The organism is Microbacterium sp. MMO-113 (assembly GCF_037148555.1).
In the GTDB taxonomy this organism is placed as follows: domain Bacteria; phylum Actinomycetota; class Actinomycetes; order Actinomycetales; family Microbacteriaceae; genus Microbacterium.
In genome coordinates, this window is sequence record NZ_JBBCTD010000002.1 from 676,648 (window position 1) to 734,318 (window position 57,671).

Genomic DNA, 57,671 nt, shown 5'->3' on the forward strand with positions numbered 1-57,671 from the left:
TCAGGCCTCGTCCTCGGGGGTGAAGTCCACACCGGCCTCGGCGCGCTGCTCGGGGGTGATCGGCGCGGGAGCGGAGGTGAGGGGATCGAAGCCGTTCCCGGACTTCGGGAAGGCGATGACGTCGCGGATCGACTCGGTCTTCGTCAGGTGCTGGAGCACGCGGTCCATGCCGAGCGCGATGCCGCCGTGCGGGGGAGCGCCGAACTTGAACGCATCGAGGAGGAAGCCGAACTGCTCCTGCGCCACCTCGTCGCTGATGCCCATGACCTCGAAGACCCGCTTCTGGATGTCCTCGCGGTGGATGCGGATGGACCCGCCGCCGAGCTCCGAGCCGTTGCACACGATGTCGTACGCGTAGGCGAGGGCCGATCCGGGGTCGGTGTCGAACGTGTCCTCGAACTCGGGCTTCGGGCCCGTGAACGCGTGGTGCACAGCCGTCCAGGCACCAGCGCCCACCGCCACGTCTCCGGAGGCGACCGCGTCGGCGGCCGGCTCGAACATGGGAGCGTCGACGACCCAGGTGAAGGCGAACTCGTCCGGGTTCAGGTAGCCGAGGCGACGGCCGATCTCGACCCGTGCGGCGCCGAGCAGCGCCCGGCTCTCCTTGGTGGCACCGGCGGCGAAGAACACGCAGTCGCCCGGCTCGGCGCCGACGAACTCCGCCAGGCCCGCCTGCTCGGCCTCGGACAGGTTCTTCGCGGCGGGGCCGCCCAGGGTGCCGTCCTCGTTGAACAGCACGTAGGCGAGACCGCGCGCGCCGCGCTGCTTGGCCCAGTCCTGCCACGCGTCGAGCTGCTTGCGCGGCTGGCTCGCACCGCCGGGCATGCGCACCGCACCGACGTACTCGGCCTGGAACACGCGGAACGGGGTGTCCTTGAAGTACTCGGTCGCCTCGACGAGCTGGAGCCCGAAGCGGAGGTCGGGCTTGTCGGAGCCGTACTTCGCCATGGCGTCGGCGTACGTCATCCGCGGCAGCGGGGTCTGCACTTCGACGCCGATCGTCTTCCACATCGCCACGATGAGCGACTCCATGAGGGCGATCACGTCCTCCTGGTCGACGAAGCTCATCTCGATGTCGAGCTGCGTGAACTCGGGCTGACGGTCGGCGCGGAAGTCCTCGTCGCGGTAGCAGCGGGCGATCTGGAAGTACTTCTCCACGCCGCCGACCATGAGCAGCTGCTTGAAGAGCTGCGGCGACTGGGGCAGGGCGTACCAGCTGCCCGGGTGCAGGCGGGCGGGGACGACGAAGTCACGGGCGCCCTCCGGTGTGGAACGGGTGAGGGTCGGGGTCTCGACCTCGGTGAAGTCCTCGGCGTGCAGCACGTCGCGGATCGCCTTGTAGACGTCGGACCGCAGGCGCAGCGCGGAGGCGGCGGCCGGGCGGCGGAGGTCGAGGTAGCGGTACTTCAGGCGCGCCTCCTCGCCGACGGTCTCGGTGTCGGCCAGAGCGGTCGAGACCTGGAACGGCAGCGGGGCCGACTCGTTCAGCACCTCGACGTCGGCCGCGATGACCTCGATCTCGCCGGAGGGGAGGTTCGGGTTGGCGTTGCCCTCGGGGCGTCGCGACACCTCGCCGGTGACCTTGAGCACGAACTCATTGCGCAGCGGGTGGGCGATCTCCTCGTCGCGGATGACGACCTGGGCGATGCCCGACGCGTCCCGCAGATCGATGAAAGCGACGCCTCCGTGGTCACGACGACGATCGACCCACCCGGTGAGGGTGACGGTCTGACCGATGTTCTCGGCGCGCAGGGAGCCTGCGGAGTGGGTGCGCAGCACGGAGGATTCCTCCTGATCCGGGGAAAAGATGAACCCGCCCAGTCTACGCGGGCGTCCCGGCCCTTCCCGGCCGGGTCACCAGCGCGGAGCAGCGGCACCTCAGTAGGATCGCCACGACGAAAGGCGGACCCCCATGCACCTCTCCATCTCGGACGGCAACGGCCTTCCCGACCTGTTCGGCGCGATCTTCTCGGGCACGACGGGACTCATCGCCCTCATCTTCTACATCCTCGTCGTGGTGGGACTGTGGAAGGTCTTCACGAAGGCGGGGTACCCCGGCATCCTCGCGATCATCCCGATCGTGAATGTCGTGTTCCTCGTGAAGATCGCCGGGATGTCGGGCTGGTTCGCCCTGCTCTACCTCGTGCCGATCGCGAACTTCATCCTCGGGGTCATCGTCGCGTTCAAGCTCGGCGCGCGCTTCGGCAAGGGCGGGGTGTTCTCCTTCTTCCTGCTGTTCCTTTTCCCCTACATCGGCTATCTGATCCTCGGGTTCGGCGACTCCCGCTACCGCGAGGTCTGACGTGGCGGCATCACTTCTGCACCTCGTTCGCCACGGTGAGGTGCACAACCCGTCCCGCGTGCTCTACGGACGGCTGCCCGACTATCACCTCAGCACTGCGGGGGAGGAGATGGCGCAGGCGGCGGCGGAGCACGTGGCGGGGCTCGGCGATCCGGTGACCGCCCTGTTCGCGTCGCCGCTGGAGCGTGCGCAGGAGTCGGCTGCCCCGTTCGCGGAGGTGTTCGACCTCGAACCCGAGACCGACATCCGTCTGATCGAGCCGACGAACGTGTTCGAGGGCACCCGGATGCGGCGGTCGCTGATGAACCCGATGAACTGGTGGCACCTGCGTCAGCCGTCGCTGCCGAGCTGGGGCGAGCCGTACGCGTCGATCGCGGAGCGCATGCTCGGGGTGATGGACGAGGCGTGGACGGCCGCGGCCGAGATTCCGACCGCGGGGGACATCGTGATGGTGTCGCATCAGGCGCCCATCTGGATCACGCACCTCCGCGTCGCCGGCCTCCCGCTTCAGCACGACCCGCGGACCCGCCGCTGCGCCCTGTCGAGCGTGACCTCGTTCGCGCGCGTCGGCGACGTCTGGCGCGAGGTCTCGTACGCCGAGCCCGCCGCGACCGGCGGTGCTGTCGACGTCGGGGCCGTCTGACCCCCGTTCGAATCGCCTGAATGGCCCCATCCCGCCGGGAGATGGGACCAATCGGGCGATTCGAAGTCAGAGGGACTGGAGCACCCCCACCGCGGCGAGCTGTCCCGCGGCGGCGGCGAGGAGGACCGAGGCCATCGGGCCGGGGAGGGTCGCGCGATGGGCGAGGTCGCCCGCCGCGAAGACCCCCGGAAGCGACGTCCTCCCGAACTCGTCGATCTCGATGGACCCCGACTCCAGGAGCCGCAGCCCGAGGTCCGCGGCGAACGACGCCCGGTGCCGCATCGTGCCGGAGGCACGAACACACCCGCGACGTCGAGGACGCCCTCCGCGCTGCGCACCCGCACCCCGTCTCCGTGCGCGGCGACAGCCTCGACCCGAGCGGAGGCCACCCGCACCCCGAGCTCCTCCAGCGCGACACGGTCCTCCGCGGCGAACGGCTCGCCCACCGGGACCACCGTGATCTCGCCGACGATACGGCCGAGCAACCCGATCAGATGGGCCGCCCGGGGAGCCGCCCCGAGGATCGCGATCGGCTTCCCGGCGTGCTCGTGTCCGTCGCAGAACGGGCAGCTGAAGACCCGGACGCCCCAGAGCTCGGCGAGACCAGGCACCGGCGGGAGGTCGTCCGCGACGCCGGTCGCCAGGATCACCCGTCGGGCGTCGGCCACCGACCCGTCGGCGAGGCTCACCGAGAAGCCCGTCTCCGCGTCGCCCGAGATCCGCTGCGCCGCGACGTCGCGCACCTCGACGTCCGCATAGGCCGCGAGCTCCGTGCGGGCCTGGGCGCGGAGGTCCGCCGGGGCCTTCCCATCGGCGCCGATCATGTTGTGCATGTGCCGCACGGTGCCGTTGCGGTACTCGCCGGAGTCCAGCAGGAGCACGGGCCGGTGCATCCGTCCGAGGGTCAGCGCCGCCTGGAGTCCGGCGGGGCCGGCACCGATCACGATCGCGTCGTACATGGGGGTTCCCTTCTCGCGTCTTGCGTTCGGCACCAGTCTGTGACTTCATGTCAACATGAAGTCAAGCGACCCGCACCCATGGTCCGTCGGCGAGGTCGCCGCGCGGTTCGACCTGCCGACGAACGTGCTGCGGCACTGGGAGACCGTCGGACTGCTCCGGCCGCCCCGCGACCAGGCGGGCCGGCGTCGGTACGGCGAGGACGAGGTCGTGCGCATCGCCGTCATCCAGCGCAGCAAGGCCGCCGGGATGAGCCTCGACCAGATCGCCGTGCTCCTCGACGACGGCAGCGCCGGGCGGCATCAGGTGCTGCAGCAACATCTCGACGACCTCGACCGCCGGATGGAGGAGATGCGGCGATCGCGGGAGATGACCGAGCACGCCATGGGGTGCCGGGCGCACGACATCGCGACCTGTCCGCGGTTCCGCGCCGGGGTGGACGACGTGCTCGCGCGCTTCTGACTCCCCCCGGGGGTACCCGGCCGATGCATAGGAAGCTCTGCGTAAACTCGGAGACGTGTCCCGCGCTTCCAGGATTCACCCGATCCGCAACGGCCGCCCCTCCCGTCTTCGGCCCCTCGGCCGCCTGGGCGGAGCCGCGCTCGCTGCGGTGCTCGCCGTCGGTCTGAGCGCCTGCGCTCCCGACGCCGTGAGCGAGTCGTTCCTGAACGGCGAGAACACCGGCTACGTCGCCGCCGACGGCGCGATCGTCGAGATCCCCGTCGCCGAACGCGGAGAGCCGGTCGAGTTCGCCGGGGTCACCGAGCACGGCGAGGACTTCGACAGCGCCGACATCGCCGGGAAGGTCGCGGTCGTGAACTTCTGGTACGCCGGCTGCGCCCCGTGCCGCGTCGAGGCCCCCGACCTGGAGGCCGTCTGGCAGGAGCACCAGGACGCGGACGTGCAGTTCATCGGTATCAACACGCGCGACCAGGCGGACACGGCTGTCGCGTTCGCCGACGAGTTCGGGATCACCTACCCGAGCCTCATCGACGTGGACACCGCCCAGGCCAAGCTCGCCTTCGCGAAGGTCGTGCCGATCTCGGCCACCCCCACCACGCTCGTGCTCGACAAGCAGGGCCGCGTCGCCGCGAAGATCATCGGTCCGATCGACGGCACCTCCGTGCTCTCCACGCTCGTCAAGGACGCGCTGGCGGAGGACTCCTGATGTCCGCGAGGTCGTCGTGAACCCCGACGCGATCATCGGATCCGGAGCCCTCTGGATCGCGGTCCCGGTGGCGATGCTCGCCGGACTCGTCTCGTTCCTCTCGCCGTGCGTGCTCCCACTCGTTCCGGGCTACCTCGGCTTCCTCGGGGGAGCCGTCACGCCGCGGAACACCTCGGCGACCGGCGACGGCGCCCCCCAGACCGCGACGCGCAGCCGCCTCGTCCTCGGCGTGCTGCTGTTCATCCTCGGCTTCACCGTGGTCTTCATCCTCTACACGGTGCTCGGCGGCACCGCCGGCGTGTTCCTGCTCCAGTGGGGCGATCTCATCACCCGCATCCTCGGCGTCGTCATCATCGCGATGGGCCTGGTCTTCCTCGGGCTCTTCGGGTTCGCGCAGAAGGAGCTCCGCTTCCACGTCGACTCGAAGGCCGGGATGGTCGGGGCTCCGCTCCTCGGCGTCGCGCTCGGCATCGGCTGGGCGCCCTGCATGGGCCCCACGCTTGCCGCCATCCTCGCCCTCTCCTTCAACGCCGGCGATCCCGTCCGCGCAGGCTTTCTCGGCCTCGCGTACTCCCTCGGCCTCGGCATCCCGTTCCTGCTCGTCGCCCTCGGCTTCGGCTGGGCGACCAAGGCCATCGGGTTCCTGCGCCGCCACATCCGGGTCGTGAACATCCTCGGCGGCGTGCTGCTGATCCTGCTCGGCGTGCTGATGGTCACCGGACTGTGGACCGACATCATGTCGCGGCTGACGGCGGTGATCGGCAGTGTCGTCCTCCCGCTCTGACCGCTCCGAGAAGACCATGACGAAGAACAAGGGTGCCGTGACCAACGACTCCAGCGATCCGCTCCGCCCGTCCGACCACGTCGACGGCGACGACACCATCACCCAGCCGCGCCTCGGCTTCGTCGGCTGGCTGCGGTGGGGGTGGCGTCAGCTCACCTCGATGCGCACGGCGCTCGTCCTGCTGCTCGTCCTGGCGATCGCGGCCATCCCCGGATCGATCTTCCCGCAGCGGATGGCCGACCCGAACGGCGTGACGCAGTGGGAGCGCGACAACCCCGACCTGTTCCCGGTGCTCGACGCGCTCAAGCTCTTCGACGTGTACCTGTCGCCCTGGTTCTCGGCGATCTACCTGCTGCTGTTCACCTCGCTCGTCGGCTGCGTCATCCCGCGCATCAAGCACCACGCCAAGGCGCTGCAGGCCCGCCCGCCGCGCACGCCCGCGCGGCTGCGGCGCCTGGAGGACTACCGCGCCGTCACCCGCGACACGGTCGCCGACTCCGGCACGCGGACGGGGGACGCCGACGCGGAGGCCGCCGCCTCGATCGACGTCGCCACGAAGCAGCTCAAGGCACTCGGCTACCGCGTGGAGCGCTATGACCGCGGCCGCACGTACTCGGTGTCGGCCGAGCGCGGCTACTGGCGGGAGACGGGCAACCTGCTCTTCCACCTCGCCCTCGTCGGCGTGCTCGTGACGATCGGCGTCGGCGGCGGCTTCGCCTACACCGGCCAGCGCGTGCTCGTCGAGGGGGAGACCTTCGCCAACACGCTGCTCGACTACGACTCGATGAACCGCGGGCGCTTCGTGGCCGACGACTCGTTCGCGCCGTACTCGATGCGGCTGGACTCCTTCGACGTCACGTATCAGCCGTTCGGCGAGCCCGGCTCCGGCCAGGCCGGGAACTTCTCCGCGAACATGACCATCCAGGAGAACGGCGAGGAGCGCGAGGGTGCCGTCAAGGTCAACGAGCCCCTGGGCGTGGCCGACGACGACGTGTTCCTGCTCGGCAACGGGTACGCCCCGACGGTCACCGTGCGCGACCCCGAGGGCAACGTGGTGTTCCACAACAGCACGCCGTTCCTCCCGCAGGACAACAACATGACCTCGCTCGGCGTGCTCAAGGTGCCGGACGGCCTGGCCGAGCAGGTGGGCCTCGTCGGCTTCTTCTACCCGACCACCGGCGTGCTCGACACGGGCGCCTTCTTCTCCGCCTACCCCGACCTCACCAACCCGACGCTCACGCTCGACGTGTACACGGGCGACCTCGGGATCAACGACGGCGTGCCGCGCTCGGTCTACGTGCTCGACACCTCCGACATGACCAAGCTCACCGGACGCAGCACCGACGTCGAGTCGATCGAGCTCTCACCCGGTGAGACCGCGCAGCTGCCGAACGGCCTCGGCTCGGTGACCTTCGACGACGAGTCGCCGGAGGGCGCCACCGACTCCTCCGAGTCCGTCAAGCGGTTCGCCTCCCTGCAGATCCACCGCGACGAGTCCGGGGTGTTCGTGCTCGGGTTCGCGCTGCTCGCCCTCGGCGGCCTCATGCTGGCCCTGTTCGTGCCGCGTCGGCGCGTGTGGGTGAAGGCCACCGCGGCGGACGGCGCGGTCGACCTCGAGTACGCGGCCCTGGCCCGAGGGGAAGACCCCACGCTCGCCCGCGCCGTGGACGACCTCCGCGCCGGTCACGCCCGGCTGCTCGACGCCGCGGGCGGCACGATCGCCCGCACCCCTGAAGACGCCGACGAGGATGCCGCGGACGCCGCCGCGGACCCTGCGGCCCCGGCACCCGGAAAGTAGACTGACACCATGCTCGAGCTCACCGTGATCTCGCCCGTCCTGCTCTGGACGGCGATCGCGATCTACGCGGCGGCCTTCGTGGCCTACGCCTTCGATCTCGCGCGTCGCTCGCAGGCGACCGCCGACGCCCACACCGTCCGCGAGGGCGAGCTCGTGGCCGCCGGTCGCGCCGGGGGCGTCTCCGCGCCGCTCGATGCGACCGGAGCCCCGGCGGCGGCGCCGCAGCGGTTCGTCATGGCCCGCATCGGCACCTCGCTCACGGTGCTCGGCTTCGTGTTCCACCTTGCGGCGACCCTCACCCGCGGTATCGCTGCGGGACGGGTGCCCTGGGCGAACCTGTACGAGTTCGCGATGGTGGGCACGCTCCTCATCATCGCCGTCTACCTCGTGGTGCTGACCCGCCTCGACCTGCGCTTCCTCGGCACCTTCATCACAGGCCTCGTGGTCGTGCTCCTGGGCCTCGGCGCGACGAACTTCTACGTCGAGGTCTCCCCGCTGATGGACCCGCTGAAGAGCGTCTGGCTCATCATCCACGTGTTCGTGGCCTCGCTCGCCACGGCGTTCTTCGCCCTCGCCTTCGCGCTCTCGGTGATCCAGCTCATGCAGGCCCGACGCGAGCGGCTGCTCGGCGAGGGGGCGGCGAAGACCGGCCCCGGGTTCCTGCGCACCTTCCCGCCGGCGGAGCGCCTGGAGAGCCTGGCATACCTGTTCACGATCATCGGCTTCATCCTCTGGACCTTCACCCTCATCGCCGGGTCCATCTGGGCGTACTACGCCTGGAGCCGCTTCTGGGGCTTCGACGTGAAGGAGACCTGGACCTTCGTGATCTGGGTGCTCTACGCCGGATACATCCACGCCAGGGCGACGCGTGGCTGGCGCGGCAACCCCTCGGCCTGGCTCTCGATCGTCGGCTTCACCGCGGTGATCTTCAACTTCACCATCGTCAACGTCTTCTTCAAGGGCCTGCACGCCTACTCCGGCCTGAGCTGATCCCACCGAGCACAGCTTCGGAGGTCGCGAGGGACACACCGGCGGGCGGGGCTCGGTGTCGGTGAGTCGTCCGCCATCTCCGAAGTCGTGCCCGCCGGAGCTGGGCTCAGCTGCCGAGGGGGATGACCTCGGCGTGCTCGACGCCGCTCTCGTACCAGACGAACTCGGCCTCCGTGACGACCTCCGTCGGCGCGGGGAGGAGCGGACGGACCTCGGTGGCGGCGAGCTGCTGCCATGTCTCGGGATCCAGCGTCGTGCCGTAGAGCACCGAGAGGTGGAAGGTCCAGTCCTCGACGGAGAGCTCGTCGAGGCGGCGGAGGTCCGTCGGCCGGAGCACCTCCGTCAGCGAGGCGTACGCGTGCACGAGCGCGGGCGTGCGGGCGAGGCGCAGGATCCCGATCTGCCACGGCGCGGGGAAGACGTCCACGGCGTCGGCGGTGAGTTCGAGAGGACCCTGTTCCGCGGCCCAGGCCCGGATCACGGCCCGCAGCTCCTCCCGACGCTCCGGCTCGAAGAAGCCGCGAAGGGTCACGTGCTCCGTGTGCGGATGCCGGAGCGGCGTGTCCAGACGACCGAGCGCGGCCTCCTGGATGGCCCGGTATTCCGCGGCGACGGCCCCGGTCGGCCGGAGCACGAGATACTGCTGTCCTTCCAGGCTCGCGAGTTGGTCCGGAGTGTCCATGAACGGTCGGCGCATGGCACGAGGGTACGGGGTGTCGCCGTCGCGTCCGTGCACTGTTTCGGAGATCGCCACACGACACGCCGCCGGAGCGGGGTGCCCGGCGGCGTGTCGTGCGTGATCTCCGAAGTTGTGCCCGGGGTCAGGCGGTGACGACGGCACGCGCCGTGGTCGTGCGGCGGACCGCGACGACCACCGTCGTGGCGACGAGCGAGAGCACGCCCCAGACGACGAGGGCGGCGACGGCGGCCCCGCTCGCCTCCACGAGACCCGCGAAGGCCGGTGCGGTCGGGAGGGCGGCCCCGATGCTCGCGAGCCAGTCGGGCACGGTCGAGATGAGTCCCGTCGCCACGGCGATGACACCGATCAGTGCGGCGATCCAGCGTCCGACGCCGCCGAACACCGCCACGAGGGCCTGGTTCACCGCGGCGAACACCACCCCGGCGAGGACGGCGGTCCCCGCGAACGCCCACCACTCCGCGACGTCGTAGTCGGCCACGATCTGCACGATGAGCGAGACGAGCAGACCCTGTGCCGCGCCGATCGCTGCGGCCGGCCAGAACGCGCGGAAGGTGAGGGAGGCGGAGGAGCGTCGTGAGGTGAGGGTGCGCGCCGTGTGGGCACGGAGCACGAGGAAGGACGCGAGGCCGCCGAACCACAGCACCACCGTGGTAAGCAGCGGGATCGCGGTGGGGCCGAAGAGCGAGCCCATCGAGGAGTCGGTCGCCACGGGGTCGGCGATCACCGACGCCAGCGACGTCGACTCCTCGTCGCTGAAGGACGGGAGGGAGTCGGCCGCGGTGCGCAGTCCGCCCGCGAGATCGCCGGTGCCGGTCGCGAGGGTGTCGAGACCGGTGGCGAGCTCCGTGCTGCCGTCGGCGAGCTGGGTCGCGCCGTCGGCGAGCTGCGTCGCGCCCGACGACAGCGCCCGCGCTCCCGCGGCCGACTGATCCACACCCTCTGTAGCGAGGCGGTTGAGCCCGCCGGCGAGCTCGGTCGCCCCGGCGCCCGCCTCGCCGAGCTGGGTGGCGAGCGTGGAGAAGGACCGCGGAAGCGCGGCGATTCCGCCCGCGACCTGGGGGCTGTTGAGGATGCCGGAGGCGGTCCCCGCCGACTTCGCCGCTGCCGCCGCCTTCGCGGCGAGGTCCGAGAGCTGCCCGCACTCCGCCGAGTCCGGGTCGGCGGCGCACGCCGTGGCCGCCATCGTCCCGAGACCCTGTGCGACCGTGGCCGAGTCCGTCGCGGCCGACTTCGCCGACGCGCCCGCCGACTGGATGCTACCGGTGAGCTTCTGGACGCCGGCGACCCGGCCCTGCAGCTCAGTCGCCGCGGAGGTGAGTCCCGCGCCGATCGTCCCTGCGCCGGTTGCCGCCTGCCGCGTCTGCCCCGCGATCGTGTCGAGGCCGGACGCGAGGGTCGAGGCCCCGGTGCCCAGCTCTCCGGCGCCCGCGGCGAGTTGCGTCGCACCCTCCGGGAGGGCCGCGGCGCCGGTCGCCGCGTCACGCGCCCCGTTCGCCAGCTCCAGGGCCCCGTCCGCCGCGTCGCCGATCTGGTCGCCGATGGTGGTGAAGCCGACGAGGATGTTCTCGGTCGTGGCCTCGGACAGCGTGGTGCCGAGCGTCGAGGCCGCCACGTCGGCGATCTGCCCGGTGATGAGGTCGTCCGCCACGAGGCCGTCGTCGGGCGTCGTCACCTGGATCGTCGCCTGCTCCGCGTCCCCGCCGCCGTCCGCGACCGCCTGACCTGCGGAGGTCGCCGCGGCCGAGAAGTCCTCGGGGATCGTGATGACGGCCTGGTAGGTGCCGTCGGCGAGCCCGTCGGCGGCGTCCTCCTCGTTGGAGATGACCCACGTGAGGTTCGAGTCGAGATCGTCCGAGCCCTCGACGAGCCCGGACGCGAGCTGCCGCCCGAGAGGCGCGGTCTGGCCGTCGATCTCGACGGGCTCGTCGAGGTTCACGATCGCCGCGGTCATGGAGTCGAGGCGCTCGGTCGGGTTGTAGAGCGCCGCCATGAGGATGCCGCCGATCGCGGCGGGCAGCAGCAGGACGCCGAGGATCGTGAGCCAGGTGATGGGCTTGCGTGAGCGGGCGCGCTCGAGGGGGAGGGTCATGCGGGCACCTCGGTCGTTTCTGCGGCGCTCGGGCGGGGCGCGCGCGTGTCGAGTACGTCGGCGGACGGCCATCCGGCGTCCGTGAGGAGGGAACGGGCCGCGTCGGGATCGACGGCGGTGGCGAAGACGGCGAGCTCTCGGCGCGACCTCGCATCGCGCAGCATCGCGGCGACCTGGTCGCGCTCGCCGCCGCGGAGCCGGTCCGCGCCGTCGATCACCACGAGCTCGGAACGACCGCGGAGGGCTTCGCGGAGGTCGGCGAGCACCGGGGCGTCGTCTCCCGCGAGCACGCAGCCCACGTGGGAACGGACCCAGGCCGCACGACCGGGGAGCAGGTGCCCGGCGACGCGGAGGCGTCCGTCGGCCGGGGCGATGCGGGCGCCGACGGTGAGCGCGAGGGCCCGCAGCGTCCCGGCATCCCCGCCACTCGCGACCAGGGCTGCGCCGGGCGCGAGCCGCAGCGACAGTCCCTCCGTCGCCGAGGGGCCGGCACCGAGCTCCAGGTCATCGGCCGCGACGAGCGACCCGTCGCCCGGCCACGCCTCGAGGTGCCGCTCGCGTTCCACCGCCTCGCCCTCGATGTCCACGCGGGGGAGGATCCGCTCCAGCCACGACGGGATCTCCCACGCGCGCTCCCCGAGGATCGCCATGAGCGCCGGGATCAGCGTCATGCGCACGAGGAAGGCGTCGAAGGCGATGCCGGCGGCGAGTCCGAGGGCGATGGGCTTGAGGGAGGAGTCGCCCTCCGGCACGAAGGCGACGAACACCGCGAACATGATGAGACCGGCCGCCGTGACGACCTTCGCCGAACCGGTGAACCCGCTCCGTACCGCGCGCAGCGCCGCGGCCCGTCGGGTGGCGCGGTTCACAACTCCCGCACCCTGGCGGAGGTCGGGATCGTGCACGAAGTCCTCGCGCATCCGCGACACGAGGAACACCTGGTAGTCCATCGCGAGGCCGAAGAGCACGCCCATGAGGATGATCGGCATGAAGCTGATGATCGGTCCGACCTTCGCGACGTGCAGGAGGTCGGCGAACCAGCCCCACTCGAAGACCGCCCCGACGACGCCGAAGGCGGCGACGATCGACAGCAGGTAGCCGGCCGCGGCGGTGATCGGCACCCAGAGCGAACGGAACACGATGGTGAGGAGGATCAGCGAGAGGCCGATCACGAAGATCCCGAACGGCAGCAGAGCCGCCCCGAGCTGATCCGAGATGTCGATGCCGACGGCGGTGAAGCCGGTGACCTTGAGGTCGATGCCGAACTCGTCCAGCCACTCGTCGTGGTGGCTGCGGAGCTCGCGCACGAGGTCGGCCGTCGCGGGGTCGTCGGGAGCCGTCTCCGGGATGATCTGGACGATGCCGGTGTCGGCGGTCTCGTTCGGCGTCGCGAGGGCGACCTCCTTCACACCGGGCACCTCGGCCACCGCGTCTCCGAGGTCTTCCATGAGACCGAGCGGATCGGTGGAGGTGACGATGGTGCCGGTGAGGATGAGCGGGCCGTTGAAGCCGGGACCGAACTGCTCGCCGACGAGGTCGTAGTTCTGTCGCGCCTCGGAGTCCTTCGGCAGGACGCCGGCATTGGGCAGGGCGAGGTCGAGGCTGAGAGCGGGGACGGCCACGATGCCGAGGCCGAGGACGACCGCGAGGGAGACGAGGACGGGGTGCTTCGTCACGCCCTCCACCCACCGACGGCTGCCGCGGGGCTTCGTGACGGCGTCCTTCGCGGGCGCCTTCTTCGGGGCCTTCGCGCGCTTCGGTCGTCCGGCCACGCGGCCCTTGAGGAATCCGAGCAGGGCCGGGGTCAGTGTCACCGCGATCGCCACGGCGACCGCGACGGCCACGGACGCCGCGACGCCCATGGTGGTGAGGAACGGGATGCCCGCGAAGCCCAGGCCGATCAGCGCGATGAGCACGGTGACGCCGGCGAAGACGACCGCCGACCCGGCCGTGCCCACGGCCCGTGCGGCCGACTCCTCGGGTTCCACGCCGTCCCTGACCTGGTCCTGGTGGCGCGCGACGATGAAGAGCGCGTAGTCGATCCCCACCGCGAGTCCGAGCATCAGGGCGAGCAGCGGCGTGGTGGAGGAGACGGTCGCGAAGGCGGTCGCCGTGAAGATCCCGGCCATGGAGATGCCGACACCGAGGATCGCGGTGAGCAGGGGGAGTCCGGCGACCACGAACGACCGGAACGTGACGATGAGCACGAGGAGCGCGATGAGCAGGCCCACCGCCTCGGTGAGGGTGACGCCGGGGATCGAGATCGCGAAGAGGTCGCCGCCGAGAGAGGCCTGCGCACCGTCGGGGAGCTCTGCCGCGAGCTCGTCGACGGTGGAGCGCAGGGCGTCCTTGGTCTCCTCGGAGACGTCGGTGGACTCACCGTCGAACTGCAGGCGCACGATGGCCGCCGTGCCGTCGTCGTTGATCATGCCGTTGACCATCTCGTCGTACGGCGAGGTGGCGGCGAGGACCTCGTCGAGGTCGCCGAGCTCCGACACGGCATCCTCGATCGGCTCGCGGTACTCGTCATCGGTGATCTCGTCGCCGTCGGCGGCCACGACGATGAACTGCGCATTCGTGCCGCTCACCTGCGGGAAGGAGCGGGAGAGCTGCTCGAGGCCGGCTTGGGACTCGGTCCCGGGGATGGAGAACGTGTTGTCGGTGCCGGCACCGAGGACCACGGCTCCGGCTCCGGCGATGCCGAGCGCGAGGAGCCAGGAGACGAGGACGCGCCACGGGTGGCGGAAGGACCAGCGTCCGAGGGACGAGAGGAGTGTGGACACGCGATTCTCCGTGGGGTGCCGGGTGGATACACAGGTGTATCCGATACATAGATGTATCGTAAGGTCATCCGCCATCCGGAGTCTGTGCACCGGGTGTGAATCGTCGAGAGGGAAGGCCAGGAGGTTCCGATGTCGTCACCCGCCACCCGCAGCCGGGAGAACACGAAGGCGCGCCTGCTGGAGGCCGCCGCGCAGGTGTTCGCCGAGGCCGGCCTGGACGGTGCCTCGGTCGAGGCCGTCTGCGAGCGCGCCGGCTTCACGCGCGGGGCGTTCTACTCCAACTTCGACTCGAAGGACGAGCTGTTCCTGACCCTCGCGGCCGGTGTCGCCGACGCGAGGGTGGCAGCCGTGCGGACCCGCGTGGAGCAGATGCGTGCAGACGGCGAGCTCGCCGACGACTGCGACCCGAAGGATCTCGTCCAGCAGATCATGGAGCTCGGCAGCGACGACCGCCTGGGCGTGATGCTGATGAGCGAGATCCGGATCCGCGCCCTGCGCGACCCGCAGTTCGGCGAGGCCTACCTCGCCCAGGAGCGCGAGATGGTCGCGAGCATCGCGCGCATCGTGGAGGACATCGTGGAGGCGGCGGGCACGCTGCGTCTCCGGCTGCCCGCGACCGATGCGGCGCGCATGCTCATGATCCTCTGGGAGGGCATGACCGTCCGCGGTGCCATGGCCGGTCGTGACGACGCGGCCCTGCGGCACTCCGGCGGCGAGGAGCTTGGGCGGCTCGTGGAACTCCTCGTCGAGTCCTAGGCGCTGCGGGCTGCGACCAGCTCGTGGTGGCAGCGGGCCAGCCGGGCCAGCCACCACTCACGGCGTTCGTCCGCGGCGGCGAGCCGGGTGAGCGCTGCCGGGTCGGGGGTCAGGCGTCCCACCGGGATCGCTCCGTCCGCGGGGCGGAGGTCGGCGACGTCGTCCTGAAACAGGGAGGCCGTGCCGAGACCGCAGTCATAGTCGAGGGTCGGGAGGGCGGCGGCCAGGGCGGCCCCCTGGGAGAGCCCGATCGCGGTGTCCAGCGCGCTGGAGACGACCGCGGGCAGGCCGGCGGCGGTGACGATCTGCAGGGCGTGGGTCAGGCCGCCTAGGGGCTGCGCCTTGATGACGACGATGTCCGCCGCGCCCGCGCGTGCGACGGCGAGGGGGTCGCCGGACTTCCGGATGCTCTCGTCCGCCGCGATCGGGATGCCCATGTAGGCGATGCGCCGGCGCAGCTCGACGAGCTCGGGCACCGACGCGCACGGCTGCTCGACGTACTCCAGGTCGAACGGGGCGAGGGCGTGCACTGCATGCTCGGCCTCGTCGACGTTCCACAGGCCGTTCGCGTCGACCCGGATGCGGCCCTCCGGCCCGAGCGCCTCGCGGACGGCCCGGACCCGGGCGACGTCGTCCGCCAGCGCCTGGCCGGGCTCGGCGACCTTGACCTTCGCGGTCCGGCAGCCGGCGAAACGCCCGAGGACCTCGGGCACGCGGTCGGCGCCGACGGCGGGCACCGTGGCGTTGACGGCGACGCGGTCACGCAGCGGTGCGGGCTGGGGTGCGTACGCGTAGTCGATCGCCGCCGCCAGCCAGGTTGCGGCCTCGGCGTCGTCGTACTCGACGAACGGCGAGAACTCCGCCCAGCCCTCCGGTCCTTCGAACAGCAGGGCCTCGCGGGTGTCGACGCCGCGGAAGCGGGTCTGCATCGGCAGGGCGACGACGCGGGCGGAATCGAGGAGCTCCGTGACGGCGGGGATCATGACCCCATTGTGCGCCACGACCCTCGGCAGCATGTCGCACGAAGGTGTGCCGTTGACAATGGTGTGTGACGCACACTACTGTGATCGACATGAACGAGGCACTCGACACGCATCTGCAGGAATTGCGCCGCGGCACCGTGGTGCTCGCCTGCCTGCAGCTGCTGCGTACGCCGGAGTACGGGTACGCGCTGCTCGAGCAGCTCGAGAGTCGGGGCTTCGCCACCGATGCGAACACGCTCTACCCGCTGCTGCGTCGTCTGGAGAAGCAGGAGTACCTGACGAGCGAGTGGAACACCGACGAGGCCCGGCCCCGCAAGTTCTACCGCACCTCGGAAGCCGGGACCCGGCTGGCCGACACCCTCACCGACGAATGGCGCGCGCTCACCACCGCGATCGCCTCCCTCACCCCCGAGGAGAACTGACATGACCGCGAGCACCCTCACCGAGCGCTACATCAGCGCCACGATCCGCAGCCTCGCGCCGGATACGCAGGACGAGGTCCGCGCCGAACTCGAAGCCGCCATCGCCGACGCCGTCGACGCGCGGCGGGAACAGGGCGAGAGCCCGGAGGAGGCGGAGCGCGCCGTCCTCACCGACCTCGGCGACCCGGGCATCCTCGCCGCCGGATACGCCGACCGCCCGCTGCACCTCATCGGTCCGCGCTACTACCTCACCTGGTGGCGGCTGCTGAAGCTGCTTCTGTTCATCGTGCCGCCGTTCGCCGCGGTGGGCGTCGCGATCGGGCAGCTCATCAACGGCGGCGGACCCGGAGAGGTCATCGGCGCGGTCGTCTCGGTCACCCTGTCCGTCATCGTGCACCTGTGCTTCTGGGTCACGCTCGTCTTCGTCGTGCTGGAGCGCACCGGCGCCGACACCGGCGTGCGCTGGAACGTGGACCAACTCCCCGAGCCCACGGAGCACGGGGCCGCCCGTACCGACGTGATCGCCTCGCTCGTGTTCCTCCTCGCCGGCATCGGCGCGATCGTGTGGGACGCGACGCTCGGATTCTTCCCGACCGGCGGCGACCCCATCCCGATCCTGGCGCCCGCGCTCTGGCCGGTGGGCATCGGCATCCTCCTCGCGCTCATGATCGCGGAGGCCGTCCTGGCCGTCGCCGTGTACGCGCGTCGGCGGTGGACCGTCGCCGCGGCCGTCGTGAACACCGTGCTCGCCGTCGCCTTCGCGGTGTGGGCCCTCACCCTGCTCCTGCAGGGGGAGCTGCTGAACCCGGCCTTCCTGGAGTTCGTGTTCACGGACAACGGGGTGGAGGCCGAGACGATGCGCGTGCTCACGGTGATCACCGGCGTCTGCCTCGTGGCCTTCCCGGCCTGGGACATCGTCGACGGGTGGATGAAGACGGCGCGTGCCCGGGGAATAGGCTGAAGACCGTGACCGATGCCTTCGTCTCCGACCTGTTCGATCCCGCCGAGTGGGAGCTGGCGCCCGGCGCCGAGCACTACACCGACATCACGGCGCACGTGAGCCGCGACGGCGGGGTCGCCCGCATCGCCTTCCACCGGCCGGAGGTGCGCAACGCCTTCCGCCCGCACACGGTCGACGAGCTCTACCGTGCGCTCGACATCGCGCGGCAGGACGCGCGTATCGGGGCGGTGCTGCTGACCGGCAACGGACCGAGCCCGAAGGACGGCGGGTGGGCGTTCTGCTCCGGCGGCGATCAGCGCATCCGCGGCCGCGACGGATACAGATACTCGGACGCGGAGACCGCCGTCGTCAGCGGAGCGTCCGCGGCGGCTGTCGGGCGGCTGCACATCCTCGAGGTGCAGCGGCTCATCCGCTTCATGCCGAAGGTCGTCATCGCCGTGGTCCCCGGGTGGGCGGCCGGTGGCGGGCACTCGCTGCACGTGGTCTGCGACCTGACCATCGCGTCGGCCGAGCACGCGCGCTTCAAGCAGACGGACGCCGACGTCGGCAGCTTCGACGCGGGGTACGGCTCCGCCTATATGGCCCGGCAGACGGGACAGAAGTTCGCGCGGGAGGTGTTCTTCCTCGCCGAGGAGTACTCGGCGCAGCGGGCCTACGAGGCGGGCGCCGTGAACCGCGTGGTGCCGCACGCCGAGCTCGAGCGCGAGGCGCTGAAGATGGCGCGCACCGTGCTGACGAAGTCGCCGACGGCGATCCGGATGCTCAAGTTCGCCTTCAACGCTGTCGACGACGGGCTCGCGGGGCAGCAGGTGTTCGCGGGCGAGGCCACCCGTCTCGCCTACGGCACGGACGAGGCCGTGGAGGGGCGGGATTCGTTCCTCGAGAAGCGCGCCCCCGACTGGTCCTCCTTCCCCTGGCACTACTGAGTCCGCACGAGAGACGGAGCCGACCGTGACCGCGCTGATCCCGACCGACGCCGAAGACACCGGGCTTCTGCGGGAGGCGCTGCTCCGGGCGCTCGACGAGGGACCGGCCCTCGGCTTCGGCATGCTCGCCGACGCCCCGGCGGAGGTGGACGACGGCATCGCCGCGGTGATCGCGACGTCCGGATCCAGCGGTGTCCCGAAGCGGGTGGCGCTGAGCGGCGAGGCCCTGCGGGCGAGCGCGGCGTCCACCGCCGCCCGCATCGGCAGCGGCCGCTGGCTTCTCGCCCTACCGGCCGGCTACGTCGCGGGGCTGCAGGTGATGGTGCGGTCGATCCTCGCGGGAACCGAGCCGACCCGGATCGAGGGGCGGTTCACGCCACGGGCGTTCGCCGAGGCCTCGCGGAGCATGCTGCACGCCACGACCGCGGGCGTCCTCCCCACCCTCTACACCTCCCTCGTCCCGGCGCAGATCGCGACGCTCTTGGACGCGACAGGGGAACCGGGGGTGCTCGCGGCGCTGCAGGCGTATGAGGCCATCCTCGTCGGGGGCCAGGCGCTCCCGGAGCCGTTGCGGGAGCGGGCGGCCGACCTCGGGGTGCGTCTCGTGCGGACCTACGGCTCGACGGAGACCAGTGGCGGCTGTGTGTACGACGGCGTCCCGCTCGACACCGTGAACGTCCGGGCGGTCGACGGCGAGCTGCGGATCGCCGGCCCCATGCTCGCGGAGGGGTATCTGGGCGACCCGGCGCTGACCGCGCGCACCTTCGCGCGGGACGAGCACGGCATCCGCTGGTACCGGACGGGCGACCTCGGTCTCCTCGAGGACGGCGTGGTGCGCGTGCACGGTCGTGCGGACAACGTGATCGTGTCGGGCGGCATCAACATCTCGCTCGACCGGGTGGAGCGCATCGTCCGCGCCGTGCCAGGGCTGCATCAGGCTGTGGTCGTGGCAGTCGACGACGAGCGTTGGGGGGAGGCCTCGGTCATCGTCGCGGCGCGTGGCGAGGCCCTGCGGCGCAGCGAGTCCGAACAGCTCGCCCAGGCCAGGGAGGCGGTGGCCGGGGAGATCGGCGCCCACGCGCGTCCGTCCCGCCTGATCGTCGTTGACGAACTCGACGTCCTCTCCTCCGGCAAGCCCGACCGCGAGGCGATCCGCCGCATGGTCGCCTCGCTCTAGCCCGTCGACCCACCCCTTTCGCGCCGCCCCGGCCCCTTGCGGCCGTACGGAAGGGGCCGGGACTCACGGAAAGGGGTGGGTCGGCGGGAGTGTCAGACTGGGGGCATGGCCTCGTACACGCATGGACACCACGAATCCGTCCTCCGCTCGCACAGCGTGCGGGACATCGCGAACTCGGCGGCCTACCTTCGACCGCACCTCACGGCAGAGACCCGGCTCCTCGACGTGGGGGCGGGACCCGGGTCGATCTCGGTGGACTTCGCGGGAGTGGTCGCGCACGTCACGGCGACCGAGATCGACGACGCCGCACTGTCCCTCTCCCGCGACCTCGCCGCCGCGCAGGGAGTCGCGAACATCGCCTTCTCCGTGGAGGACGTGCACGCGCTGAGCTTCGCCGACGACTCCTTCGACGTCGTGCACGCGCACCAGGTGCTGCAGCACGTCGCCGATCCGGTGCAGGCGTTGCGGGAGATGCGCCGGGTCGCGAAGCCCGGGGGACTCCTCGCCGCCCGCGACGCCGACTACGCGGGCTTCCTGTGGTTCCCGGTGCTCCCGGAGCTCGACCGCTGGCTCGCGCTGTACCGCGCCGCCGCCCGGGCGAACGGCGGAGAGCCGGATGCCGGTCGCCGCCTCCTGGCCTGGGCACGCGCCGCGGGCTTCGCGGACGTGACGGCGACGGCGTCGACCTGGTGCTACGCGACGCCGTCCGAGCGCGCCTGGTGGGGCGGGATGTGGGCCGACCGCATCCTGGAATCGGCACTCGCCAAGCAGCTCGTGGACCAGGAGATGGCATCCGCGGCCGACCTGCAGGAGATCAGCGACGCCTGGAAGCGCTGGGCCAACGACGGCGACGGCTGGTTCCTCGTGCCGCACGGGGAGATCCTCGCCCGCGCCTGAGGGATACATCCCGCGACGGATGCCGCCCCCGACGGGCTCGCGTAGCGTGGGGGAGTGATCCGTCCGCTGTCCCGCACCGGCCTCGTCCTCGACATCGTCGGGGCGGTGCTGCTGTTCGCGCTCCTGACGCCGCTCGGGGTGGTGTTCTATGCGCCCCAACCAGACGTGGCCGGGTCATCCGCGGTCAACGTCATCGGTCTGATCTCGTCGTCGGTCTTCCTGTTCGGCGGGGTGGCGATCGGTCGTCTGGCCCCCGGTCTCGCGCTCGCCGCGGCCTGGGCCGGAGCCATCGTGCAGATGCTCGCCGGCTTCGGGCCGCTGCCGACCGACGTCGCGATCCTCCTCGTGTTGTACGCGACCTCCGCGTGGGGCACCCGCCGCGTGCTCTGGTGGGGGTTCGGGTCGGTGATCGTGGGCGGCATCGTCGCCGCGCTGTACATGGTCGTGGTCATCGGGGGCGCCATGCTCGGCTCCGGCAGCGGATGGGAGCTCGTGACCGGCGGCACTCTGCTCGTCGCGGCCTCCATCATGGCGCTGGGGTTCGCGTGGGTGTGCGGACTCCTCTGGCGGGTCGTGCTGCGCAACCGGCGCACGCGTTCGGCGCAGCTGCAGGCTGAGGCCCTGGCCGCCGAGGAGCAGGAACGGGTGCGCATCGCGCGGGACATGCATGACGTCGTGGCGCACTCGCTCGCGGTCGTCATCGCCCAGGCCGACGGTGCCCGCTATGCCGCAGCGGTGAAGCCGGAGATCGCGACAGAGGCCCTCGGCACGATCGCGCAGACCGCCCGCGGGGCCCTGAGCGACGTGCGGATGCTCCTCACCCAGCTTCGTCATCGTCAGGGCGACGGTCCGCAGCCGACGCTCGCCGATCTCGAGACGCTGTTCGCCCAGGTGCGCCAGGCCGGCATCGAGCCGCGGGTCACGGTCGACCCCATGCCCCCCGGGGAGCCGCCGGGCGCCATCCAGCTCGCGGTCTACCGGATCCTCCAGGAGGCGCTGACGAACGCGATCCGCCACGGCGACGGCGCGGTGGACGTGCATCTCGCGTGGCTCCCGGATCGCGTCGACATCGAGGTGCGCAACACCGTCTCGCCGGAGTCGACGCCGGGGACCCCCGGAGGACACGGCCTCATCGGCATGCGTGAGCGGGCGCAGCTCGTGGGCGGTAGTCTGCAAGCCGAGCGCCGTGGTGCGCAGTTCGTCGTCCAGAGCAGCCTTCCGATCGGAGCCCCGCAGTGATCAGAGTCGCGCTGGTGGACGACCAGGCGCTGTTCCGGGCCGGGATCCGCATGCTCGTGGCCTCCCAGCCGGACCTCGAGGTCGTGGGGGAGGCGGGCAACGGCCGGGAGGCTCTCGACGTGATCGCGGCGACTCGGCCGGACGTGGTGCTCATGGACATCCGGATGCCGGTGATGGACGGGCTGACCGCGACCGCCGAGATCCTGTCCCGCCCGGAACCCCCGCGCATCGTCATGCTCACGACGTTCGACCTCGACGAGGCGGCGGCGCGGGCGATCCGGCAGGGGGCGAGCGGCTTCCTCCTCAAGGACGCCGATCCGGAGTTCCTGCTCGCCGCGATCCGGACCGTGCACGCGGGATCGAGCGTGATCGCGGCCTCCGCGACCCGCGAGCTGTTCGAGCACTTCGCGGAGGCTCCGAAGCCCGTGCCGCCGCAGTACGCCGAGCTGACGGAGCGGGAGCGGGAGATCTTCGCCCTCGCCGCCCGGGGTCTCTCGAATGCCGAGATCGCCGCGCGGGAGTTCCTCAGCGAGGCCACCGTGAAGACCCACATCAGCCGCATCCTCACGAAGCTCGCGCTCCGCGACCGCGTGCAGCTCGTCGTGTTCGCTTTCGAACACGGCCTCGCCTGACGCCGACCCACCCCCTTCCGTTCGACCCGGCCCCTTGCGGCGGTCCGCAGAGGGGTGGGAGGAACGCAAAGGGGTGGGTCGGGAGGACGCGGGATCATCCTCCCGATGTAGCGGGATGCTCCCGGCGGGCGACGCGGGGGACGGGAGCGCGGAAATAGCGTCGTCATCATGGAGATCACGACCACCGACCTCGGGCTCGCCGCCCGCGTCCAGCACCTGAAGAAGACCTACGGCTCGGGCGAGGGCACCGTCCGCGCGCTCGACGACGTGAGCGTCGGCATCCGCCGTGGACAGTTCACCGCCATCATGGGTCCGTCCGGATCCGGCAAGTCCACCCTCATGCACATCATGGCCGGCCTCGACAGCCCGACGGAGGGGCGGGCGTGGATCGGCGACACCGAGATCACGGGTCTCGGCGACCTGGATCTGACCATCCTGCGCCGCCGCCGGGTCGGGTTCATCTTCCAGGCGTTCAACCTCGTCCCCACGCTCGACGCCCTCGGCAACATCCTGCTGCCGTTCGAGCTCGACGGCCGCCGCCCCAGCGCCATCGAGCGGGCGCGGATCGACGGGCTCATCGAGACGCTCGGCCTCGGCAAGCGCCTCGGCCACCGGCCGCACCAGCTCTCGGGCGGGCAGCAGCAGCGCGTCGCTATCGCCCGGGCGCTCGCCACCGCTCCCGACCTCGTGTTCGCGGACGAGCCAACGGGCAACCTCGACTCCCAGACCGGACGGGAGGTGCTGCGCCTGCTCGCGGCCGCCAGCCGGGAGCACGGCCAGTCCATCGCGATGGTCACGCATGACGCGATCGCGGCGAGCCACGCCGACCGGGTGCTCTACCTCGGCGACGGCCGGATCGTGGCGGATCACCCGCGGCAGACCGCGGAGCAGATCTCGGCCTACATGCTCGCCGCGGAGGTGTCGGCATGACCGCGCTCGCCACGGTCGTCCCGGAGACGCGGACGACCGGTCCCCGGCTGGCCTGGCTCCGCGACCGCGGCATGGGCGCGAGCGTCCTCGTCGCCGCGCTCTCGTCCGCGTTCGGCGTCTTCCTCGTCGAGATCACGGCCTACATCGGCGCCGTGCTCCAGGCCGATCCGTTCATTGGCGACAGCGGCACGCTCGCGGTCGTCGTCGCGATCCTGTCGGTGCTGCTCACCGCCGTCGCGATGTACGTGGCCGCGATCGTCACGGCGAACACGTTCTCGACGATCATCGCGGGCCGCACCCGGCAGATCGCGCTCATGCGACTCATCGGGGCGACGGCTCGTGCGCAGCGGGCGGAGGTCGGCCGGCAGGGGCTCGTCGTCGGGCTCCTCGGCGCGGGGCTCGGCCTGCTCGCCGGACTCCTCCTCTCCGCGGCGGCCGTCCAGCTCGGCGGACAGCTCGTCGCCACCGCGCCGTCGTCCTTCTCACTCGCCCAGCCCGCTCTCGCCCTCCCGGCGGTCGGTGTCGCGCTCACCACCTGGGCGGCCGCCTGGGTGGGGTCGCGTCGCGTGCTCGCGGTGACGCCGCTGCAGGCTCTGGGCGGTGCCGTCGAGCGCACCCGTGACGAGGTCTCCGGGCGCAAGGGCCGCCATGTCGGGGCCTGGGTCCTGCTGATCTCCGGCGCGGCTCTGCTCGCCGGCGGCGTCGTCCTCGGACTGGTCACACCGCTCGGCGTCGTGGTCGCGTTCATCGGCGGCATCCTCTCCTTCACCGGGCTCGCTCTGGGGTCCGTGCTGTTCATGCCTCCGGTGCTCCGCCTCGTGGGGCGCCTGTTCGGGTCGAGCGCGACCGCGCGTCTCGCGGCTGAGAACGCCCTGCGGTACCCGGAGCGGTCGTCGCGGATGGCCATCGGCGTCGTCATGGGCGTGACCCTGGTGACGATGTTCGCGGTGGCGCTGGAGTCGTCGAAGCGCCTCATGACGAGCCAGACGACCGAGGAGATCCCACCGGAGTTCTTCGCCCCGTACGACGCCTTCGCGGCCATCATGATGGTGCTCGTCGCCGTCTCGGCCGTGATCGCAGCCGTCGGCCTCGTCAACCTCCTCACCATCGGCGTCGTGCAGCGGCGCCGCGAGCTCGGACTGCTGCGCTCGATCGGTCTGTCCAACCGCCAGGTGCGCCGCATGGTGCTGCTGGAGGCGACTCACATCACGGTGGCGGCGACCCTCACCGGTCTCGTGCTCGGGGTGCTCTACGGGTGGATCGCGGCCCAGTCGCTGCTCGGCTCCGTGCCGGTCCTGCCGGAGTTCACGCCCGCGGGACTCGTCGCCCCGCAGGTGCCGTGGCTGCCGGTGGTGATCATCGTCGCCGCGACCGCGCTGCTCACGCTCGTGGCTGCCGCGACGCCGACCCGACTGGCGACCCGCGTGGCCCCGGTCGAGGCACTCGCCGCGGACTGACGGCTCTAGGCTGGACGGATGCCGTCGCCGTTCGATCAGTCCCCGTACCAGGTCCGACTCGACTGGGGGGTGTCCGGGCTCGCCCGCCTCGCGCCGGCCGACGTCGTCGTGGTGATCGACGTCCTCCGGTTCTCCTCGACGGTCGCCGATGCGGTGGCCGGGGGAGCGGAGGTCGAACTGGCCGGAGCGCTCGACTGGTCGCGGAACGGGGCGGCGGTGGCAGCCGCCGCCCCGAGCGGGGCCACGGTCCTGCTGGGCGCGATCCGCAACGCCGGTGCCGTGGCGAGGGCCGTGCAGGTGGAGCAGGAACGCCGCCAGGGTCGCACCTCGGTGGCGCTGATCCCGGCCGGCGAGCTCGACGCCGCGGGGGAGCTGCGCGTCGCCGTGGAGGACCAGCTCGGGGCCGGAGCGATCGCCGCGGCGCTCACCGATCTCGGCATCGACCACACCGCCCCGGACGCCGCCGTGGCCGCGGAGGGCTTCCGCGCGCTGCGTCGTGCACTGAAGCACCTGATCGGGGCGACGGGCTCCGGTCGCGAGCTGCAGGCCGGGGTCTCGGCGACCCAGCGGATGCGGGCCGCCGGACTGGTGCCGACCAGCACCGCGGACGCCGCCGTCCTGGACGCGGTGGACGCCGTCCCCGTTCTGCGCGACGGGCGGTTCACGCGCTTCGAGTGAGCACGCGATCCGCGTAGGGTCGAGGAATGAGGTTCCTCCCCGCACTCCTCGTCGACGCCGTCCTCGTCCTCGTCTTCGCCGCCATCGGCCGCGCCTCCCACCAGGAGGACCCGGCCGGGTTCCTCCTCACGGCCTGGCCCTTCCTCGTGGCCCTGCTGCTGGGACACGCCGCCGCGCTGCTGCTCCCTGGGCGGCCGCGTCGGCCGTGGTCGCTGTCCTGGGGTGCGGTCGTCTGGGCGGTGACGGTCGTCGGCGGCATGCTGCTGCGGCTGCTCAGCGGAGACACCGCGGAGGTGCCCTTCATCATCGTGGCGACGCTCGTGCTCGCTGTGTTCCTGCTCGGCTGGCGTGGTCTCACCGCGCTCGTCCGTCGAAGCCGCGGCCACCGCGGCGCCGCGCCGGCCGAGGAGGACGGCTTCGCGTCCGAAGAGCAGCCGCGCTCCGGCGGTTCAGCCGTCTGACTGGGCGACCCCGCTCCCTCGGCCCTCAGCGGGGGGCCTGCGCGGCGAGGCGGGCGTCGGTCGTGATCTCGCGGCGCGTCCAGGCGAAGAGGTGCTGGGCATCGAACGTGCGGGAGCACCGGGCGCAGGACGTCGCTCGGCTCGGTCGGCGGTGTCGATACGTGACGTGACCGGCCGGGCAGCGGCCCACCCACGGGGCGAGCTCGACGGCGGTCTCCCCGCGGTGCGTCGTGCCGCCGACATAGCCCAGGTCGCGCGCCACGCGCTTCCAGGCGGGGCCGTGGGCGGCCTGGTGCCCGGCGAGGGCGTGGGCCACCTCGTGCAGGAGCACCTGATGGATCTCGTCGTCCTCGAAGCGGGCGGCGAGATACCGCGACACGGTGATGCGCTTGCGTGTGTAGTCGCACTGGCCGGCGCGACGCTTGGCGTGGTCGAAGTCGAACGACCAGCTGTCGTCGAGATGCAACCGGATCAGTGCCTCGCCCCAGACGCGCACGCGGTCAAGTTCCGCCATGCGCTCAGGCTAAGGCATGCCGCGGACACTCGGGCGCATCGGCGTCAGCCCGCGACGAGTTGCGCCGGACGACGGCGCTCCACGGCCTCGATGGCGAGGAGCACGGTTTCCAGCTCCCGGTCCTCCGCGCCGGACTCGCGCCGCAGGAAGAGCGACTGCTTGAAGCTCTCCCGCGCAGTCTCGTAGTCCTCGGCGTCGTAGGCGTTCTTGCCGTGGTGCTGATAGGCGAAAGCGGCGATCGACAGCCAGCGCTGCCCCTCCGCCTCCGCGGCGCAGGTCGCCAGCTCCTGCTCGGCGGCGGCGTATGCGCCCCGGTACTGCAGGATCGTCGCGTGCAGCACCCGAGCGCGGAGCACGTCCTTGCGGGTGCCGGCCATCCGGGCCTGCCGCACGGCTTCGTCGGCGAGCGCGAGGGCGTCGTCGAGGCGTCCCAGCACCTTGAGCAGCCAGACCCGCTCGAGCAGGGCGGGAAGGCTGCGCTGCTCCTCGATCTCGGCCAGGCGAGCGGCGCACTCATCGAGATCGACCCGTTCGCGGAGGCTCTCCTGGTCGTATCCCCGGATCAAACTCATTGCTCTCCTTCCGCGCGTCCCCGCACCTGTCCCCGTCCAGTCTGCCTGCCGCTTCCGTGCTCCTCGGGGCGGCGCGCCACGTCAGCGCAGGAACAGCGAGGCATCGGGCCGCGGGGACGCGACGGCGTCGGCGTCCGTGACGATCCGGGCGCCCTGGAGGAAGGCGCGGGCCTCGTCCCCCTGGGCGATCTTCGCGGGATGCGGACCCGCGGCGAGCATCCGGGGCAGCCACTCCGTCGGGAGAGGGGCGGCGGAGGCGGCCACGACGAGGTTGCCGAAGCGGCGGCCCTTGAGCACCTGGGTGTCAGCGAGGATCCCGATCTCCGGGAGCACCTCGGCGATGGTCGCGGCCTGGCGACGGGCGAACGCGAGACCGGGGCCGTCGGCCACGTTGACGAGCAGGACACCGCCGGGGGCGAGCAGCGCGGCGAGCTCCCGGTAGAACTCCACGCTCGTGAGGTGGGCGGGCGTCTGCGCGCCCGAGTACACATCCGAGACGACGAGGTCGCACGTGCCGACCAGCGCCGACGGGAGCTTCCGGACCCCCTCCCTCGCATCGCCGATCCGCAGCCGGATGGCCGCCCCCTTCGGCAGCGGGAGGTGCTCGCGGACGAGCTGCACCAGCGGAGCCTCCAGCTCGATGACCTGCTGGCGTGACCCGGGGCGGGTCGCATCGATGTACCGGGGGATGGTGAGGGCACCGGCTCCGAGGTGCACCGCGGTGAGCGGACCGGGGTGGAGCTGGTCGATCACCGCCCCCATCCGCACGATGTACTCGAAGTGCAGGTGCGTGGGGTCGTCGAGATCGACGTGCGACTGCGGGGTGTCGTCCACGACGAGCTCGTAGCCGCTCGTGAACTCCGACGGGACGATCCGGGCGAGGCCGCCGTGGTCGAGGCGGGTCTGCGGGTGCTCGGCGTCCCGTGATCGCGTCCGTCCCATGCCGTCGAGCCTACGCCGCGCGGACCAGGGTCAGCGCTGGTTGCCCACCGCGCAGGTCTCCTGCTCGAGGGTCTGCCCCGACACCTCCGGCGGGAGCGTCGCGCGCGGGTCCGGCGTCGCGGTCGTTTCGGGAGTGGATTCCGTCTCCGGCGTCGTGGGCGCCGTGGGAGCGGGGGTGACGAGCTCGACGCCGCGGTGCGTCGTCACGTCGCCGGTGAGCTGGAGCGGCTGCCCGGCTCGCACCGCGTCCCACAGGGCGGCCGCGGCCGCCTCGTCCGGCACGACCTTGTCGTCGTCGAACGGATCGGCGATGTTCGGGTACTGCACGAACACGAAGTCGCTGAAGTTCACATCCTTGAGGGCGAGTGTGAGCTGGGCCAGGCGCAGCGGGTCGGCGAGCTCATCGCTGGGATCGATGTTGTCGGCGATGGCGTTCGTCAGTCGAAGCACCTTGGGGATGTCGGTCAGAGTGTCCTCGCTGAGCACCTTCTTGGCCAGCCGTGACATGTACTGCTGCTGGTTGGAGATGCGCGCGAGATCGCTCTCGTCCCCCACGCCGTGCCGGGTGCGGATGAACTGGAGGGCTTCCACGCCCGAGACCGTCCGCATGCCCGCGGGCCAGTCGATGCCGGTGTGACGATCTCGGATGCCGTCGCCGGCGATGCAGACCTCGACGCCGCCGATCGCATCCGTGACGGCCATGACGCCGTCGAAGCTGATCTTGGCGGCGAACTCGATGGGGATGTCGCCCAGTTCGCTCACGGTCTTCGCGATGCAGGAGAGGCCGGCGTGCTCGAACAGCGAGTTCATCGATGCCTTCTCCATCGCGGATGCGACGGAGCCGTCCTCACGGGTGCACTCCGGTACGGGGACGCCGAGGTCGCGGGGGAGCGAGACGACGGTCACGTTCCGGGGTGCGGCGGAGACGTGCACGAGGAGGTTCACGTCGTTCCGACTGAGTCCGTCCGCCTCGGCGCAGCGTTCGTCGAAGAGTGCGGTGGCCTTCGGGCCGCACTCGTCCGTCCCCACGATGAGGAGGCTGAAGGCCTTGTCGTCGGGATACGCGCCGAGGGTGGGCGGGTCGACCTGCGGGGCGCCCTCCAGGGTGACGGCCCCGTCGCCCACGCGGTTGAAGACGTCCCAGACGAGGAATCCCGCGACCGCCACGGTGGAGACGAGGACGACGGCGAGCCCGATCCCGAGGCCCCGCAAAATCCGAGAGGTCCGGCCGCGCGTCGACGGCGGTGCGTGCCGGGGGAGCGGAGGGCGGTCGGCGTCTGATCCACGGCGGGGCATGCGGGGAGCCTACCCCGGAGGCCTGATGTTACGGCGGTATGACGATTCTGGGAGGAACTTGCAGGGAATTAGTTAGTCGTGAATACTTTTTCCTATCCCCGGTACGCACCCGATGCACACCTGGACTTTCAAAGAGGAGATCCCCCCATGCACAAGCGCATTCTTCCGGCGGTGGCGCTCGGCGCCGCTGCCACGATCGCTCTGGCCGGCTGCGCCGGCGGCAGCGGCGACAACGGCTCGACCAACGGCGAGGGCCAGGAGCTGACGGTCTGGATCATGAAGGGGACCAACCCCGACGCGACCGCCTTCTACGACAAGGTGTCGGACGCCTTCGAAGAGGAGACCGGCGCGAAGGTCACCATCGAGGAGATCCAGTGGGCCGACGCCCACGACCGCTTCGTCACCTCGATCGCCGGCGGCACCACCCCGGACATCGCCGAGACCGGCACCACCTGGACCGCCGAGTTCGCCGACGCCGGCGCGCTCCTCCCGCTCGACGAGTACGTCGACGCCGAGGACGGCCTGCGCGACGACCTCGTCGAGGGCCTCGCCGTCGCCGGCACCTACGAGGACGAGCTCTACGGCATGCCGTGGTACGCGGGTGTCCGCTCCATCGTCTACCGCACCGACGTCTTCGAGGAGCTCGGTCTCGAGGCTCCGAAGACCTGGGACGACATCGTCGCCGCGGGCGAGGCCATCAAGGCCGCCAAGCCCGACATGCTGCCCTTCCCCGTCGCAGGTGACGCCGAGTTCCAGGTCTACCCCTGGGTCTGGGGCGCCGGCGGCGAGATCGCCACGAAGGACGGCGACACCTGGACCAGCGAGCTCGACAGCGCCAAGTCGCAGGCCGGCATCGAGTTCTACACGGGCCTGGCCACCGAGCACGGCTTCTCGTCGGCCGGTGCGACCACCTGGAAGGAGACCGACCTCCGGGACGCCTTCACGCAGGGCAACGTCGCGATGATGCTCTCCGGCTCGTGGACGCCGAACGCGCTCATCGAGGCCAACCCCGAGCTCGAGGGCAAGATCGGCGCGGCCGTGATCCCCGGCCAGGACGGCGGCATCGCTCCGTCCGTGCTCGGCGGCTCGCACCTGTCGGTGTTCAACACCACGAAGAACGCCGACCTCGCGTGGGAGTTCGTCAAGCTCATGACCACCGGTGAGTTCGCCGAGCAGTGGTCCGACGAGACCGGCTACTTCCCGGGCGTCCAGTCCGCGATGGAGGAGGCCCTCGCCTCGACCGACCCGCTGGTCGCTCCGTTCGCCGAGCAGATGGTCGACGGCGGCGCGTCCGTCCCGGTCACGCCGAACTTCGGCGCCGTGCAGGCGAAGAAGACCACCAACGCCATGATCCAGGCCATCCTCAGCGGGCAGAAGGACGTCGCGACCGCGACGAAGGACGCCGCCGCCGAGATGACCGAACTGCTCAACCAGTAAGGAACCACTCCTTCCATGTCGATGGTGCAAGCGCCACTGCCGGCCACGAAGGCGGAGCCCTCCTCCGCCTCCGTGGCCGGCGGCCGGAAGCGTCGGGGTCTCTCGATCGTCACGGCCCGCCCCTGGCTCCTCCTCGCCCCCGGGCTGATCATCCTCGCGGGGCTCATGCTCTGGCCGCTCGTGCAGGTGTTCCTCTACTCGCTGCAGGACTACGGTCTGCGCGAGATCAACACCGGTGAGAGCAACTGGATCGGGCTGGCCAACTACGCCGAGGCGCTCACCAATCCGACCCTGTGGACGGTGGTGCTCCCCAACACGGTCGGCTTCGCGGCCGTCGCGGTGTTCACCACCGTCGCACTCGGAACCCTCGTGGCGCTGCTGCTGGCGCGCCTGGGTACCGTGTGGCGCACCATCGTCTCCAGCTGCATCATGGTCGCGTGGGCGATGCCCGCCGTGACCGGAACGTACGTCTGGACCTTCATCTTCGATGCCGACCGCGGCATCTTCAACAGCGTCCTGCAGGACCTCGGCCTCATCGACGGCCAGGTCAACTGGTTCACCAACCAGTGGTCGTTCTACGCGATCGTGCTGCTGAACGTCGTCCACCACGGCTTCCCGTTCGTGGCCATCACCGTGCTCGCCGGGCTCCTGGGCGTCTCGAAGGAGATGCTCGAGGCTGCGGCGCTCGACGGAGCCGGCGCATGGCGCCGCTTCTGGAAGATCATCTTCCCGACACTCAAGCCCGTCTTCTCCGTCGTCATCATCCTGTCGACGATCTGGGACTTCAAGGTCTTCGCGCAGGTCTACCTCATGCCCGGCGGCAGCGGCGGCAACCGTCAGGTGCTCAACCTCGGCGTGTGGTCGTACGTGGAGTCGTTCGGTCAGAACCGCTACGGATTCGGCGCCGCGCTGGCCGTGCTGCTGACCCTCGTGCTGATCGGCATCACGATCGTCTACATCCGCTCCCTCATGAAGGAGGACGAGCTGTGAACCCCCGCCCCAGGCTCCGGTCGCGCATCGGACTCGGCATCGGCGTCGCCGCCGTCCTCGTCTTCACCCTGTTCCCCGTCTACTGGATGGTCTCCAGTGCGTTCGACGCCAAGGCGTCCAGCGGCGGTCAGTCGCTCCTCCCGCAGGAGTTCACGTGGGACAACTTCGCCTTCGTGCTCACGGAGGGCGGCTTCGGCACGTACCTGCGCAACTCGGCGATCGTGGCCCTCGTCACCGTCCTCGTCAGCGCCATCGTCTGCCTGCTCGCGGCGGTCGCCGTCGCGCGCTTCCGCTTCAAGTTCCGCACCACGGTCCTGATGATGATCCTCGTGGTGCAGATGGTGCCGCTCGAGGCACTCGTCATCCCGCTGTTCCTCCAGGTCAAGAGCCTCGGTCTGCTCAACAGCATCATCGGCCTGATGGTCGTCTACGTGGCGCTGTCGCTCGCGTTCGGCATCTGGATGCTGCGCGGCTTCGTCGCGGCCGTCCCGGTCGAGCTCGAGGAGGCCGCCTACATCGACGGCGCGAGCTGGTGGCGGATGTTCCGCTCCATCCTGCTGCCGCTCGTGATGCCCGGCCTCGTCGCGACGAGCATCTTCAGCTTCATCACGGCGTGGAACGAGTTCATCTTCGCCATGACGATCCTCGGCGCGCAGACCGACCAGTACACGGTCTCGATCGGCCTCAAGTCGTTCTTCGGCTTGTACTCGAACGACTGGGGCAGCATCATGGCCGCCTCGACGATCATCACCGTCCCCGTCATGATCTTCTTCGTCATCGTGCAGCGCCGGCTCTCCGCCGGCATGGTCGCCGGGGCGGTGAAGGGATGACCGACGAGCTTGAACGTCTCGCGAACGGCGTGCTCTGGCCCGGGTTCCTCGGCACCACGGCCCCCGCCTGGCTCGTGGAGGAGCTGCGCGACGGCCTGGCCGGCGTCGTGTACTTCGGTCAGAACGTCGGTGAGGGGCTGTCCGCGCTGAGTGCGCAGATCGTCGACGCCAACCCGCACGCCCTGATCGGCGTCGACGAGGAGGGCGGCAGCGTCACGCGCCTGGAGTCCGGAAGCGGCTCCACCCTCCCCGGTGCCGCACAGCTCGGCGCCCTCGACGACGTCGTCGCGTCGGAGCGGACCGGGGCGGAGCTCGCCCGCCGCGTGCGCGCCGTCGGTGCGAACGTCGTGCTCGGTCCGGTCGCCGACGTCAACACCGACCCGCGCAACCCCGTCATCGGCGTCCGCTCGTTCGGGGCCGAGGAGGCGCTGGTGACGCGTCACGTCGTCGCCACGGTCGACGGCATCCAGGACGGCGGGGCGGCCGCGTGCGTCAAGCACTTCCCCGGTCACGGCGACACCCACCTCGACTCCCACCACGCCCTGCCTGAGATCGCTCTCGACGTGGCCGAGTACGAGCGCGTGCACCTCGAGCCGTTCCGCGCCGCCGTCGAGGCGGGGGTGGACGCGATCATGACCGCGCACATCGTCGTCCCCGCGTGGGGCGCGCAGCCGGCCACCCTCAACCCGCGCGTGCTCGGCATGCTGCGGGAGTGGGGCTTCCGGGGCGTCATCATCACCGACGCGCTGGACATGGCCGCGATCCGCGAGACCGTCGGACTCGGCGGGGGCGCCGCCCTCGCTCTGGCCGCCGGTGCCGACCTGCTGTGCATCGGCAACCCGACCAACCCCGGCGAGGCCGCTCTTCCCGACCAGGACCGGCGCGACTTCCTTGCCGCCCGCGACGGGATCGTCGCCGCGCTGCGGGACGGCTCGCTCTCCCGGGAGCGCGTCGAGGAGGCCGCCGCGCGGGTGTCGGCCCTCGCGAACCGACTGCGCATGAGCGCAACCCCGGACGAGGGAGCCGCCGCGTTCGACGCCGCCGAGATCGTCCGTCGGTCCGTGTCGCTCGCCGGCGATGCCCCCGAGGCCGCGGAGGCCCTGGCGGTGATCGATGCGCGACGTCGCTCGACGCTCGCGGTGGACAGCGCCGCATCGTACGTCGCGGAGGCGCTCGCGGGAGACGGCATCCGCGTGCGGCTCGACGTGGCCGCACGCCCCGTGGCCGAACAGGACGCCGTGATCGACGAGGTCGCCGCGGCGACCGGCACGACGGTCGTCCTCGTGGATCGACCGGATGCCGAGCCGGCGCAGCGGGCGCTGATCGAGCGGACCGCGCTCCGGGACCCGGATGCGGTCGTGGTGAACGTCGGTCTGCCCGTGCAGGAGCCGCTGCCGCTGCCGACCGTCGAGGTCGGCGCCGCCAGCCGGCTCGGCGCTCAGACCGCGCGGGACGCGCTCCTCGGCCGCTTCCGGCCGCGACAGAGGACGACCGCCGCCGGTTGAGACGGGATCAGCGCATGGACGACGACGTTCTGGCCGTGGTGCGGCGCTCCCTCCCCAAGCTCAGCGCGGCGGAGGGACGCGTCGCCGAGAGGATCCTCGGAGACCCCACCCTCGTGGTGGATCTCGCGATCAACGACCTCGCGCAGCTCTGCCAGACCTCGCTGTCGACCGTCGCGCGCTTCGCGCAGTCGCTCGGCTACAGCGGCTACCGGGAGCTGAGGGTCGCCGTCGCGCGGGCGGTCACCCTGGCCCAGGCGCAGCAGGCCCGGTTCGGACTCGACTCCACGGCGATCGACCGGGACGACGGACCGGCGGCGATCGCCGCGAAGCTCGCGGCGCAGGAGATCGACGCGATCGAGAAGACGGCCAGGGCCCTCGATGCGGACGCGCTCGACCGGGTGGCGCGGGCGGTGGTCGTCGCCCGGCACATCGACCTGTTCGGGCAGGCGGCGTCGTCGCTGACCGCCCAGGACCTCCAGCTCAAGCTCTCCCGGATCGGCTGCTCGGTGACCCACTCGGCCGATCCGCACCTCGCGGTCACCGCGGCCGCGCTGCGGTCCTCCGCGGATGTGGCGATCGCCTTCTCGCACGGCGGCGAGACGGCCGAGACGGTCCGTGCCCTGGAGGTCGCGCGGGCCGCGGGCGCCCTTGCGGTGGCCGTGACGAGCGCTGCCGACTCCCCGCTCGCGGCCCTCGCCGACGTCGTGCTCCTCAGCCAGGCGCAGGAATCGCCGTACCGGATGGCCGCCATGTCGAGCCGGATCGCGCAGCTCGCGCTCATCGATGTGCTGTTCGTGCGCATCGTGCAGTACCGGGGCGAGCACGTCGCAGTGTCGTTGCAGCGCACGCACGACGCGGTCCCGCCGCGTCACGGCCGCCACGCGGACTGAGCCGTCGCCGGATCAGTCGACGTGGTCGCGCGTGCTGGCGATCGCGCGCGTCGCGATGCGGTGGGCGCGGGCCAGGCTTCCGTGCAGCGTCAGGCCGGTGAGGACGCCGGCGAGGAAGCCGGCGGCGAAGGCGTCGCCCGCCCCGATCGTCTCCACCACCGGCACATCGAGGGCATCGCTCGCGGCGCGCTCGGCGCCGTCGAACGCCACGGCGCCGGCGGGGTCGGTCACGACCAGGTAGCGCGGCTCGGGGAACAGCGTGCGCAGGTCGTCCGGCGCGCTCGTGCCGAACACGGCCTCGGCGTCGGGGCGGGTGCAGAACAGGACGTCGGCGCGGTGGGCGAGATCGGTGAGGACGGCGCGTCCGTCGTCTTCCCGGCCCCGCCACAGCGCGGGGCGCCAGTTCAGATCGAAGCTGACGAGACGGCCGGGGCGCGGCGCCGCGACCAGGGCCTCCTGGGCCGCGCGTGCGGAGGGCGAAAGCGCAGGCGTGATGCCGGAGGTGTGCACGAGGGCCGCCGCGGCGAGCAGATCCACCGCCACGGGCGACTCCAGCGACGCCGGCGACAGCGCCGCCGCGGCCGATCCGGCACGGTAGTAGTGCATCGTCCCCTTCACGGCGCCGTCCGCCCGCGGTGAGAGCTCCTTGACGTAGATCCCCGTCGGTGCGACCGGGTCGACCTCCACGGCCCGATCGTCCACGCCGTGCGCACGGAGCTCGGCGGTGAGGAAGCGTCCGAAGCCGTCGTCGCCGACGCGGGACACGACCGCGGTGCGGATGCCGGCGGAGGCCAGCGCGATCGCGGTGTTCCACTCGGCCCCGGCGAGGGAGCGGTGGAACGTGCGGCAGGATTCGAGCGGTCCGGCGGTGGCGGCGACGAGGGCGACCAGGCCCTCGCCCAGGCACACGACGCGGGGAGTGGTGTCCGGCACGTTCTGGACATTACCGGATCACGGGCGGCCCCGCGTCGATACCGGATCGCAACATCGGACTCTTGGCATCCGCCTGGCCGCTGGGTACCTTCGAGGAATCACCGTCTCCGCGGCGACGATGCCCGGAGACGCGCAAGGAAGCGCCCGACAGGGAAGGTCATACACCCATGCACCAGTCAGCCATGCCTCGGCGAGGAATCGCCGTCATCACCGGAGCGACCATCGCCGCTCTCGCTCTCGCCGGATGTGTCGCCAGCGAGCGCGGGGACAACGGGTCGGAGGGTTCCGGTGATGTCGACGGCACGTTCGTCTTCGCCGCCTCGTCCGATCCCGCGAGCCTCGACCCGGCGTTCGCGCAGGACGGCGAGACCTTCCGCGTCTCGCGCCAGATCTTCGAGGGTCTGGTGGGCACGGAGCCCGGCACGGCCGACCCGGCCCCGCTGCTGGCGGAGTCGTGGGAGTCGTCCGAGGACGGCATGTCCCACACCTTCGCGCTGAAGGAGGGCGTGACCTTCCAGGACGGCACCCCGTTCAACGCCGAGGCGGTCTGCGCCAACTTCGACCGCTGGTACAACTGGACCGGTCTCGCCGCCTCCGAGGCCTTCGGGTACTACTACAACAAGCTCTTCAAGGGCTACGCCTCCAACCCGGAGGACGCGGTCTACAAGTCCTGCACGCCCGACGGCGAGAACTCCGTCACGATCGAGTTGAACAAGCCGTTCGCCGGCTTCATCGCCTCGCTGTCGCTCCCGGCCTTCGGCATGCAGAGCCCCTCGGCGATGCAGGAGTTCGGCGCGGACGAGGTCGGCGGCACCGCCGAGGCGCCGCAGCTGTCCGAGTACGCCATGGGCCACCCGGTCGGCACAGGCCCCTACCAGTTCGAGGAGTGGGCGCCGGGCGAGCAGGTCACGCTCAAGGCCTACGACGACTACTGGGGCGAGGCCGGCCAGATCGACGAGATCATCTTCCGCACCATCGACGACCCGACGGCGCGTCGCCAGGCGCTCGAGTCGGGCTCCATCGACGGCTACGACCTCGTGGGCCCCGCCGACACGAAGGCCCTGGAGGAGGACGACTTCACCATGGTGTCGCGTCCCCCGTTCACGATCCTCTACCTCGCCTTCAACCAGGCGATCCCGGAGCTGCAGGACCCGAAGGTGCGTGAGGCGCTGTCCTACGCGATCGACAAGGACGCGCTGATCAGCCAGGTCCTCCCGGAGGGCACCGAGAAGGCGACGCAGTTCGTCCCGCCGGTGGTCAACGGCTACAACGACGAGGTCACGACCTACGACTACGACCCGGAGAAGGCCAAGGAGCTGCTCGCGGAGGCCGGCTACGACGAGGCGAACCCGCTGGCGCTGGACTTCAACTACCCGGTCAACGTCTCGCGTCCGTACATGCCGGACCCCGAGCAGATCTACACCGTCCTGTCGTCGCAGCTCTCCGAGGTCGGCGTGGAGACCACCCCGGTCTCCGAGGAGTGGGTCGAGTACCTCGACCGCACCACCGGCACTTCCGACCACGGCATCCACCTGCTCGGCTGGACCGGCGACTACAACGACACCGACAACTTCGTCGGCGTGTTCTTCGGACAGAAGAGCTCCGAGTGGGGCTTCGACAACCCGGAGCTGTTCCAGGCGCTGACCGAGGCGCGCGGGGTCTCCAACCTCGACGACCAGACGGCGCTCTACGAGGACATCAACGAGATGGTCGCGGAGTTCATCCCCGGCGTCCCGCTCGCTCACCCCGCGCCGACGCTCGCCTTCGACCCGCGCGTCGAGAGCTACCCCGCCAGCCCGGTGAACGACGAGGTCTTCACGGACATCGTCCTCACGAAGTAGGCCTGACCATTTGATATGCCGAGCCCCGGTTCCGCTCTCGCGGGACCGGGGCACGGCGTACCTTCTGATCGACGGAGAACTCTGTGCTGCGCACCATCGGCAGGCGACTGCTGTTCCTCATCCCCACCCTGTTCGGGCTCAGCATCCTGCTGTTCGCCTGGGTCAGGGCCCTCCCCGGCGGCCCCGCGGTCGCCCTCCTCGGCGAGAAGGCCACCCCGGAGGCCATCGCCAGGGTCAACGAGCTCTACGGCTTCAACAAGCCCCTCATCGAGCAGTACTTCATCTGGGTCACCCGGCTGCTGCAGGGCGACTTCGGCACGTCCATCCAGACCAACCGGCCGGTCACGGAGGAGTTCCTCCGCCGTTTCCCCGCGACGATCGAGCTGAGCGTCGCGGCGCTCATCTTCGCGATCGGCGTCGGCATCCCGCTCGGATACTGGGCTGCCCGTCGCCACGGCAAGTTCACCGATCACGCGTCGGTCGTGCTGAGCCTCATCGGCATCACGATCCCGGTCTTCTTCCTGGCCTTCATCCTCAAGTACGTCTTCGCCGTGCAGCTGGGGTGGCTGCCCTCGGACGGCCGGCAGGATCCCCGGATCGATGCGACCCATCCCACCGGCTTCTACGTCTGGGACGGCATCATCACGGGGGAGTTCGACGCCGCGTGGGATGCGATCCTCCATCTGATCCTCCCGGCGCTCGCCCTCGGCACCATCCCGCTCGCGATCATCGTCCGCATCACCAGGGCGAGCGTGCTGGAGGTGCAGAACGCCGACTACGTGCGGACGGGACGGGCCAAGGGCGTGGGCTCGGCGACGCTGCGCAGCCGGTTCATCCTCCGCAACGCCATGCTGCCGGTCATCACGACGATCGGTCTGCAGACCGGACTGCTCATCTCCGGGGCGGTGCTCACCGAGACGGTCTTCGCCTTCCCCGGCATCGGGTCGTTCCTCGCGCGGGCCATCTTCACGCGCGACTTCCCGGTGCTGCAGGGGTTCATCATCTTCATCGCGATCGCCTACGCCCTCATCAACCTGGCCGTGGACGTGTCGTACAGCTTCATCGATCCGAGAGTGAGGGTGCAGTGATGTCCTCCTCCCTCATCCGAAAGGAGGCGCTCGCATGAGCATCGCCCTCCCACCCGCACAGGGCCCGTCCGCCGAGAGCGGCGGGAGCATCGACACCGTCGCGATCGCCCAGGCCGACCTCAAGGACGGCGGCGGCGGCTTCTGGCGCGACGTCTTCCGCCGGCTCCGGCGCAATCCGACGGCGTGGATCGGCGCGGTCATCGTGCTCCTCTTCCTGCTCGTCGCGGTGCTCGCGCCGGTCCTCGCTCCGTACCCCGAGACCGCGCTCCCGGGGGCGAAGGAGATCACGCCCACGCACATCCCCGGCCCGGGGGAGCTGCCGCAGTTCCCGCTCGGTCTGGACCGGTTCGGCGGCGACGTGCTGTCGAAGCTCATCTGGGGCGCGCAGGCGTCGCTGCTGATCGGCGTCGTCTCCACCGCGATGGGCCTCGTCGGCGGCATGATCCTCGGACTCCTCGCCGGCACGTTCGGCGGCTGGGTCGACACGGTCATCATGCGCGTCGTCGACATCATCCTCTCGGTGCCGAACCTCCTGCTGGCGGTGTCGATCGCCGCGATCCTCGGACAGACGCCGTACGCCGTGATGATCGCCATCGGGGCCTCCCAGGTGCCGATCTTCGCGCGCCTGCTGCGGGCGTCCATGCTCCAGCAGCGCTCCAGCGACTACGTGCTCTCGGCGCAGACCCTCGGTCTCGGCCGCGGCCGGATCACGATGTCGCACGTCCTCCCGAACGCGATCGGGCCCGTGATCGTGCAGGGCACCCTGACCCTGGCCACCGCCGTGATCGATGCGGCGGCGCTGTCGTTCCTCGGCCTCGGCGGCGGCGGCCCCGCGACGGCCGAATGGGGCCGCATGCTCACGTACGCGCAGGCGGAGCTGGCGATCGCCCCGTGGCTGGCGTTCCTCCCCGGCATCTGCATCGCCGTCACCGCGCTCGGCTTCACCCTGCTCGGTGAGGCCCTGCGCGAAGCCATGGACCCGAGGACGAGGGCACGATGAACATCCGCGACGAGGGCGCCGTGCGCGCCGCGAAGGAGAACGGCATGGCGGACGAGCCCCTGCTGTCGGTCGAGGGCCTGGCGGTGGACTTCGCCACCATGGACGGCGTCGTGCACGCCGTCGAGGGCGTCGACCTCGAGATCCGCCCCGGGGAGACCGTGGCGATCGTCGGCGAGTCCGGTTCCGGCAAGTCGACCACCGCGATGGCGATCATCGGGCTGCTCGCGGGCGGAGGGAAGGTGGCCGCCGGCAGCATCAAGCTCGACGGGCGGGACATCTCCCGCGCCTCCGAGAGCGAGTTGCGAACGATCCGCGGACGGGACATCGGCCTCGTGCCGCAGGACCCCATGTCGAACCTCAACCCGGTCGCGAAGATCGGCACCCAGGTCGCCGAGACGCTGCTCGCCCACGGCCTCGCCACCCGGCAGAACGTGCAGGCCAAGGTCGTCGAGGCGCTGACCGCCGCCGGTCTTCCGGATCCGGAGCGCCGGGCCAAGCAGTATCCGCACGAGTTCTCCGGCGGCATGCGGCAGCGGGCGCTCATCGCCATCGGGCTGGCGTGCAAGCCGCGGCTGCTCATCGCGGACGAGCCCACCAGCGCCCTGGACGTGACGGTGCAGCAGACCATCCTCGACCAGATCGGCGAGATGACGAGGGAGCTGGGCACGGCCGTGCTCCTCATCACGCACGACCTCGGGCTCGCGGCGGAACGCGCCGAGCGGGTGATCGTGATGCACCGAGGCAAGGTCGTGGAGCAGGGCCCCGCGCGGCAGATCCTCGAGGATCCGCAGCATCCGTACACCCAGTCGCTCGTGAAGGCGGCGCCGTCGGTGGCGGTGGCACGGCTGCGCCCCGAGGCCTTCGTCCGCGACGCGTCGACAGGCTCAGCGTCGCAGTCGGCCCCTGGGTCCCTGAGCTCGTCGAAGGGCAACATCGTCGAGATCGAGAACCTCACGAAGGTGTACCCGGTGCGCGGCAAGCACGAGGACTTCGTCGCCGTCGACGACGTCTCGCTCGCGATCCCGCGCGGGGAGACCGTCGCGATCGTGGGGGAGTCCGGATCGGGCAAGACCACGACCGCGCGCATGCTGCTCAAGGTCATCGAGCCCACGAGCGGCCTCATCCGCTACGAGGGCAAGGACATCTCGACACTGAGCCGCGCGGAGACGAAGGACTTCCGGCAGCGGGTGCAGCCGATCTTCCAGGATCCGTACTCCAGCCTGAACCCCATGTTCACGATCGAGCGTCTGATCGCGGAGCCGCTGGAGTTCTACAAGCGGGGGAGCGGGGCGGAACGGCGCACGCGCGTGCGGCAGCTCCTGGACGACGTCGCGCTGCCGCAGTCGATGCTGCGGCGCTACCCGTCCGAGCTCTCCGGCGGCCAGCGGCAGCGTGTCGCGATCGCGCGGGCGCTGGCCCTGTCGCCGGACCTCATCGTGTGCGACGAGCCCGTGTCGGCGCTCGACGTGCTCGTGCAGGACCAGATCCTGCGGCTGCTGGGCGACCTGCAGCGCGAGTACGGGCTGAGCTACCTGTTCATCTCGCACGACCTCGCGGTGGTGCGGCTCATCAGCGACTACGTGTGCGTGATGAAGGACGGGAAGCTCGTGGAGGCTGCGTCGTCGGAGGAGATCTTCACGAACCCCCGCGACCCCTACACGCGCCGCCTCCTCGCCTCGATCCCCGGCAACGAGCTCAACATCGCGTCCTGATCGTCCCTGACCCGAGACCCCGGTTTCGCGCCGAAACCCCGCCCTGCCTCCGCGGCGAGGGCGGGGTTTCGGCGCGGAAGCGGGGTCTCGGCGGTCCCATTACCGCAGCATCGAAGATTGGTCAAGGATTGCGCTTGCCATGTCGCGAGATCGCGTCTATAGTTGGTAGTTGCGCTCGCTTCTCCCTGCCCTCATATGGTGGTCGGCATCTCGTGAGCTTCTGAGCGCACTCCACCTGACGACAAAGGAATCGAGAAGCCCTGCGGGGCTCACGGAGGTTATTCCCTTGGCTGCTGCTCCCAACGCATCCACATCCACCACCACCAAGAACGGACGCGGAGCTTCCCGTCTCTCGTTCGCCAAGATCTCCGACACGCTGACGGTCCCCGACCTTCTCGCCCTGCAGACCGAGTCCTTCGGTTGGCTGGTCGGCAACGACGCCTGGAAGGCGCGCGTGGCCGAGGCCAAGGCCGCCGGTCGCACCGACGTGAACGAGAACAGCGGTCTGGGCGAGATCTTCGAGGAGATCTCCCCGATCGAGGACCTCGGCGAGACGATGCAGCTGTCGTTCACGAACCCGTACCTCGAGCCCGAGAAGTACTCCATCGAGGAGTGCAAGGAGCGCGGCAAGACGTACGCGGCCCCGCTCTACGTCGAGGCCGAGTTCATGAACCACCTCACGGGTGAGATCAAGACCCAGACGGTCTTCATGGGCGACTTCCCGCTGCAGACCGACAAGGGCACGTTCATCATCAACGGCTCCGAGCGCGTCGTCGTCTCGCAGCTCGTGCGCTCGCCGGGTGTCTACTTCGACAAGACCCCCGACAAGACGTCCGACAAGGACATCGTCTCGGCGCGCGTCATCCCGAGCCGTGGTGCCTGGCTCGAGTTCGAGATCGACAAGCGCGACCAGGTCGGCGTGCGTGTCGACCGCAAGCGCAAGCAGTCCGTCACGGTCTTCCTCAAGGCGCTGGGCATGACCAGCGAGGAGATCCTCGCGGAGTTCGCCGGCTACACCTCCATCGAGGAGACGCTCGCGAAGGACACGATCGTCACCAAGGAAGACGCGCTGCGCGACATCTACCGCAAGCTGCGTCCGGGCGAGCAGGTGGCCGCCGAGGCCGCCCGCGCGCTGCTCGACAACTTCTACTTCAACCCGAAGCGCTACGACCTCGCCAAGGTCGGCCGGTACAAGATCAACCACAAGCTGGGTCTCGACACCCCGCTGACGGAGTCGGTGCTGACGGTGCAGGACATCGTCGCCACGATCAAGTACCTCGTGCGTCTGCACGCGGGCACCGAGGAGACCTTCGAGGGCATCCGCGGCGGCAAGAAGACCGAGATCCGTCTCGCGACCGACGACATCGACAACTTCGGCAACCGTCGCATCCGCGCGGTCGGCGAGCTGATCCAGAACCAGGTCCGCACGGGTCTGTCCCGCATGGAGCGCGTCGTCCGCGAGCGCATGACCACGCAGGACATCGAGGCCATCACGCCGCAGACCCTGATCAACGTGCGCCCCGTCGTCGCCGCGATCAAGGAGTTCTTCGGAACCTCGCAGCTGTCGCAGTTCATGGACCAGAACAACCCGCTCGCGGGTCTGACCAACAAGCGTCGTCTGTCGGCCCTGGGCCCCGGTGGTCTGAGCCGCGACCGCGCCGGCGTCGAGGTCCGTGACGTCCACCCCTCGCACTACGGCCGCATGTGCCCGATCGAGACGCCGGAAGGCCCGAACATCGGTCTGATCGGTGCGCTCGCGACCTTCGCGCGCATCAACTCGTTCGGCTTCATCGAGACCCCGTACCGCAAGGTCGTCGACGGTGTCGTGACCGACCAGATCGACTACCTGACCGCCTCCGAGGAGGTCGACTTCAACATCGCGCAGGCCAACGCGCCGCTCGATGCGAAGGGTCGCTTCCGCGAGAGCCACGTGCTCGCGCGCCCCAAGGGCGGCAGCGGTGAGGTCGACCTGTTCCTCCCGGAGGAGATCGGCTACATCGACGTCTCGCCGCGCCAGATGGTGTCGGTCGCGACCTCGCTCGTGCCGTTCCTCGAGCACGACGACGCGCAGCGCGCGCTCATGGGCGCCAACATGCAGCGTCAGGCCGTGCCGCTGCTGCGCAGCGACTCGCCGCTCGTCGGAACCGGTATGGAGGGCTACACCGCCATCGACGCCGGTGACGTGATCACCGCCGAGAAGGCCGGTGTCGTCTCCGAGGTCTCCGCGGACCGCGTCGTGGTCATGCTCGACGAGGGCGGGACGCAGGAGTACCACCTGCGCAAGTTCGACCGCTCGAACCAGGGCACCTCCTACAACCAGAAGGTCGTCGTCAACGCCGGTGAGCGCGTGGAGGTCGGAGAGGTCATCGCCGATGGCCCCGCCACCGAGAACGGCGAGCTCGCCCTCGGGAAGAACCTCCTCGTCGCGTTCATGACGTGGGAGGGCTACAACTTCGAGGACGCCATCATCCTGAGCCAGGACCTGGTGAAGGACGACACCCTCTCCTCGATCCACATCGAGGAGTACGAGGTCGACGCCCGCGACACCAAGCTCGGCAAGGAGGAGATCACCCGTGACCTCCCCAACGTCAGCCCGGAGCTGCTGAAGGACCTCGACGAGCGCGGCATCATCCGCATCGGCGCCGAGGTCCGCCCCGGCGACATCCTCGTCGGCAAGGTCACGCCGAAGGGCGAGACCGAGCTGTCGGCCGAGGAGCGTCTGCTCCGCGCGATCTTCAACGAGAAGAGCCGCGAGGTCCGCGACACGTCGCTGAAGGTGCCCCACGGTGAGCAGGGCACGATCATCGCGGTCAAGGAGTTCAACGCCGAGGACGGCGACGACGAGCTCGGCTCCGGCGTGAACCGCCGTGTCGTGGTCTACATCGCCCAGAAGCGCAAGATCACCGAGGGCGACAAGCTCGCCGGCCGCCACGGCAACAAGGGTGTCATCGCGAAGATCCTCCCCATCGAGGACATGCCGTTCCTCTCGGACGGCACGCCGGTCGACATCGTGCTGAACCCGCTCGGCATCCCTGGACGAATGAACTTCGGTCAGGTGCTGGAGACCCACCTCGGGTGGATCGCCAAGCAGGGCTGGAAGGTCGAGGGCACTCCGGAGTGGGCTGGGAAGCTCCCGCAGGAGGCGTTCGAGGCCGCACCAGGCACGAAGGTCGCGACCCCGGTGTTCGACGGTGCGAGCGAGGAGGAGATCTCCGGTCTCCTCGACTCGACGCTCCCGACGCGCGACGGCGTCCGTCTGATCGACTCGAGCGGGAAGACGCAGCTGTTCGACGGCCGCTCCGGCGAGCCGTTCCCGGCGCCGATCTCCGTGGGCTACATGTACATCCTGAAGCTCCACCACCTGGTCGACGACAAGATCCACGCCCGTTCCACCGGTCCGTACTCGATGATCACCCAGCAGCCGCTCGGTGGTAAGGCGCAGTTCGGTGGACAGCGCTTCGGTGAGATGGAGGTGTGGGCCCTCGAGGCCTACGGTGCGGCGTACGCCCTCCAGGAGCTCCTCACGATCAAGTCCGACGACATCCTCGGCCGCGTCAAGGTGTACGAGGCCATCGTCAAGGGCGAGAACATCCAGGAGCCCGGCATCCCGGAGTCGTTCAAGGTGCTCATGAAGGAGATGCAGTCGCTCTGCCTGAACGTCGAGGTCCTCTCGGCTGACGGCACGCTGGTCAACCTCCGCGACACCGACGACGAGGCGTTCCGCGCCGCAGAGGAACTCGGTATCAACATCTCCAGCCGCTTCGAGGCCGCCTCGATCGACGAGATCTAATCCTTCGACGGGCTCAGCCATCCCCGCGATGGCTGAGCCTGTCGAAGCCCAGACTTCTCAAAAAGAATTTCCGACACAGGAGAACTAGTGCTCGAGTCCACAACCTTCGATGAGCTTCGCATCGGCCTGGCGACCGCAGACCACATCCGCGCGTGGTCCTACGGCGAGGTCAAGAAGCCCGAAACCATCAACTACCGCACCCTCAAGCCGGAGAAGGACGGTCTCTTCGGAGAGCAGATCTTCGGCCCGTCCCGCGACTGGGAGTGCGCCTGCGGCAAGTACAAGCGCGTCCGCTTCAAGGGCATCGTCTGCGAGCGCTGCGGCGTGGAGGTCACCAAGAGCTCCGTCCGTCGTGAGCGCATGGGTCACATCGAGCTCGCCGCTCCCGTCACCCACATCTGGTACTTCAAGGGCGTGCCCTCGCGCCTCGGCTACCTGCTGGACATGGCGCCGAAGGACCTCGAGAAGGTCATCTACTTCGCCGCGTACATGGTCATCTCGGTCGACGAGGACGCTCGCCACCGCGACCTGGGCACCCAGGAGAACAACATCCGTCTCGAGCTGAAGACGCTCGGCGACCGCCGCGACTCCAAGATCGCGGAGCGCCTGGCGAAGCTGGAGGAGGAGCTCGCGACCCTCGAGGCCGAGGGTGCCAAGGCCGACGCCAAGAAGAAGGTCAAGGACGCCGCCGAGAAGGAGATGTCGCTCATCCGCAAGGGTGCCGACGAGGCGATCCTGAAGCTGGAGCGCGTGTGGGAGGACTTCCGCACGCTCGAGGTCGGTGCCCTGCGCCCGGAGGACGACGTCTTCCACGAGCTGCAGGACCGCTTCGGTCAGTACTTCGAGGCCTACATGGGTGCCGAGGCGATCCAGCGTCGCCTGGCCGCGTTCGACCTGGCCGCCGAGGCCGAGAGCCTGCACCTGCAGATCTCGGAGGGCAAGGGCCAGCGCAAGATCCGTGCGATCAAGCGCCTCAAGGTCGTCAACTCGTTCCTCGAGACCGGCATGAGCCCGGCCGCGATGGTGCTCGACGTCGTCCCGGTGATCCCGCCGGAGCTGCGTCCGATGGTGCAGCTCGACGGTGGCCGCTTCGCGACCTCCGACCTGAACGACCTGTACCGCCGCGTGATCAACCGCAACAACCGTCTCCGTCGCCTGATCGACCTCGGTGCCCCCGAGATCATCGTCAACAACGAGAAGCGGATGCTGCAGGAGGCCGTCGACGCACTGTTCGACAACGGCCGTCGCGGTCGCCCCGTCACGGGTACCGGCAACCGTGCCCTGAAGTCCCTGAGCGACATGCTCAAGGGAAAGCAGGGTCGCTTCCGCCAGAACCTGCTCGGCAAGCGTGTCGACTACTCGGGCCGTTCGGTCATCGTCGTCGGCCCGCAGCTCAAGCTGCACCAGTGCGGTCTGCCCAAGCAGATGGCGCTCGAGCTCTTCAAGCCGTTCGTCATCAAGCGCCTGATCGACCTCGGTCACTCGCAGAACATCAAGGCTGCCAAGCGTGCCGTCGAGCGCACCCGTCCCGAGGTCTGGGACGTGCTCGAGGAGATCATCCGCGAGCGTCCGGTGCTGCTGAACCGTGCACCCACCCTGCACCGTCTCGGCATCCAGGCGTTCGAGCCGCAGCTCGTCGAGGGCAAGGCCATCCAGCTGCACCCGCTCGTCTGCGCGGCGTTCAACGCCGACTTCGACGGTGACCAGATGGCTGTCCACCTGCCGCTGTCGGTCGAGGCTCAGGCCGAGGCCCGCGTGCTCATGCTCGCGTCGAACAACATCCTGAAGCCGTCGGACGGCCGTCCGGTGACCCTGCCCTCGCAGGACATGATCATCGGTCTGCACCACCTGACGACGGTCAAGGCCGGCGCCAAGGGCGAGGGTCGTGCCTTCGGCTCCGTCGGCGAGGCACAGCTCGCGTACGACGAGGGCACGCTCGACCTGCAGGCGAAGGTCCGCATCCGCATCCCGGGTCTCGCCTTCCTCGAGGGCGAGGCTCCCGAGGGCTACGAGAAGCACGGTCTGGTCGACGCTTCGCTCGGTCAGGCGATCTTCAACGACGCGCTGCCGAAGGGCTACCCGTTCGTCCGCGAGCAGGCCGACAAGGGCAAGCTGTCGCAGATCGTCAACAAGCTGGCCGAGGAGTACCCCAAGGTCGAGACGGCCGCCACGCTGGACCGCATCAAGGATGCCGGTTTCTACTGGGCGACCCGTTCGGGTGTGACCGTCGCGCTGAGCGACATCCTCACCCCGCCGAACAAGGCGGAGATCGTCGCGGGTTACGAGAAGCAGGCCGCGAAGGTCCAGTCCCAGTACGAGAAGGGCCTCACGACCGACGCCGAGCGTCGTCAGGAGCTCATCAAGATCTGGACCGAGGCGACCGACGAGGTGCAGGCCGCGATGAAGGCGCACTTCCCGGAGGACAACACCATCAACCGCATGGTGTCCTCTGGCGCTCGTGGTAACTGGCTGCAGATCCGGAACATCGCCGGTATGCGTGGTCTGGTGAACAACCCCAAGGGTGAGATCATCCCGCGTCCGATCATCTCCTCGTACCGCGAGGGTCTGTCGGTGGCGGAGTACTTCATCGCGACGCACGGTACCCGTAAGGGTCTGGCCGACACCGCTCTGCGTACCGCCGACTCGGGTTACCTGACCCGTCGTCTGGTGGACGTCTCGCAGGACGTCATCATCCGCGAAGAGGACTGCGGCACGTCGAAGGGCCTCGAGCTCCCGATCGCCGCTCCGAACTCGCAGGGTGAGCTGGTGCGCGACGCGAACGTCGAGAACTCGGTGTTCGCCCGCACGCTGGCCTCCGACGTGGTGAACGCCGCGGGCGAGGTCCTGGCCGCTGCCGGCGACGACGTGGGCGACGTGCTCATCGACAAGCTGGTCGCCGCGGGCGTCGAGACCATCAAGGTCCGCTCGGTCCTGACCTGCGACTCCGCCGTCGGCGTGTGCGCGCAGTGCTACGGCCGTTCGCTCGCGACCGGCAAGACCGTCGACATCGGCGAGGCCGTCGGCATCATCGCGGCCCAGTCGATCGGTGAGCCCGGTACCCAGCTGACGATGCGTACCTTCCACACCGGTGGTTCGGCGTCGGCGGATGACATCACGCAGGGTCTGCCCCGCGTGCAGGAGCTGTTCGAGGCGCGTACCCCCAAGGGTGCATCGCCGATCGCAGAGGCCGACGGCCGCATCACGATCGACGAGACCGAGAAGGCCAAGAAGGTCATCCTCACGCCCGACAACGGCGACGAGCCCGTCGTCTACCCGGTGCTGAAGCGTGCGACGCTCCTCGTCGAGGACGGCCAGCACGTCTCGGTCGGTCAGCCCCTGCAGGTCGGCACGCTCGACCCCAAGGAGGTCATGCGCGTCATGGGTGCCCGCGAGGTGCAGAAGTACCTCGTCGGCGGCGTCCAGGGCGTCTACCGCTCGCAGGGTGTGCCGATCCACGACAAGCACATCGAGGTCATCGTCCGCCAGATGCTCCGCAAGGTCACCGTCGTCGACCACGCCGACACGACCCTGCTGCCGGGTGAGATGGTCGACCTGAAGCGCTACCAGCAGATCAACCGCGAGGCCGTGGCCGAGGGCAAGCGTCCCGCGTCCGGTCGCCCGGAGCTGATGGGTATCACGAAGGCGTCGCTCGCGACGGAGTCGTGGCTGTCCGCTGCGTCCTTCCAGGAGACGACCCGCGTGCTCACGCAGGCCGCCATGGAGGGCAAGCGCGACCCGCTGGTCGGTCTCAAGGAGAACGTCATCATCGGAAAGCTCATCCCCGCCGGAACCGGTCTCTCGAAGTACCGCGACGTCACGGTCGAGGCCACCGAGGAAGCCAAGAGCGAGCGCTACCCGAACCGGATCTTCGCATCCGACGGCGCGTACGCGGACGGCGACTTCGGCTACGTCGACTTCGACGCGTTCTCGACGGACGACATCACCCCCGGTACCTACAACTGAGGTGTGAGTGAGTGAACGAAGGCCCCGGGGTTCTCCCCGGGGCCTTCGTCGTCTCTCGGCGCGGTCGGGGTGTGCACAGCGTCGGAGATCCGGCGCGGCGCGCCGCCGGTGGGGCTCATCCATCGGGGTGTCGGGCGTCATCTCCGAAGCTGTGACCGGGGCGAGCGCGGTAGGGTCGGCGAGTGAGCACTGAGACTTCCCCCGGCGGCGCGGCCGTCGTCATCGGAGACGCCTTGATCGACGAGATCCGGGATGACAGCGGCGTCCGCGAGTTCGTCGGCGGGGCAGCGCTGAACGTGGCGGTCGGGCTGCGCCGGCTCGGAATCCCGACGACCCTCATCGCGATGGTGGGGGAGGACGTCGCCGGCGCGCACATCCGCGAGTACCTGGCCGATCACGGCGTGCGGCTGATCGCGAGCGCGGCCCCGCACGGGTCGTCGCGGGCGGTCGTGACCCGGGCCGCGAACGGCGAGCCGAGCTACGTCTTCAACCGCGCGGCCCAGGAGCGGACCATCCGGTACGCGGACGAGGCGAGGGCCGCTATCGGCGACGCGGACATCGTGGCCGTGAGCTGCTTCCCCTTCGACGTCCCCGAGGAGGTCGACGCCCTCGCCGCCGCAGTCGAGGGCGCGCGGCTGGCGATCGACCCGAACCCGCGCACCGGCATGCTGTCCGACCGCGAGGAGTTCGTCCGCGGCTTCGAGCGGTTGGCCGCCAGGGCGGACCTGGTGAAGGTCGGCGCCGACGACGCCGCGGTGCTGTATGACGGCGACCTCGACGCCCTGCGCGCGCGACTCCGGGGCCTTGGCGTCGCGGCGGTGCTCGCGACGGCCGGAGCGGACGGTGCCGTGCTCGAGTCGGACGCCGGGTCGGTCTCGGCCCCGATCTCGGCGCTGCCGGGTCGCGTGGTCGACACCGTGGGGGCCGGGGATGCGACGCTCGCCGCCGTCGCTGCCGGCCTGGTGGAAGGCTCCCCGAAGGCGGCCGAGGGCTGGTCCGCCCTGCTCGAGCGCGCGATGGATGTCGCTGCCGCGACCTGCCGTGCAGAGGGCGGGCTGCTGCGCACGCCGGAGTCGCTGGCCGCCGCCGACCGCGGCCTGTACGGGAGCTGATGCCTCGATTTCTCGCGCCCGCTTCCGGCAGGTATGATTGTTCTTCGTGCCCCCGGTTGGCTGTTCAAGTCGGACGGGTGCGCTCTGGCGAGTTACCCAAGTGGCCAAAGGGATCTGACTGTAAATCAGCCGTCTTCGACTTCGGGGGTTCGAATCCCTCACTCGCCACCAGTATGGGAAGGCCCGGAATCCGAGGAAACTCGGTGACTGGGCCTTCTTCGTCACGAACGCTCTCTGCGACGGACCGCGCCGCTCGAAGGGTCGGCGGACGGCGCGACGGACGGCGCGGGCCCGCCCGCGTGCTGCTGCCGGTACCGCGGCTACTCGGCGGCGAGGAGCCAGACTCGTCTAAGCGGAAGATCGGCGCGTATCGCCTCCGGGAGGTTCTCGTAGACCCGGAGTACGGCATCGACGACGTCTGAGGACGTCCACAGCCGAACGCGGAATCGTTCCCGCTGCAAGGAATGCCGGGCCGAGGATGACACACCGTCCCACGCGACCAGCAGGCCCTGCTCGGCGCCCACGTGCTGCATGGTGCCGAGCAGGTCTCTCACTACAGGGTCGGAGACCTGGCCGCCTGACTTCACCTGAGCGATGAGCTTGGGGGAGTCCATGCCGAGCAGTCCGCGCCCCGCGACGATGTCTACACCTCCATCGGCTCCGCCCGTCGATGCCTCGCAGACGAATCCTTCCGCTTCAAGCACTGCCTGTACGAGCACGGTGAGCTGGTGGCCTTTGAAGGTTTCTGAGATCCGGGTGAGGATCTGGTCGCGCGCTTGTTCGGCGATGTCCGGTAGCGCCTCCGGCTCGTCGACGTCGTCTTCGCCCTGGGCAGAGGGGGCATTGAGGCTTGGTGCGGGTTTATAGGGCAACTGGCCCGGATCTGTGCGGGTCCTCATCAGCGTCTCGAGCCGAGCGACAGCATGGCCACGGCTCGGGGCGAACACCGTCAGCGCGCTGCCCAACGTGTAGAGGAGGTCCTGCTTGATGGATGATCTCGGGAGGTCGGTCACGGCCCAATCGACCCGGATGATGTGCCGCTTGGATGGGTCTGCCTCGTCAGCGAGGTACTCGTAGCCACCGGTCACACAGCCGATGGCAACCTCACCGGTGGTCTTCATCGGCAGGGCCATGACATCGCCGGGTTGAATGCGGCCTCGTAGTGCCCACAACTGACCGGTGTAGTTCGCGCGCCGTCCGAGGGAGTCCTCAGGGAACGTTGCGGTGACGAGTGCCTGAATGTCCGCACGGGTACTGCATGGGGTGAGGTCTGGGACCTCGGCCCAGCCGCCGCCTGCGACGTTCTCGCTGAGCGCCCATGCATCGCGCTCTCCGTACCGTCCGGTCCGAACCACCCAGGCTGCCGTCATCGTGCACCTCCATCCATGAGCATGCCACTAGTTCCGTCCGCAGCAGGCATCGACGAGTTCAGCCCGCGCGCGGGTCTCAGGCGGCCGCAGAGCGCGACCGGCCTCACCTCCGCGCCGAGTTCCTAGACTGGAGCGATGCGACCTCTCACCGAAGCCGACGTCCGGGCCTCGTTCGTGAACGCGGACGCCGACGAGCTGCGCGTCATGGAGATGCCGCACGACTTCCTCCTCGTGGACTGGGATTACCTCGACTTCTTCGCCTGGCGCGACCCGAGTGCCGGAAAGCGCGGCTACATCCTCATCCCGCATGAGGGGCGCGTGGTCGGCGTCGTGCTGCGGGCTTCGGAACCAGGGCGTGGGCGCTCCGGCATGTGCAACATCTGCCACACGATGCAGCCGGGCAACCAGGTGGCGCTGTTCGCGGCGCGACGCACGGGAGAGGCGGGGGAGCGCGGCGACTCGGTCGGCACCTACATCTGCGCCGATCTGTCCTGCCACGAGAACGTGCGCCTGGCGCATCCGCTCGCCCCGAACGAGATCCGCGCGGCGGGACAGGTCGACTACCGACTCGACGGCACCCGGCGACGGATGGAGCGGTTCGTCGCTCGCGTCTGGGACGGCTCCTGAGCGCGACTAGCCTGGAGGCATCCGCCTGTGCTCGAAGGAGAAGCCATGAGTGATGCCATCCTGTTCGCCGTCGACGAGGGGATGGCGCGGCTGACGCTCAACCGTCCGACCCGCCTCAACGCCTTCAACGCCGATCTGGCTTATGCCTGGCGGGACGCGACGGTCGAGGCGACGTCGCGCGACGACGTGCAGGCCATCCTCATCGACGCGGCGGGACCGGCGTTCTGCGCGGGTGGTGACGTGATCGACATGGCGACGACCATGGGGTCGTCCGGGGCGGAGATCACCGCGCTGGCGGAGGTCATCAACACCGGGATCCGCGCGCTCACGGAGTCGAGCGTGCCGGTGGTCGCCGCCGCGCACGGGACGACGGCCGGCGGCGGACTCGGCATCCTGCTCGCCACGGACTACGCGGTGGTGGGCTCCCGGTCGCAGCTCGGGAGCCTGTACGCGAACATCGGCCTCACGCCCGACCTCTCCGTGTCGGCCCAGCTCGCGCGGGCCGTCGGACAGCGCCGCGCCCTCCAGCTCGTGCTGCAGGATCGACTGCTCACCGCCGCGGAGGCCCTCGACTGGGGCCTGGTGGCAGAGGTCGTGGAGGGCGAGGACGGCAGGACGGAAGCCGACCGGGTCCGCGCGCGGGCCGAGGAGGTGGCGCGGTTCTGGATCGCCGGGGCCGCTGACGCGTACGGGCAGGCCAAGCGTCTGGTGCGGTCGCAGCCGGAGCGCACGTTCGCCGAGCAGCTGAGCGAGGAGGCCCGGTCCATCGGCGCCGCCCTGGAGACCCCGGATGCACAGGCGCGGGTCGCGGCGTTCGCGGCGGCCTCCGCGAAGAAGGCTGGCTGACTCCTCCTCCCCAGTCGCGGCGGCTCACGATCTTCCGGCCGACCTGCGGGAAGCCGGAACAAGCGACCCCGCGCGTGGCAGGATGAAGGCATCGCCGCTCGACGAGAGGATCCCCATGTCCCATCCGGACACCGCCCGGCTGCAGCCGCAGGGTGACAAGAAGAACATGTCGCTGCTCATCAGGGGCTCGCTGTGGGTCGCCATCGGCGCTCTCATCGCCGCGGCCCTGGTCTGCGTCGTGTGGGTGCTGGTCGGAGATCAGAACGGCCTCATCGGCCGCGCCTTCCTCACGATCCTCCTGCTCGCCGCCTTCGCCGGGATCGCCATCCTCGAGGCGGGCCTCGCGCCGAACCGGCCGGACTGGCTCCAGCTCGCGAGCATGGTCACCTGGGTCATCGCGCTCCTCGTCGGCCTCGTGAAGATCTGGCTTCCGGAAGACGGCCTCTACTTCGGCGCCGAGCGCTTCTTCCAGCTGCTGCTCGTGATCGGGATCCTGCAGCTCGCACTGCTCCACGTGCGGCTGTTCACCCGTGCCGCGCAGCGCCATGTCACGACCTTCACGAAGGTGATCCACATCGTGACGATCGTCTTCCTCGGCGCCCTCGTCGCCCTGCTGGTCTTCTTCCTCGCGTTCCCCAACACCTTCGACTACACCGAGCTGTACTGGCGCATCGTCGTCGCCCTCACGATCCTCGTCGCCGTCGGGACGACGCTCATCCCGCTGCTGAACGCCCTGTTCGCGCCGAAGAAGGCCCCTGCCGCCCGGCCCGTCGCCTCCGCGCCGTCCTGGCCCACCTACGCCGACGGGATCACACCCCTCCCGGTCCTCCCGGACGGGAGCCCGGACTGGAATGCGTTCTACACGGGGTATCCCTCGGCGGCTCCGCAGGCGCTCGGCCAGGCGCCCGCCGCGGCGTTCCCTGTGGCGGCACCGCCCCTCGCATCGGCGGCTCCGGTCCTGCCCGACTTCGCGGCTCCTCCCGCTCCGGGGCCCGTGCCGCCCGTGCCCGACCAGCCTGCTCCACCGCAGCCGACTCCGCCCTCGTCGGCACCGGCCCACCCGGCCCCGCCCCAGCCGGCGTCGCCCACCCAGGGCGAGCCCCCGGCCTTCCCGCCGCCGCCGCCCGCACCCTCGCACCCGGCGCCGTGACCGACGTTCTCGAGCTCCGCGCGCTCGCGGCCGAGATCGCCGAAGAGGCCGGTGCGCTCGCCCGAGCCCGACGCCGTGAGGGCGTCCGGCTCGCCGCGACCAAGTCGACCCTCGCCGACATCGTGACCGAGGCCGACCGCGAGGTGGAGGCGCTCATCCGCGAGCGACTGCGCGCGGCGCGGCCGGCGGACGGCTTCCTCGGTGAGGAGTCAGGGGCGGCCGCCGGCGACAGCGGCATCACGTGGGTGGTCGACCCCATCGACGGCACGGTGAACTACGCCTACGGCATCCCGGCGTACAACGTGAGCATCGCGGCCGTCAGCGGTCCTGCGGAGCCCGACGCCTGGGAGGCGCTGGCGGCCGCCGTGCACGCGCCCGCTGTGGGGGAGACCTTCACGGCGGCGCGCGGCCACGGTGCCTGGTCGGACGGCGTCCGGCTCGCGGTGACCGAGGCGACCGACGCCGGTGCACTCCTGGCGACCGGATTCGGCTACGACCCGGCGACCCACGACGGCGACCTCGCGACGGTCCGTCGGGTGATGCCGATCGCGCGCGACCTCCGCCGCATGGGATCGGCGGCTCTAGACCTGGCTTACGTGGCGGCGGGCCGACTGGACGGATACTTCGAACGCGGGCTCAAGCCGTGGGATCACGCGGCGGGTGCCCTGCTCGTCCAGGAAGCGGGTGGGCGCGTGAGCCGGATCGACCGGGAATCGCCCCGGCCCTTCCTGATCGCGGGTGGCGTGACCCTGCACGACCGACTCCGGGATATCCTCGATGAGGAAAAACCCTGACCGATCCATGGCTTTCACAGGAGGATCGGGGTAGTGTTTACCCGATCGTTACTTTCACCACCCGAAGGTGAGAGTTGTCATTGCGCCCCCGAGCATCACGAACGACCGAGAGACTAGTTTTGCCCTTCGAGAACCCCCAGGCTGCCGCTGCGCCCACGCGCCGGTCCAGCCGCCCTCGCACTGCGGCCTCCGAGGCCTCGGCGAGCGGGTCGACGGCACCCCTCGCTGACGCGGAGACCGTGATCGCCCTCGCTGCTGTCATCCCACTATCCCGTCGCGCTGCGCGTCAGCGCCAGGCCGAGGTGCCCCCGATCCCGGTCGCACCCGCGGAGCCCTTCATCGCCGCGGCTGCGCCCGCCATCGCCGATGTCCCCGCGGTGCCCGTCGTCGCCGAGATCGTCGAGAAGTCCGACGACGCGGTCCCGGTCGAGGACATCGCGCCGGCGTCCGAGCCCTTCGTCGCCGAGGCCGATGCCGAGGGGGACGCGTTCGAGCGGGCTTCCCGCGCCTTCCGCACCACCGGCTCCATCCCGACCGCGTCGACGTCCCGGCGTTCGGCCTTCGCCGCGAACACCGCATCGCAGGCCGCGCCGAAGATCGACACCGCAGGCCTCGCGGCCGTCGGCCCTCGCCGCACGCGCCGCATCCGCAAGACCCTCGCCGCGGGCGCCACTGTCGGCGCGATGGGACTCGCCGGGCTCCTGGCCGTATCCATGACCCTGCCCGCGGAGGCCGTCGCGGCCGCCCAGGGCGGATCGCTCGCCTCGACGTCCCTCGTCAGTGCAGCCGCCGCCGACGCGGCAAGCTCGGCGGAGGATGAGATCCAGGCTTTCGTCGCGCCGTCCGGCGTACAGAACGAGCCGCTCTCCCGCGCCGACAACTTCAGCACGGTCTCGCTCGTCGAGGTCGCCGCCGAGCAGGGCATCAACTACTCCGGTGACATCTTCACGAACGACCCGGATGCCGCCATCCAGTGGCCGTTCCTCGTGGGCGTCGGCATGAGCTACGGCTACGGCATGCGCAGCGGGCGCCTGCACGAGGGCATCGACTTCGTCCCCGGCAACGGTGCGCCCATCCAGGCCATCGCCGACGGCACCGTCCGCATCGCGACCGAGCAGGGTGGCGCCTACGGCGTCACGGTGTACATCGACCACGTCATCGACGGGTCGGTCATCACGAGCCACTACTCGCACATGCAGTACGGCTCGCTGCAGGTCAAGGCTGGCGACACCGTCAAGGTCGGCGACATCGTGGGCAAGACCGGCAACACCGGCCGCTCCTACGGTGCGCACCTGCACTTCGAGCTCATCGTCAACGGGACGACCATCGACCCGATGCCGTGGCTCAACAAGAACGCCGGACGCACGTCGCTCACCTCGGAGGAGTGACCGTCTCGATTTCATGAGGACGCCACAGGGATGGTATTCTCGTGTGGTTACCCCGCGAGGGGCAGCACGCCCCGATAGCTCAGTGGCAGAGCACTTCCATGGTAAGGAAGGGGTCGTCAGTTCAATCCTGACTCGGGGCTCGGAGTTCGCATCTGCGATGCGGATGCCGTGCGGCAGGGTAGCTCAGTTGGTGAGAGCGCACGACTCATAATCGTGAGGTCGCGGGTTCAAGCCCCGCTCCTGCTACAGAATGAAACCCCCGGAACCTTCCGGGGGTTTTGTCGTTCCCCGCAGGCGGATCGTCTCTGCGATCGATCGCCGCTCGGCGCGACCGCTGCCTGACGAGCCACACGGACACGCGGACGTCGAGAGCGCACATGCGGGAGAGGATCTGGCGGCGTCGACTGCGCTCTCACTCGTGAAGCGGAGGCGTCGCTGACCCGGTTTGAGGAGGTCGCGCAGCGCCCGCTCGGATGCCCGGTTCGTCGTCTCCGACCTCCGTGCCGGGATACCGTCCTCACCCTGCGCGCAGCGTCCTAGAGTGTGTGACGCGTCGGCCCCACAGTCGGCTCCGAGATGGCGGGCATCGAGGGACGAGGTCTGCCGTGTCTGCACCCGATCGCCGTACGAGCATCGTGTTCCGGGACGCCCGCCGAGCCCTGGAGGAAGCCGTCGCGGACGGGCGCGGTCATTGCCTCGGGCTCGAGACGCTCGCGCCGCAGGAGTCCTGGGACGTGCTGGTCGCCGAAGGCTACGGGCGCGCGTTGCTGACCGGCGCCCTCGCCGGGGCGCTCGGCGGGCTGCTGCGGCACGGCGTGACCGTCGCCGACGTGCTGAGCTGTCCTGCTGTCCCTCTCGGGGTCGAACTCGGGCCGACCGCCCTTCGACTCGTCAGGGGATGGCTCGCGGACGGTGTGGCCGAGATGGACGATGCCGCCGTATCCCGGACGACGGTGGCCGGCGTGGCCGACGATCTCATCGGTGCCTCCGACGCGGCCCTGGCCGTCGGCGATGCCCACCGGGTGGCCGTGCTGGTGTTCGCGATCGCGGCGGTCGGCACCCACGCCGTCTGGCGTGCGGCGTGACGCGCGCTGTAGCGCCGACCGCGGACGACGATCATCCGCACGAGACCTCGGTCGGCCGGTTCCGTAGCCGCCGGTCGGGCGCCGGGCCTCGACCCGCCTTGTCAACCCCCTCGGTCCCGGTAGCCGGCCCGCCCAGACTGGCCGTCCGGATCCCCAACGTCAGGAGGCGCCATGTCCGACACGTCGAACAGCCAGGACGACCAGGAGGAGATCGAGGCCATCGGCGTCGACCCCGACTTCGTCACCACCGATCACGACCCCGA

General features: G+C 70.3%; 50 protein-coding genes, 3 tRNA genes and 1 pseudogene (1 of these 54 running past the window's edge). 41 read left to right on the forward strand and 13 right to left on the reverse strand.

Annotated elements, in window-relative coordinates; genetic code table 11:
- Positions 1-1,779 carry an aspartate--tRNA ligase gene (gene aspS, locus WFJ36_RS10060; RefSeq protein WP_313391148.1) on the reverse strand — a complete coding sequence of 593 codons (1,779 nt, stop codon included), beginning with the start codon at positions 1,777-1,779 and terminating at the stop codon, positions 1-3.
- A gap of 133 nt (positions 1,780-1,912) precedes the next feature.
- Between aspS and WFJ36_RS10065 the strand changes: the two genes are divergently transcribed.
- The gene (locus tag WFJ36_RS10065; RefSeq protein WP_025104449.1) at positions 1,913-2,302 is read left to right on the forward strand and encodes a DUF5684 domain-containing protein; all 390 of its coding nucleotides are present in this window, start codon (positions 1,913-1,915) and stop codon (positions 2,300-2,302) included.
- Between the two features lies 1 nt (position 2,303).
- Positions 2,304-2,945, forward strand: a complete 642-nt coding sequence (locus tag WFJ36_RS10070; RefSeq protein ID WP_025104448.1) for a histidine phosphatase family protein — start codon at positions 2,304-2,306, stop codon at positions 2,943-2,945.
- 66 nt (positions 2,946-3,011) lie between these two features.
- Here the strand turns inward: WFJ36_RS10070 and WFJ36_RS10075 are convergent, their stop codons facing one another.
- Positions 3,012-3,227: an FAD-dependent oxidoreductase gene (locus WFJ36_RS10075; protein WP_336643258.1), complete on the reverse strand. Its 216-nt coding sequence runs from the start codon at positions 3,225-3,227 to the stop codon at positions 3,012-3,014.
- A gap of 74 nt (positions 3,228-3,301) precedes the next feature.
- Positions 3,302-3,904, reverse strand: a pseudogene (locus WFJ36_RS10080) (NAD(P)/FAD-dependent oxidoreductase); the annotation flags it as partial.
- A 55-nt stretch (positions 3,905-3,959) separates the two neighbouring features.
- Here WFJ36_RS10080 and WFJ36_RS10085 point away from each other — a divergent pair.
- From WFJ36_RS10085 to ccsB, 5 genes are read left to right on the forward strand one after another with little or no spacing between them, the layout of a single operon-like run.
- Positions 3,960-4,364 carry a MerR family transcriptional regulator gene (locus WFJ36_RS10085; RefSeq protein ID WP_336643225.1) on the forward strand — a complete coding sequence of 135 codons (405 nt, stop codon included), beginning with the start codon at positions 3,960-3,962 and terminating at the stop codon, positions 4,362-4,364.
- A gap of 55 nt (positions 4,365-4,419) precedes the next feature.
- The gene (locus WFJ36_RS10090; RefSeq protein WP_082749996.1) at positions 4,420-5,070 is read left to right on the forward strand and encodes a TlpA family protein disulfide reductase; all 651 of its coding nucleotides are present in this window, start codon (positions 4,420-4,422) and stop codon (positions 5,068-5,070) included.
- A gap of 16 nt (positions 5,071-5,086) precedes the next feature.
- Positions 5,087-5,854, forward strand: coding sequence for a cytochrome c biogenesis CcdA family protein (locus WFJ36_RS10095; protein ID WP_336643226.1), 768 nt, complete (start codon positions 5,087-5,089; stop codon positions 5,852-5,854).
- A gap of 16 nt (positions 5,855-5,870) precedes the next feature.
- On the forward strand, positions 5,871-7,652 hold the full coding sequence (gene resB, locus WFJ36_RS10100) for a cytochrome c biogenesis protein ResB (protein WP_071327571.1): 1,782 nt from the start codon (positions 5,871-5,873) through the stop codon (positions 7,650-7,652).
- A 9-nt stretch (positions 7,653-7,661) separates the two neighbouring features.
- On the forward strand, positions 7,662-8,642 hold the full coding sequence (ccsB, locus tag WFJ36_RS10105; protein WP_336643227.1) for a c-type cytochrome biogenesis protein CcsB: 981 nt from the start codon (positions 7,662-7,664) through the stop codon (positions 8,640-8,642).
- Positions 8,643-8,748: 106 nt separating this feature from the next.
- Here ccsB and WFJ36_RS10110 read toward each other — a convergent pair whose 3' ends face one another.
- The 3 genes from WFJ36_RS10110 to WFJ36_RS10120 form a co-directional block, all read right to left on the reverse strand.
- On the reverse strand, positions 8,749-9,339 hold the full coding sequence (locus tag WFJ36_RS10110; RefSeq protein ID WP_336643228.1) for a 2'-5' RNA ligase family protein: 591 nt from the start codon (positions 9,337-9,339) through the stop codon (positions 8,749-8,751).
- Between the two features lie 124 nt (positions 9,340-9,463).
- A complete protein-coding gene (locus WFJ36_RS10115) occupies positions 9,464-11,431 on the reverse strand; it encodes a YhgE/Pip family protein (protein ID WP_071327569.1) in 1,968 nt (655 codons plus the stop codon).
- Complete coding sequence (locus WFJ36_RS10120) at positions 11,428-14,214, reverse strand: MMPL family transporter (RefSeq protein ID WP_336643229.1); 2,787 nt, start codon at positions 14,212-14,214, stop codon at positions 11,428-11,430. Before WFJ36_RS10120 ends, WFJ36_RS10115 begins: the two co-directional genes overlap by 4 nt.
- Before the next feature lie 129 nt (positions 14,215-14,343).
- Between WFJ36_RS10120 and WFJ36_RS10125 the strand changes: the two genes are divergently transcribed.
- Complete coding sequence (locus WFJ36_RS10125) at positions 14,344-14,970, forward strand: TetR/AcrR family transcriptional regulator (RefSeq protein ID WP_071327567.1); 627 nt, start codon at positions 14,344-14,346, stop codon at positions 14,968-14,970.
- On the opposite strand, the gene WFJ36_RS10130 is transcribed toward WFJ36_RS10125, so the two are convergent.
- On the reverse strand, positions 14,967-15,953 hold the full coding sequence (locus WFJ36_RS10130) for an o-succinylbenzoate synthase (RefSeq protein WP_071327566.1): 987 nt from the start codon (positions 15,951-15,953) through the stop codon (positions 14,967-14,969). The two genes, WFJ36_RS10125 and WFJ36_RS10130, sit on opposite strands and share 4 nt — an antisense overlap.
- Positions 15,954-16,042: 89 nt before the next feature.
- Here WFJ36_RS10130 and WFJ36_RS10135 point away from each other — a divergent pair, with 89 nt between their 5' ends.
- The 11 genes from WFJ36_RS10135 (at position 16,043) to WFJ36_RS10185 (ending at position 25,733) form a co-directional block, all read left to right on the forward strand.
- Positions 16,043-16,375, forward strand: coding sequence for a PadR family transcriptional regulator (locus WFJ36_RS10135; RefSeq protein ID WP_071328049.1), 333 nt, complete (start codon positions 16,043-16,045; stop codon positions 16,373-16,375).
- 1 nt (position 16,376) lies between these two features.
- Complete coding sequence (locus WFJ36_RS10140; RefSeq protein ID WP_336643230.1) at positions 16,377-17,336, forward strand: permease prefix domain 1-containing protein; 960 nt, start codon at positions 16,377-16,379, stop codon at positions 17,334-17,336.
- 5 nt (positions 17,337-17,341) lie between these two features.
- Positions 17,342-18,262: a 1,4-dihydroxy-2-naphthoyl-CoA synthase gene (locus tag WFJ36_RS10145; RefSeq protein WP_336643231.1), complete on the forward strand. Its 921-nt coding sequence runs from the start codon at positions 17,342-17,344 to the stop codon at positions 18,260-18,262.
- A gap of 25 nt (positions 18,263-18,287) precedes the next feature.
- Positions 18,288-19,439: an AMP-binding protein gene (locus WFJ36_RS10150; RefSeq protein WP_292787362.1), complete on the forward strand. Its 1,152-nt coding sequence runs from the start codon at positions 18,288-18,290 to the stop codon at positions 19,437-19,439.
- Positions 19,440-19,544: 105 nt separating this feature from the next.
- The gene (locus tag WFJ36_RS10155) at positions 19,545-20,336 is read left to right on the forward strand and encodes a class I SAM-dependent methyltransferase (RefSeq protein ID WP_336643232.1); all 792 of its coding nucleotides are present in this window, start codon (positions 19,545-19,547) and stop codon (positions 20,334-20,336) included.
- A 54-nt stretch (positions 20,337-20,390) separates the two neighbouring features.
- Entirely contained in the window at positions 20,391-21,575 is a 1,185-nt protein-coding gene (locus WFJ36_RS10160; RefSeq protein ID WP_336643233.1) for a sensor histidine kinase, read from the forward strand.
- Positions 21,572-22,207: a response regulator gene (locus WFJ36_RS10165; RefSeq protein ID WP_083391605.1), complete on the forward strand. Its 636-nt coding sequence runs from the start codon at positions 21,572-21,574 to the stop codon at positions 22,205-22,207. The genes WFJ36_RS10160 and WFJ36_RS10165 overlap by 4 nt, the downstream gene beginning before the upstream one ends.
- 168 nt (positions 22,208-22,375) lie before the next feature.
- Entirely contained in the window at positions 22,376-23,137 is a 762-nt protein-coding gene (locus tag WFJ36_RS10170; protein ID WP_025104429.1) for an ABC transporter ATP-binding protein, read from the forward strand.
- Positions 23,134-24,594 (forward strand): ABC transporter permease, encoded by a 1,461-nt coding sequence (locus WFJ36_RS10175; RefSeq protein WP_336643234.1) that lies wholly within the window; start codon positions 23,134-23,136, stop codon positions 24,592-24,594. Before WFJ36_RS10170 ends, WFJ36_RS10175 begins: the two co-directional genes overlap by 4 nt.
- A gap of 18 nt (positions 24,595-24,612) precedes the next feature.
- Positions 24,613-25,272 (forward strand): 2-phosphosulfolactate phosphatase, encoded by a 660-nt coding sequence (locus tag WFJ36_RS10180; RefSeq protein ID WP_071327560.1) that lies wholly within the window; start codon positions 24,613-24,615, stop codon positions 25,270-25,272.
- Between the two features lie 26 nt (positions 25,273-25,298).
- Complete coding sequence (locus WFJ36_RS10185; RefSeq protein ID WP_071327559.1) at positions 25,299-25,733, forward strand: DUF3054 domain-containing protein; 435 nt, start codon at positions 25,299-25,301, stop codon at positions 25,731-25,733.
- 25 nt (positions 25,734-25,758) lie between these two features.
- On the opposite strand, the gene WFJ36_RS10190 is transcribed toward WFJ36_RS10185, so the two are convergent.
- The 4 genes from WFJ36_RS10190 to WFJ36_RS10205 all read right to left on the reverse strand — a co-directional run bounded on the left by WFJ36_RS10190 (position 25,759) and on the right by WFJ36_RS10205 (position 29,057).
- Positions 25,759-26,247: a SprT-like domain-containing protein gene (locus WFJ36_RS10190; protein ID WP_025104425.1), complete on the reverse strand. Its 489-nt coding sequence runs from the start codon at positions 26,245-26,247 to the stop codon at positions 25,759-25,761.
- Between the two features lie 44 nt (positions 26,248-26,291).
- Positions 26,292-26,819, reverse strand: coding sequence for a hypothetical protein (locus WFJ36_RS10195; protein WP_071327558.1), 528 nt, complete (start codon positions 26,817-26,819; stop codon positions 26,292-26,294).
- An 81-nt stretch (positions 26,820-26,900) separates the two neighbouring features.
- Positions 26,901-27,761 (reverse strand): spermidine synthase, encoded by an 861-nt coding sequence (locus tag WFJ36_RS10200; RefSeq protein ID WP_336643235.1) that lies wholly within the window; start codon positions 27,759-27,761, stop codon positions 26,901-26,903.
- 30 nt (positions 27,762-27,791) lie between these two features.
- Entirely contained in the window at positions 27,792-29,057 is a 1,266-nt protein-coding gene (locus tag WFJ36_RS10205) for an LCP family protein (protein WP_292787340.1), read from the reverse strand.
- 147 nt (positions 29,058-29,204) lie between these two features.
- On the opposite strand from WFJ36_RS10205, the gene WFJ36_RS10210 reads away from it, so the two are divergent.
- From WFJ36_RS10210 to WFJ36_RS10230, 5 genes are read left to right on the forward strand one after another with little or no spacing between them, the layout of a single operon-like run.
- A complete protein-coding gene (locus tag WFJ36_RS10210) occupies positions 29,205-30,494 on the forward strand; it encodes a sugar ABC transporter substrate-binding protein (protein WP_071327555.1) in 1,290 nt (429 codons plus the stop codon).
- A gap of 15 nt (positions 30,495-30,509) precedes the next feature.
- Positions 30,510-31,484: a carbohydrate ABC transporter permease gene (locus WFJ36_RS10215; protein ID WP_025104420.1), complete on the forward strand. Its 975-nt coding sequence runs from the start codon at positions 30,510-30,512 to the stop codon at positions 31,482-31,484.
- Positions 31,481-32,314: a carbohydrate ABC transporter permease gene (locus WFJ36_RS10220; protein WP_025104419.1), complete on the forward strand. Its 834-nt coding sequence runs from the start codon at positions 31,481-31,483 to the stop codon at positions 32,312-32,314. Before WFJ36_RS10215 ends, WFJ36_RS10220 begins: the two co-directional genes overlap by 4 nt.
- Positions 32,311-33,819 carry a glycoside hydrolase family 3 protein gene (locus WFJ36_RS10225; protein WP_071327554.1) on the forward strand — a complete coding sequence of 503 codons (1,509 nt, stop codon included), beginning with the start codon at positions 32,311-32,313 and terminating at the stop codon, positions 33,817-33,819. The genes WFJ36_RS10220 and WFJ36_RS10225 overlap by 4 nt, the downstream gene beginning before the upstream one ends.
- A 14-nt stretch (positions 33,820-33,833) precedes the next feature.
- On the forward strand, positions 33,834-34,709 hold the full coding sequence (locus tag WFJ36_RS10230) for a MurR/RpiR family transcriptional regulator (RefSeq protein WP_071327553.1): 876 nt from the start codon (positions 33,834-33,836) through the stop codon (positions 34,707-34,709).
- A 12-nt stretch (positions 34,710-34,721) separates the two neighbouring features.
- Here WFJ36_RS10230 and WFJ36_RS10235 read toward each other — a convergent pair whose 3' ends face one another.
- Entirely contained in the window at positions 34,722-35,642 is a 921-nt protein-coding gene (locus WFJ36_RS10235; protein ID WP_336643236.1) for a sugar kinase, read from the reverse strand.
- 167 nt (positions 35,643-35,809) lie between these two features.
- Between WFJ36_RS10235 and WFJ36_RS10240 the strand changes: the two genes are divergently transcribed.
- From WFJ36_RS10240 to WFJ36_RS10275, 8 genes are all read left to right on the forward strand, one after another.
- Positions 35,810-37,483, forward strand: a complete 1,674-nt coding sequence (locus WFJ36_RS10240; RefSeq protein ID WP_071327551.1) for an ABC transporter substrate-binding protein — start codon at positions 35,810-35,812, stop codon at positions 37,481-37,483.
- A gap of 83 nt (positions 37,484-37,566) precedes the next feature.
- A complete protein-coding gene (locus WFJ36_RS10245) occupies positions 37,567-38,571 on the forward strand; it encodes an ABC transporter permease (protein ID WP_060922593.1) in 1,005 nt (334 codons plus the stop codon).
- 34 nt (positions 38,572-38,605) lie between these two features.
- Positions 38,606-39,571, forward strand: a complete 966-nt coding sequence (locus WFJ36_RS10250) for an ABC transporter permease (RefSeq protein ID WP_259952983.1) — start codon at positions 38,606-38,608, stop codon at positions 39,569-39,571.
- On the forward strand, positions 39,568-41,283 hold the full coding sequence (locus WFJ36_RS10255; RefSeq protein WP_336643237.1) for an ABC transporter ATP-binding protein: 1,716 nt from the start codon (positions 39,568-39,570) through the stop codon (positions 41,281-41,283). The genes WFJ36_RS10250 and WFJ36_RS10255 overlap by 4 nt, the downstream gene beginning before the upstream one ends.
- A 286-nt stretch (positions 41,284-41,569) precedes the next feature.
- A complete protein-coding gene (rpoB, locus tag WFJ36_RS10260) occupies positions 41,570-45,073 on the forward strand; it encodes a DNA-directed RNA polymerase subunit beta (RefSeq protein ID WP_071327549.1) in 3,504 nt (1,167 codons plus the stop codon).
- Positions 45,074-45,160: 87 nt separating this feature from the next.
- Positions 45,161-49,036, forward strand: a complete 3,876-nt coding sequence (gene rpoC / locus WFJ36_RS10265) for a DNA-directed RNA polymerase subunit beta' (protein WP_071327548.1) — start codon at positions 45,161-45,163, stop codon at positions 49,034-49,036.
- Positions 49,037-49,218: 182 nt separating this feature from the next.
- Positions 49,219-50,148, forward strand: a complete 930-nt coding sequence (locus tag WFJ36_RS10270; RefSeq protein WP_071327547.1) for a PfkB family carbohydrate kinase — start codon at positions 49,219-49,221, stop codon at positions 50,146-50,148.
- 86 nt (positions 50,149-50,234) lie between these two features.
- Positions 50,235-50,319: transfer RNA gene (locus WFJ36_RS10275), tRNA-Tyr, on the forward strand.
- A gap of 149 nt (positions 50,320-50,468) precedes the next feature.
- Here WFJ36_RS10275 and WFJ36_RS10280 read toward each other — a convergent pair.
- Positions 50,469-51,518: a restriction endonuclease gene (locus tag WFJ36_RS10280; protein WP_071327546.1), complete on the reverse strand. Its 1,050-nt coding sequence runs from the start codon at positions 51,516-51,518 to the stop codon at positions 50,469-50,471.
- 135 nt (positions 51,519-51,653) lie between these two features.
- Here WFJ36_RS10280 and WFJ36_RS10285 point away from each other — a divergent pair, with 135 nt between their 5' ends.
- The 9 genes from WFJ36_RS10285 to WFJ36_RS10325 all read left to right on the forward strand — a co-directional run.
- Positions 51,654-52,145, forward strand: a complete 492-nt coding sequence (locus WFJ36_RS10285) for an FBP domain-containing protein (protein WP_336643238.1) — start codon at positions 51,654-51,656, stop codon at positions 52,143-52,145.
- Between the two features lie 45 nt (positions 52,146-52,190).
- A complete protein-coding gene (locus tag WFJ36_RS10290) occupies positions 52,191-52,991 on the forward strand; it encodes an enoyl-CoA hydratase/isomerase family protein (RefSeq protein WP_336643239.1) in 801 nt (266 codons plus the stop codon).
- A 115-nt stretch (positions 52,992-53,106) separates the two neighbouring features.
- Entirely contained in the window at positions 53,107-54,141 is a 1,035-nt protein-coding gene (locus WFJ36_RS10295) for a hypothetical protein (protein WP_336643240.1), read from the forward strand.
- Positions 54,138-54,935, forward strand: coding sequence for an inositol monophosphatase family protein (locus WFJ36_RS10300; protein WP_071327542.1), 798 nt, complete (start codon positions 54,138-54,140; stop codon positions 54,933-54,935). The genes WFJ36_RS10295 and WFJ36_RS10300 overlap by 4 nt, the downstream gene beginning before the upstream one ends.
- Before the next feature lie 239 nt (positions 54,936-55,174).
- Positions 55,175-56,323, forward strand: a complete 1,149-nt coding sequence (locus tag WFJ36_RS10305) for a M23 family metallopeptidase (protein ID WP_256209339.1) — start codon at positions 55,175-55,177, stop codon at positions 56,321-56,323.
- Positions 56,324-56,391: 68 nt separating this feature from the next.
- A tRNA-Thr gene (locus WFJ36_RS10310) sits at positions 56,392-56,463 on the forward strand.
- A gap of 32 nt (positions 56,464-56,495) precedes the next feature.
- Positions 56,496-56,569, forward strand: a tRNA-Met gene (locus tag WFJ36_RS10315).
- Between the two features lie 359 nt (positions 56,570-56,928).
- Complete coding sequence (locus WFJ36_RS10320) at positions 56,929-57,408, forward strand: hypothetical protein (protein WP_143049217.1); 480 nt, start codon at positions 56,929-56,931, stop codon at positions 57,406-57,408.
- Positions 57,409-57,579: 171 nt separating this feature from the next.
- Positions 57,580-57,671 carry the 5' portion of a hypothetical protein gene (locus WFJ36_RS10325; protein WP_177173776.1) on the forward strand. The gene runs 70 nt beyond the window's last position, so the window shows 92 of its 162 coding nt (coding positions 1-92); it begins with the start codon at positions 57,580-57,582; its stop codon lies off the right edge, out of view.

What these genes read in the sequence shown, in the direction of transcription:
- WFJ36_RS10140 (WP_336643230.1), top strand. Translation starts at nt 16,377, where the DNA reads ATGACCGCGAGCACCCTCACCGAGCGCTACATCAGCGCCACGATCCGC.
- WFJ36_RS10175 (WP_336643234.1), top strand. Translation starts at nt 23,134, where the DNA reads ATGACCGCGCTCGCCACGGTCGTCCCGGAGACGCGGACGACCGGTCCC.
- WFJ36_RS10110 (WP_336643228.1), bottom strand. Translation starts at nt 9,339, where the DNA reads ATGCGCCGACCGTTCATGGACACTCCGGACCAACTCGCGAGCCTGGAA.
- WFJ36_RS10115 (WP_071327569.1), bottom strand. Translation starts at nt 11,431, where the DNA reads ATGACCCTCCCCCTCGAGCGCGCCCGCTCACGCAAGCCCATCACCTGG.
- WFJ36_RS10085 (WP_336643225.1), top strand. Translation starts at nt 3,960, where the DNA reads ATGAAGTCAAGCGACCCGCACCCATGGTCCGTCGGCGAGGTCGCCGCG.
- WFJ36_RS10200 (WP_336643235.1), bottom strand. Translation starts at nt 27,761, where the DNA reads ATGGGACGGACGCGATCACGGGACGCCGAGCACCCGCAGACCCGCCTC.
- WFJ36_RS10065 (WP_025104449.1), top strand. Translation starts at nt 1,913, where the DNA reads ATGCACCTCTCCATCTCGGACGGCAACGGCCTTCCCGACCTGTTCGGC.
- WFJ36_RS10225 (WP_071327554.1), top strand. Translation starts at nt 32,311, where the DNA reads ATGACCGACGAGCTTGAACGTCTCGCGAACGGCGTGCTCTGGCCCGGG.
- WFJ36_RS10295 (WP_336643240.1), top strand. Translation starts at nt 53,107, where the DNA reads ATGTCCCATCCGGACACCGCCCGGCTGCAGCCGCAGGGTGACAAGAAG.
- WFJ36_RS10155 (WP_336643232.1), top strand. Translation starts at nt 19,545, where the DNA reads ATGGCCTCGTACACGCATGGACACCACGAATCCGTCCTCCGCTCGCAC.
- WFJ36_RS10180 (WP_071327560.1), top strand. Translation starts at nt 24,613, where the DNA reads ATGCCGTCGCCGTTCGATCAGTCCCCGTACCAGGTCCGACTCGACTGG.
- WFJ36_RS10205 (WP_292787340.1), bottom strand. Translation starts at nt 29,057, where the DNA reads ATGCCCCGCCGTGGATCAGACGCCGACCGCCCTCCGCTCCCCCGGCAC.
- WFJ36_RS10185 (WP_071327559.1), top strand. Translation starts at nt 25,299, where the DNA reads ATGAGGTTCCTCCCCGCACTCCTCGTCGACGCCGTCCTCGTCCTCGTC.
- WFJ36_RS10210 (WP_071327555.1), top strand. Translation starts at nt 29,205, where the DNA reads ATGCACAAGCGCATTCTTCCGGCGGTGGCGCTCGGCGCCGCTGCCACG.
- WFJ36_RS10290 (WP_336643239.1), top strand. Translation starts at nt 52,191, where the DNA reads ATGAGTGATGCCATCCTGTTCGCCGTCGACGAGGGGATGGCGCGGCTG.
- ccsB (WP_336643227.1), top strand. Translation starts at nt 7,662, where the DNA reads ATGCTCGAGCTCACCGTGATCTCGCCCGTCCTGCTCTGGACGGCGATC.
- WFJ36_RS10215 (WP_025104420.1), top strand. Translation starts at nt 30,510, where the DNA reads ATGTCGATGGTGCAAGCGCCACTGCCGGCCACGAAGGCGGAGCCCTCC.
- WFJ36_RS10195 (WP_071327558.1), bottom strand. Translation starts at nt 26,819, where the DNA reads ATGAGTTTGATCCGGGGATACGACCAGGAGAGCCTCCGCGAACGGGTC.
- WFJ36_RS10240 (WP_071327551.1), top strand. Translation starts at nt 35,810, where the DNA reads ATGCACCAGTCAGCCATGCCTCGGCGAGGAATCGCCGTCATCACCGGA.
- WFJ36_RS10230 (WP_071327553.1), top strand. Translation starts at nt 33,834, where the DNA reads ATGGACGACGACGTTCTGGCCGTGGTGCGGCGCTCCCTCCCCAAGCTC.
- WFJ36_RS10285 (WP_336643238.1), top strand. Translation starts at nt 51,654, where the DNA reads ATGCGACCTCTCACCGAAGCCGACGTCCGGGCCTCGTTCGTGAACGCG.
- WFJ36_RS10075 (WP_336643258.1), bottom strand. Translation starts at nt 3,227, where the DNA reads ATGCGGCACCGGGCGTCGTTCGCCGCGGACCTCGGGCTGCGGCTCCTG.
- WFJ36_RS10125 (WP_071327567.1), top strand. Translation starts at nt 14,344, where the DNA reads ATGTCGTCACCCGCCACCCGCAGCCGGGAGAACACGAAGGCGCGCCTG.
- WFJ36_RS10280 (WP_071327546.1), bottom strand. Translation starts at nt 51,518, where the DNA reads ATGACGGCAGCCTGGGTGGTTCGGACCGGACGGTACGGAGAGCGCGAT.
- WFJ36_RS10255 (WP_336643237.1), top strand. Translation starts at nt 39,568, where the DNA reads ATGAACATCCGCGACGAGGGCGCCGTGCGCGCCGCGAAGGAGAACGGC.
- resB (WP_071327571.1), top strand. Translation starts at nt 5,871, where the DNA reads ATGACGAAGAACAAGGGTGCCGTGACCAACGACTCCAGCGATCCGCTC.
- WFJ36_RS10130 (WP_071327566.1), bottom strand. Translation starts at nt 15,953, where the DNA reads ATGATCCCCGCCGTCACGGAGCTCCTCGATTCCGCCCGCGTCGTCGCC.
- WFJ36_RS10135 (WP_071328049.1), top strand. Translation starts at nt 16,043, where the DNA reads ATGAACGAGGCACTCGACACGCATCTGCAGGAATTGCGCCGCGGCACC.
- WFJ36_RS10250 (WP_259952983.1), top strand. Translation starts at nt 38,606, where the DNA reads ATGAGCATCGCCCTCCCACCCGCACAGGGCCCGTCCGCCGAGAGCGGC.
- WFJ36_RS10170 (WP_025104429.1), top strand. Translation starts at nt 22,376, where the DNA reads ATGGAGATCACGACCACCGACCTCGGGCTCGCCGCCCGCGTCCAGCAC.
- WFJ36_RS10190 (WP_025104425.1), bottom strand. Translation starts at nt 26,247, where the DNA reads ATGGCGGAACTTGACCGCGTGCGCGTCTGGGGCGAGGCACTGATCCGG.